The sequence below is a fragment of the Labilibaculum manganireducens genome (assembly GCF_002843385.1).
Classification (GTDB): Bacteria; Bacteroidota; Bacteroidia; order Bacteroidales; family Marinifilaceae; genus Labilibaculum; species Labilibaculum manganireducens.
The window spans coordinates 1-48,012 of record NZ_MVDE01000039.1; the positions used below are offsets into that span (position 1 = coordinate 1).

The window sequence follows — 48,012 nt, forward strand, 5'->3', positions numbered from 1 at the left end:
ATCAATTACTAATGGATAGATTTTTAATTGTGTTTGGGATAAACCCAAACACGAAGAAAAATAAAGAAAAAGTCAGGCAACTCAATAATTTTGGTTTAATAGCTGCATAAAACTTAACGAACTATTGATTTGTATTACAATGCTGTTAAAATACGGGAGAACGAACAGCTTTAATCTTTCTTTTCCTTTTACTGGTATCAAATGCCAAAGGAAATGAGAACGAAACCTCGTGTGCTCCTGTATTGGTATGGATCAATTTTGTAATTGCGTAGTCGTAACTATAAGCGACTTTAAACCTTTCGGTAACAAAACCAACCATAGCTATAAATGAATCGTAATTCAGCTCAAAATTCTGATTAAACCACAATCCAAAAACCATTGAACTCTTACTGGCATATAAACCGTAATTCATCTGAGAAAAATCACCTTGTTTTTGAAATAACAGTGCCGGAGCCAAAATCCATTTATCAACATAGCTACGACTTCTTCCACCTAATACAAATTCAGCTCCTGCATGAAAAGTATATTTGGTTTCCAATTTATCTTCATGTTCATCATCAAAACTAAGATCCGGCTTTGCCAGATGATGAGCCGCAATACCAAAATAAAAGTCTTTATAGTAGGCAATTGCTCCCAACGAGAAATCCCATCCATCTTTTTTCCTGTTCGCAGGATCATTATTATTGTTATGCTCAAATATTTTACCATGAATTGGTGACACCTGATCGGGGAACACTAAATTCGTCCAATCTACTCTTTTTTGCAGAAAAGACGCTTGAATGGCTGGTCTCACAATTAAATCATCATTAATCCGCAGGTAAAATGAATACATTCCTGCAAAATTTGTCGTTTTTAGTGCTCCGTCTCCCTGATCATCCTGAATAACCATGATTCCAATTCCCCCGTTTACAGCTTCGTAAAAATTATCAAATGAAACACTATAGGTTACGTAGGGTAAATCCAAATTTGGCCATTGATTCCTATAATTTAAACTTACATTAGAATAATTAGTAGAACCAGCGAGAGCTGGATTTAAATAGAGTTTATTGGCATAAAATTGAGAAAACCGAATATCCTGAGCTTTACCCGTAGAAACAATTCCTGCAATCAATATACAAAAAGCGAATAGTGCCTTTTTCATAAATAGTATAATTAAAGTTCTCCGCCAGGAGAATTTTCATTTAGTGGTTAATTCAAACTATACGCGCCAAAATTTATTTTGTTAACAAAATCCGGCATTATTTTATTTTTTCATTACAAAACCAAATTTCCAATTCCTTAAATCGCTATTAGTAATGAATGTTATTTCACGCAGTTTGAGTTTCTGCGAACAGAAACTCAAACACACGTAAAATAAAACTTTCTTCAAATTATCTTATCAACATAAAGGTTCCTTTATTGGTGAGTTCCCCATTTATAAATACAACCCAAACATATGCTCCGGCCGGACAAAGTTTCCCTTTGTATTGTCCATTCCATCCGCCTTTGTACCCTTGCTCGTTAGTCTTATACAGCAATTCTCCCCAACGATCGTAAACATACATCTCAAACTCTTCAATAATTGAGAATCTTTCATCGGCATTTCCTCCCATATTCTCATTATCGCCAACAAAGAATCTATCATTCGTTCCATCATCGGCTAAAGGTAGAAATGCATTTGATGACTCTATTCCAACAGGTTTCACTTCAACATAGGCAGAATCAATAGCCACACAACCTAAATTATCTTCCACCTTAAGCTTATAGGTTCCAGTCTCTGACACTTCAAATCTTTGGAAAATGCTACCATCCTGCCATTCAAAAAAGTAAGGTGCGTAATCCGAAGGAAGATTTGGACCAAAGGTCACTGTTTGTCCCTCAAAAATCAAAGTATCTTTCAATCCCAAGTTTGGTTTTGGATTAATCACGAACAATTGCTCATCACCACAACCATAATCGTTGGAAACTTCCAATTTATATTCTCCTGGCTTGTCAATCGTTCTTACCGGTGAACTATCATCATCATTCCAAACAGGATTTTCCATCCCTGTAATGTCAATCTCATATTTATCACCTTCGCAACCAAATTTATCCTCTCCTAATGTTGGATCAGCAACCATTGTAACAGTTACTTCTCCTGCAGCATCACAACCGTATAAATCAGTTACACTAATGGAATAAGTATGTGTTCCTGCAGGTGCATCAATAATTTTAGGACTTCTTATATCCGAATGATCCAAATGATCTGGATTTGTCCAACTAATTACATCTTGATCTCCAACGATATCGGTTTGCAAAACCAACTGATTGCATTGACTAACTGTTGTATCATTAATAGTTGTTACAACAGGAAGAGGAGCTACTGAAAGGTTTAATAAATCAATTCCTTCACAACCATGCTCATCCTTAACCATTGCCAATAATACCTGCGATTTTCCAGGTGTAAATGTAGGATTCATTGAATTAGGATTATCTAAATTATCCGGTAAAACCCTATTGTTATCCTGCATTTTAAACCACTGGATATTATCTTCGTCTGTTTTAGCACTAAGCGGTGTCGGAATACAACTACCTACAGTAATATCATCAGTAATATCAACTACTGGTAAAACATCTACCGTTAAATTAGTAACTGGTGTCACATTCGAACATCCGTTTCCATCTGTATAAGAATAGTGTACCGCATAGGTTCCTGCACCACGATCAGAAGGATTAAATTCTGTTTGTGAGATTCCATTAATCCAATAGATTCCACCTTCAGGGAAACCTCCGGTTAACACGAATCCATTTTCACAAACTCCTTTAGAGCCTAAGCTTGTTAAGTTCACGTTTGGAAGTGCATTTAATACGACTGCAGAATCAACTCGAGATTGACAACCTGTTGCCAAATCCCTAATCGAAACAGAAAGACTGCCCGGAGAAAGTTCCTCCCATGTAACTCTGGTTTTTGCTCCTTCTTCAGGACCGGCAAATATACCACCGTCAACATTCCAACTGTAAACATCAGCACCAACCTGGTTAAGCACATAAGTCACACGATCCTCTTTAGCACAAAGTACCATTCGACCATAAATCGCAGTATTTGGAAGAGCATTCACGACTAATTTTGTAGGTTTCGTTGATCGATAATCAGTACAATCATCAGACAAAATACAAGTATAATAACCGCTGTGAGCAACTTGTGCTGAAACGATGGATAGTGATGATGTATTGACTCCAGTAATAACTCCCGGAACATCAACAACATCAACTCCATCAACTTTCCACTGGTAATTTACATTATTCCCAACTACATCAGCTGTAAACAATACATCTTCACCAGCACAAACTTCCATATCAACCTGATCTGACAGAACCTGCAATTGCGGTGTTACATTCAAAGCAACCACCGGACTAAATTCTTCTCCACAAGTAGAATATACTCTGCAATTATAATCTCCATCATCCGAAAGCTTAATATTTGTAAGACTTAAAGTCTCACTTGTTTTTCCAGGAAGATCAATACCATCTTTTCTCCACTGATATTTTAGCAGTTCTCCTGTATATTCAACTGTAAATTCAACCAATGGCTCATTTTCACAAACAGCTTTTCCAACTGATGAAGAGACATATACCGGCAACTGAATAACTTCCAAATTCGCACTTGAAGAAACATCACCACACATACTCGTAACCTGAATTTCGTAATTGCCTTCGTTACCTAAAGCTAGTGGATCGTAATGAAGTATTTTCTGATCAGATACGTTAACTCCGTCCATCGTCCACTCAAATGTCATGCTCGATGTTCCATCAATATCAGGAACCCAATCCAAAACACTTCCTTCGCAAAGGGTCGTATCACTTAAGGAAGTATTTAAAACTGTTTGAGAATAAACCCGTACTGTTGTTGTCTCAGTTATTACAGAAATTCCTTCGCCTTCAATCTCACATTTATAAACTGCAGCATCTGCTAAACCAAGTGCAGCAAAGTATAAATTCAGACTTGTTTCAGAAGGAATCAGAATATCATTTTTAAACCACTTAACTGATGAGATTTGTCCTGTTGCAGATATTGACAAACTTAAAGGATCGCCAACACACTTTTCCTCTAAAGTATTCAACCCGGAAACAATAGTGACAGGTTCCTTTACAGTTAATTTACCTGACGCCAATCTTTGACCACAAGCTCCAATAATTTTACAAGTATAATAACCGGCATCAGCCATCGCAATATTAGTAAGAGTTACAGAAGGCCCTGTTTCTGTCAAAGGTACTTTTGTTCCATCTGTTAATTCATGAGTCCACTCAAAAACTAAATCAACACCAGTTACGTCTACTGTCATTGTATAACTTTCACCTACATATTTAGGAACATTTTTAAGTGTTGCATGAAGTAGAGTATTCGGTTTAACAGTTAAGGTTGTTGATTGAGAATCGTCACCACAACCTGTTGTACTGGTAATCTTACATTCAACATTATAAGTTTTGGATGTATTTAAATCGAAAGGCTGAACATCTGATGCATCAATTATTAATTCCGAAGAATTCACTGATTGATCCAAGCCGTCAACTAACCACTGATAATTGAGGTTTGCTCCAGTTGCAACTGCTCTAAACACAACGTCGTTTCCTGCACAAACAGTTTGGGATGCTATTGGATTAAGAGTTAAAATTGGATTGATCACCTGATTGCCTAAAGAAGCATCCGAACCACATAAATTATTAACAGTAACCAGATAATTTCCCGCTTCAGATAATTCTGCCGTTCCTAAATCCAATTGATCAACAGTAGTCGTTACTTGAGTAACATTATCATTTAGTGTCCAAACAGGATCATCATAAGTTCCGCTTACAACAATTGGTCCGAGGACTAAAGACTCTCCTTCGCAAACTGCAGCAATAGCATCTATCCCCGTTGTAATTTCAGGTACATCCAATGTTTTTACTTTTATTGTATATACAATATCAACCCCACAATTTCCAGAGACAGTACAAACATATGTACCGGCATCAGCAGCATCAACAGAAGGTTTTACGTAAGTTGAATTCGCGGCAAAACCTGCACCATCTTTAGTCCATACATATGATGTAACATCACCAATAACTTTAGTCTCCAATTTTAATTCTGCACCAATACACAAGGTTGTTTCTGCATTCCATGTATTACTTGCTGCAATTGGCTCATAAACATTTACATAACCAGAAACTGTTTTAGTAGTACATCCGTCTGAAACTTCAACTTTGTACATACCCGTTTGCGCTTTATCTGTCGCAGTCAAGCTGAAGCTTGGATCTGTACCTATTAGCACATTATCCTTATACCAATTATAGCTTGCTGTCTTAGCTGCATCTATTGTTGTAACACCAACAGATAACACTTCGGTATCTCCAATACAAACCTGAGAAGAATTACCCCAAGCAGCAATTGTAAGTTCGTCATAATGATAAACTACAAAATTATCTGTTTTATCAGGACAAACACCACCATTACCAGCAGTTACCTGATAATTTCCATTATCTGAAGCACCAATACTTACTGTTGATGTGGTTGAAACTTCAGCAGCACCTTTCATCCAGGAAAATGAGATTGGCTCTGTTCCTGAAAGATTAGCCAAACTGATTTGTTTCTCAACATCAAAGCATAAATTCTCATCAGCAATAGCATCAAAACTAACTGGTTCAACAACATTTAACGAAGCAACACCAGATGTTTCAGCAGCACTCACACCATCACGAACGATGCATCGGAAAGTCCAACTGTTCATTGCAAGAGTTGTTGTTGCTATTTCTAATTTTGAACCATTAACATCTGTTACAACATTTAATTCTGGAACTCCGCTTACAGTATTATAAACAATACCATCTGTACTGTATTCCCAATCGTAATTCAAACCTGAAGTTTTTCCAGTAATTTCAAAATCTACAGCTCCCCCCAAACAGGCTTCCATATTCTGTGGTTGCCCTGATATTTTAACAACAGAAGTTATCGTTAATGTTGCCAGATTACTTGTTGCATTTGCAGAACATTTTGTATTTCCAACAATACAACGGTATTGATTTCCATTAAAATTTGTCTGATCTGCTCCGGTAATACTAAGAGTTGCACTTGTAACTCCGGTATATTTCCCTCCATTTGAAAGGCTATTCCATCCCAAACCAGTATCTTCTTGCCACTGGTAAGTGTAATCAGGTTCTCCTGCAGCTTTTACTGTAAATGTTGCATTTCCACCATCAGGAATTGTACTGTTCAAAGGATCATCAACAATCGAAACTTCTTCGTAAACTGTTAAGGCTGCAACTGCGGATGTCGCAGTATTACACGCATCACCCGAAACAACACAATAGTAAGATTGACCATCAACCGGTGTCGTAACCGTTAGGCTGTAAGTATTTCCAACTGAAGTATCATCTTTATCAAACCATTCGTAATTTACTGTTCCTTCAGCTGTTCCTGTAACAGAAAATACCGGATTGGCATCACTGGCACACATTATTTTATCTGTAGGATCAGTAACTGTTGCATCTTCCTTAATATCTATCACATAGCTTATAGTAGCGTCTCCACAAGCAAGATCATTATAAACATCACATTTATATGTTTTCTCATTAGCTAACGAAACATTGCCCAAATCATAGCTCGAACTTGTTGATAATACAACTCCCGGACTTGTACTTTCATACCACTTATACTGGATATTGCTGCCAGAACTTGTCGCAACAGAAAGAACAAGGGATTCTCCTTCACATTTTGATAGGTTATTAGTTCCAGCTGTTGTTACGTTGATAGCTTCATAAACTTCCAACTGAACAACATTAGTATCATCATCAGTTAATCCATCACTCAATACACATTTGAATGTCCAGGAATTCATTGCTGTTGTTGAATTAGGAACTGTCAATGTAGAGATTCCTCCTCCTGTTACAACAGTCATACCGTCTTGTCCATCGGCATCTACAAAACCCGCACCTTTGTCATATTTCCAAATAAAACTGGTAACAGCACCCGTTCCCTCAACAGTGAAAGTAGCTGTATTGGTTTCACAAAGCTTCTGATCAACAGGTTGATCTTTTATTTTAATAATATTATTTAGAGTCAAAGTTGCAGGTAAACTAGTAGCTATTCCTGAACAAGATGAGCTGGTAACAATACATCTGTACTTGTTTCCATCAAATCCATTTGTCATTAAGACTCCTGTTAGTTTTAACTGGGAAGATGTGGTTCCAGAATATTCAGCACCGTCAGATAAATCAGTAAATCCAGAACCAGAATCCTCTTGCCATTGGTAAGAATAAATTGGTTCTCCGGATGCTGTCACCTTGAAACTCGCATTACCACCATCGGCAACAGTAATATCAACAGGATTCGTTGTACTAACTTCTGATAAAACAGTTAGACTTGCACTATTCGATTTCGCCGTAGAACAATAATCTCCTGATACAACAGCATAATAACTCTGCCCGTTAACCGGACTTGTTACTGTTAAAATATTACTTGTCGCTCCAACTACAAGATTATCATCTTTATCATACCATTCATAGTTTACAATTCCTTCAGCTGTTCCCGTTACAGTAAAAGCAGGATCTGTATCATTTGCACACATAGTAACATCAGCAGGATTTGTAACAGTAGGCAATTCCTTCACATCCACAACAAAAGTTCTCACCTCATCACTACAATGCTCATTATTATAAACTTCACATTTATAAGTTCCTGCCTTAGCTGATGAAATAGTACCCATATTATAGGAAGCATTTGTCGATAAAATTGAGGATTCAGCTCCAACTTTATACCATTTGTATCTGATATTATCACCCGTTGCAGTTACTGACATTGAAAATGCCTGACCAGCGCAAGGAGTAAAAGTTTGATCAACAGTTGTAACTGAAATATCAGCCAAAACATTTATGACAAGCTCATTCGAATATTGATCAGCACTAACACCATCACTTACAACACATTGAAATTTCCAATTATTGATATCCAAATCATCCGCAGGAATTGTTAATGTTGACACTAATCCAGCTTCTGAAGTAGAAATTCCATCTTTACCGTTAGCCGTTTCGTATGCCCCTGCTCCTTTTTTGTAGTACCAGGTGTAAGTTAATCCTGCTGTTGTACCTTCAACACTAATGCTGGCATTGGTATTAAAACAAACAGTTGTGTTTGTTGGTTGAACAGCAATCTTTGTAACCTCTGTAACCGTTAGTGTTGCAGGATTGCTGGTTACTGATGAAGCACAAACCGCTCCAGAACTAATAACCTCACATCGATATTGGTTTCCATTAAAAGTTGCTTTATCAGCACCGGTTATTTGCAATTTGGCCGAGTTAACACCTGAATATTTCCCTCCGTTTGAAAGGAGATTCCATCCAGACCCAGAATTCTCATACCACTTGTAAGTATAAGATGGTTCACCCGAAGCTACAACACTAAAGCTAACATTTGCTCCATCTGAAATTGTTCGATCCAGAGGGTTTGTAACAGCTACATTTTTAATAATGGTTAAGCTTGCTTTATTTGAAGTCGCAGTATTACAAGTACTACCCGAAACAACACAATAATAACTTTGTCCGTTAACGGGTGAAGTTACTGTTAATGAATTACTGGTTGCACCAGCTACTGCAATGTTATTTTTATCATACCACTGATAAGTTACCGGAGCCTCGCCTGTGCCTGTGACTGTAAAAACAGGATCTGCATCTGTTTCACACATCACAACATTTGCAGGATTTGTTACAGCAGCATGTTTATTAACCTGAACATCAAATGTGAGCGTCTGATTTCCACAATTTAAATCATTACTTAATTCACATTTATATTGTCCTGACTGAGAGAATAAAATATTTCCTAAATCTAAATTAGATTTATCAGATAAAGTAGTAGAAGGATCCGTTGTCTTATACCATTTGTATGCAATATTATCTCCTGTTGCAGTCACAAATAAATTAGTGGCAACATTTTCACAAACCACTGTATTGGCAGGAGATTGATTAGTTACTACAATTGTATTTCTAACATCAAGATTAATTGTTACTTGTGCATCACCACAATAATCTGTTTCAATTTTTGCAATGTAATCACCATCATCTGCAGGACTTGTGGCAGGATTAATAACAAAATCAGCAGGATCAGCATTACCATCTGTAATTACAGCTCCATCTTTCCACCATACAATCCCTTTATGTTCTCCCGATGCCGAAACATCTAAACTAACTGATCCGGAGCACTCTGCCAGAGTATTGTCTAAAGCACTTATTACTGGCTTAGCATGTACAATAACGCGATATGTCTTTATCGGAGTTTCACACTTTCCAACAACAGTTGCGGTATATAAATATGGACCAACAATAGTATGTGCATCCAGTTGAATAGAAGTTCCTGTTCCTATATTCGTACCGGCAAAGTTTTTCCAAACAATTGAATAATCAGCAGGATTACCATTAATCTCAGTAGTAAGTAAACTAAGCAATGGTTTTTCACCCTCACAAATATTAATTATTTTATCAGCAGGATCAACAAGGGAAACATGTGTATTAACTTTCAATTCTCTTTGAATAACCGCAGTTCCACAGCTCAAAGTAACATTACAATAATAAACTCCCGCATCCGCCAAACTAACATTTGTCAAACTCAAAGTTTCTGTCGTTCCAACTATTGGGCCTGAATCCTTATCCCCAAATCTCCATTCGAAAACAGGAGATCCTAAATAAGTTATTGTCGTTGAAAAATTATCGCCGACACAAACAGTCGATGTTCCTGAAGCCGGAGAAGTAACAGCTTCTTTCGTTAAATTGGCAGTTGCTGTTTTCGTATTTCCACACTGATCGGTAACAACAACTTTGTAGTTTCCAAAGTCAGCATCCTGAACATTCGACAATTCCAATTTATCAGAATCTGTTCCAATTGGATTTCCTAAATTGTCCGTCCAAACATAATGAAGAACAGTGGCGGTAGGTATTGTAGATACTTTAGCTTCAAAGGTTACATTCTCACCAATACAAGTTCCAACATCAGCAACTGAAAGAGTCCCAAAATCAGAAAACATATTTAATGTACGCTTAAAAGAAACCGGAGCATCACAAGAACTACCAGCAAAAAATTCCCAGATTCCCTGATGGCTTGCATCAACCGTAAAGGTATATGGATTAGTTATGGTTTTAATTGTTCCATCAGGCTCCTTTACCTGATAAATATATACTGCTCCATTAATATCAACATCAAAAGTTGCTGTAACACTAGTGGTATTACAAAATGGACCAGTATTGTCTAAACTAAACCCATTTACTTTAATTTTAGGGGTTACAATTAAATCTGCGGCCGAAAATCCAGAATTACATCGATTTGTAACATCTACCCTATAATTTCCTGCATCAGCATTCTTAACACTTGATAAATTAAGAGAAGATAAATTATTCAATAAATCAACTCCGCCTTTGTTCCAACTATAGGTATAAAAATCACCGGGATATTTCATATCCACACTAAATGAATGATTATTCCCTTCACAAACCGTTGCATCCTGCAGTAGTTTATCAAACTCTACCAATGGATAAATATCCAAATCAAATACAGCCATCCCCAAACTATTTGGACACTCGACTGTTTCACCGGCAATTGTATAAACACTGGTTACTTTAACTTTAAATGTAGCATCTCTATCTAACATTGAAGCAGTATAATTCAATACACTTCCTGTTTCTGATAGTGTTTGAGATCCTCTTTTCCAATCATAAGTTAAAACACCATCACCTGTTGCCAGAGCAGTTAAAACAATATCCTGCCCCACACACAAATCATCATTTGAAGTTATACTATTTAATACTGGTGTTGATAACACATTAATAACAACCTGATCAGATGCAACCCCACAACCATTCTCAACCTCGCAACGAACTGTATAGGTTCCTGTTGGGTAATTAAATGTATACGGATTTTCCAATGAAACAGGAGAAGTTCCTCCATCAACATACCATTTTACATCTCCAGCATCTCCAGTTACCAACGCATTTAATATCGTACTTGATCCCGAACAAAAACTAGTCTTGTCTGTATCAATACTTACTGTTGCTTCCTCATCAACTAATACATTTAATGTAACATCCACTGTAGCTCCGGAAGTTCCACAGTCTTGATATTCCGGTTTAAATCCAATAGTACATATATACTCCCCTTCTTGTGATTTCTGAGGATTAGCAAAAACTAATTCATGTGATTTAACTCCATTAAATTCCGTTCCATCAACCAAATCGACACCACCTTTAGACCATGAATAGTCGTACCAGGTAATATCTCCATTTGAAACATCCAATGAATTCTGTACACCTTTACAAAAATGAACAATATCGCCATCACTTCCATAACTGAAATTTGGAACAACCCTCGCGGTGAATTTTGCAGTATCCTGAACTGCCTGAACGAATGATATACTATCCAAAGCAAAAAAAGCATCCTGAGTATCAAGATTATGATTAAGTATCTTAATTGTTGCCTTCCTTGCTGTTCCCGGTTTCCAAAGAGCTGAAACCGATTGCCACTCTGTAGATTTGTCTATTTTAAAATCTTCAATAATTGTCTCATCGTTAACAAGCACTTTAAGCGACTGATTATAAGTCGAGTTCTCTTTTGCCAAACGCCCGTGCAACTTAAAAATATAACTGAAATTTTCTTCTACAGGTAATTCATTCACCTGATAAACCACTTCTCCTTGTCTATCCGAATATCCTAAGAACATTCTTCCTCCGTCCATTGCTCCAAAGTCAGCTAAAACAGGATTTTCTGCTACAGGGGTGGATGCCAATGCGAAATTTCCAGGGTCAACAAGATTACTGGTAACTATTTCGTAATCAGACTCAAACCCATTAAAACCATCAGAAAAATCACCATTAAATAAAATATCCAAACTTGGATCTCTGTAATATCCCAAAACATAATAGATCGTTTCTACATCCGGAGCTGGCACAACCAGCGGTCCATTCTCAATAATTGGATCCCCTGTAAAATCATTTACATACCATTCATAAAAGTCTGGGAATGGTTCTACAAGAGCAACACTTATATTATCATCATAACTTTCACAAACCAGACTTATTTCTTTATCTATATTTAACACAGGATGAATTGGAGATACTGCCTTTGTAAAACCAGAATAGTATCCGGCAGCACCCAAAGTATTGGAACTCGCTGTCCATGCAACATTTATAGCCTTACTCCCTGTAAAACGACAATCACCGCTTATATTCGGTACTTTATAATATACCCATTCTGTTGTTCCAGGCACATTCTGAGGATTACTTAAGGATATTCCATTACGCTGTACATCTACATTTTTTTGCGACAAAACCGTAACCGTTGGATTTATAAGACCTCCGGTACCGGTAGTAATGTAATTAGCTTGAGGAATCACAACCTCCTTAATTCCCAATCCTGTAAGAGGAGGAATAAAATTAAGTCCAATATTTGTCCAGTCCTGACTTGTACCACACATGGTTTGGTAAACATATACATCTTTACCTTTTGTATCAATATAAAGTGTTGGAAGTGCTTTAGGATTAACAATGTCATCCAAAATGATAAAATCGCCTGCATTAGCCAGTGTACCTTTATTGTTTCCATTTACCCATACTTCGGTATTTGCCTGGGTTGCCACAACAATAGTTCTTTCCTGTCCAGCAAAATAAGCAGTAGGATCTGGCTCAGCCTTTCCTTCTCCTTTCATTACTATGTATTTGTCTCGCACCTGATCCACCGGAACAATCTGATCGAAACCAATATCCTGAGATGGCTTCGCCCCTGCTGTCCATGAACCACAATTCACAACAATTTTTTGAGTTGATGTAATATGCGTCCCATTCATTCCGTTTCGCACCATGGCAGTTTCGCCACTAAATTGACTAGTATGCAAATTTACCCCAATGACATAACTCTGCCCTTTGCTTAGTGTCCCCGTTATAACATCAGAAGGATCTATTGATTGTAAAACTACATTTGCACCATCGTATTTTGTAATGTACTTACATTTAATTCCAGAAAAATTAACGGTTGTCTGCCCATCTTCAACAGCCATCACTGAAATAAAGTGGCTTCGAATAGGATAACCTCCACTATACGAAGGATCTGAATAATTAATTGTGTGGCTATACAAATGCCCTGAATAAAAATCTTTTCCTTTGGCATACGCTCCTTTTGCCGAAAGAGAACCTCCATGCGTTAATGCTCCATATTCCCCGCCATTACTAAAGCCATGCCTTATATTTGCGAAGAAAGGACCATCATACGAATAAATTCTTAAACCCCTTCCGTTTAAAGGTTTGTTTAATTCTTTTGGTCCTATAATTCCATACGAATAACTACACCCATCAGGATAAGTACTCGAATTATGCGAACTATACGTAGCTCCTCCCGGAGTTTTAAAAACATAAGTTTTGCTTTGATTACGATTAATTGTAAACGGGCCTGCTACTGTATTACCTTGTCCATCTTCAATAAAAACCTTAAGGTCTTTTTCAGAATTGGTTGACAAGAAAAGTTCTTGTTTTCCCACCTGAGCAGAACAATAAAACGGCGGCACATAATGCTCATAGTCATACTGAGCCATTCCGCTGAATGGCAAAATAAACAATAAACCAATACAGGCTAACTTAAATACTTTCATTAATAGGGTAGAAATTTTACCATTTCTCATGTCATTAAGATTCAAAGTTAAAACGAAATTAATTTGCAATGAAAGACACTTTACATTGAAAAAGCAACATAAATTAATCAATCAAAACAACTCACAAAACCACCCAAACAGATAGTTTAAACAGATTTAAACAATACAATTCATTAAATCAATTTATCATTTCCTTGTGGGCCTAAAAAAGCTCCGCAAAGTATCTGTTTAAACTGATAAAAGATGATTTTTGTTACATGAATATTATAAAAAAGCAAATTTAAGTAAAATTAAACGAATTAACGATAATAATAAAAGGCAACATTCTCCAGAAATGCTGCCTTTAAAATATGCCTACTGCGTGTATTTAACGCATTATTTTCTCTACTTCCTCTATACTAATTGGAATCCTCTTTCCAATCAAACGATTTCCTTGTTCAGTTACCAACACATCATCTTCCAAACGAATACCTCCAAAATTACGATATTCATAAACTTTATCGTAATTGATATAATCCAAATGCAATCCTTCCTGCTTCCATTTGTCCATTAGTGCCGGAATAAAATAAATCCCCGGCTCATTAGTGATTACAAAACCTGGCTTTAGCTCTTTTCCAAGACGCAAATAAGCAGTTCCAAACTGATCAATCCGCTGTACCTTTTCATCGTATCCAACCAAATTCTCACCGAAATTTTCCATGTCGTGCACATCCAATCCCATCATATGCCCAAGCCCATGAGGCATAAATAAGGCATGAGCTCCAGCTTTCACAGCTTCTTCAATATCACCTTTCATTAAACCAACCTCTTTTAAGCCCTTGGCAAGTACTTTACAAACCTCCAGATGAATACTCTGATAAGTAACCCATGGACGAATCAACTCATTCCCTTTGTTGATTCCAGCCAGTACAATCTCATATATTTCTTTTTGCTTTTGACTAAATTTTCCTCCTACAGGAATTGTTCGGGTATTATCAGAAGCATAATGAGAATCTGTTTCAGCACCACTATCCACAAGCAATAAATCTCCAGCTTTAAGCAGATTACCATGCTCATGATTGTGTAAGGTTTCTCCTCTTCTTGAAACAATAGCTGGAAATGAGAGCAGTCCTCCCGCTCTTAATGCTATGGCTTCGCATTCTCCTGCAATTTCTCTTTCGTAAACTCCATCTTTGGCCATTTTCATTGCTGTGGTATGAATCTCATAACCAATTGCAGCAGCACGCTCCAATTCCTTAATCTCATACTCATCTTTTATTTCACGAAGTGAAATAATGGCTTTAACAAATTCCTCCGATACATTCTCTTTAATTGCATTCAAAGGCGTACCTAACATTTCATGAATCAAAATTTTATTTTCGGCACGATAAACAGGTAGAAAATGGATTTTTCGACCTTCTTTTATTGCTTCAGCAACAAGAGATTTCAAATCATTAAACGGAGCTGTGTTTTCAACACCAAAACGTGCTGCCTGATCTGCAACACTTGGCTGTGGTCCCATCCAAATTATATCATCAATATCAACATCGTTACCAAAAATGTAATCTTTATTATTATCGATATCAAAAACACCGGCAAAACCTGGATGATCGATACCAAAAAAGTACAAAAATGTACTATCCTGACGATAATGATAAACATTATCGGCGTAATTCATTGGCGCTTCAGGATTACCTAATACCAATGCAATTCCGTCTTTCATTATTTCACGTAATTGGCTACGTCTTTTAATGTATACTTCTTTTGGAAACATATTGCTTTGTATTTTAAGTGTTTTGTAAAATGAATTCGAAAGATACAAAAAAGAGAGTTATTTGGTAAACGATAACAACTATTTATAGATACAAAAAAAGGCTTCCGATAATGAAAGCCTCATAATTCAATAAATTATTATTATAGTTTAATTTCCCGGTCAACTGTTTGATCCAGAGAAATAAATGTTTCCGTTTTTGATATTCCGGGAATATTCTGTAGTGTATTAATTAAAATATCCATCAAATGTTGATTATCCCTGCAAAGCATCTTTACCAAAAATGTAAAGTTACCAGTGGTAAAATGACATTCTACTATTTCAGGAATAGCATCAATTTTCTCAACAACCATTTTATATTGATGTGCATGATCAAGAGAAATACCAACAAAGGCACACACCTCATATCCTAAAGCTCTTGGCTTAACAATAAATCTAGATCCATCAATAATTCCTGCATCTTCCAGTTTTTTAACTCTTTGATGAATTGCTGCACCAGAAATTCCACACTCTCTGGCTATTTCCAAGAATGGAATCCTTGCATTTTTAATCAAGTAAGATAGAATCTTCTGATCTACAGCATCAATTTGAACTTTCATTAGTATTTGTAATTTAGATTTAAATAGTTAGTCGATGGTTCCAAAAAATTTAAACATTCTACACGAGCCACATTGTCATGCTGCTAGTTTAATATTATAAAGAGACCACTTGTTACAATTCATTACAATATTAGCAAAATTATTACTAATTCATAAGCAAATAAAATCTAAAACTACAGATCAACAATATTTAGAACCAATTCACTCAGACCTCAACCTTACATTTTATTTAGTCAAACTTCACTAAATTTCCCAAAAATACTGTTTTACAACAAAAACAACTCGATAAAAAAAGACTAATTTTGAAAGCCAGTTGAAATTGCTCTTTTTAAATATCAACTATCTCCTTTAGTTGAATTGAAAATAAACACTTTATGATTAAATTAAGACCATTAATGTTTGTCGGAACAGGATCGGATGTTGGAAAAAGCATTATCAACACAGGTTTTTGCAGAATTCTTAAGCAGGATGGCTATCAACCAGCACCATTCAAGGCTCAAAATATGTCACTAAACTCTTTCGCAACACCGGAAGGATTTGAAATTGGCCGAGCGCAGGCTGTTCAGGCTGAAGCCTGCGGATTAGCTTGTCATACAGATATGAATCCCGTATTACTAAAGCCTACAAATGATAAAAGTTCACAAGTTGTTTTGAATGGAAAACCTATTGGCACTCAAACTGCGGTCGAATATTTTATGGGGAATAATAAGCATGCTTTATTTGAAGAAGCAAAATCTGCATTTCATCGATTGAACCAAAAATACAATCCCGTAGTATTGGAAGGAGCGGGCAGCATATCAGAACTAAATTTAAAAACCCGTGACATAACCAACATGCGAATGGCTGTTGAAGCCAATGCGGTTACCTATTTAATAGCTGATATAGATAAAGGTGGTGTTTTCGCGAGTGTTTATGGAAGTATTCAGTTACTTGACGAAGACGAACGAAAGCAAATCAAGGGAATTATTATCAATAAATTTAGAGGAGACATAAAACTATTCGAAGACGGGAAAAAGATTCTTGAAGATCTTACCGGCAAACCTGTTATCGGAATTCTCCCTTATTTTAAAGATATCCATATTGAGGAAGAAGATTCTGTTAGTCTCGGAAAAAAATCAAAAACATCCAGTAAAGAAAAGATCAACTGCGCTGTTGTTATTTTACCACGCATGGCCAACTTTACTGATTTTGACGTTCTGGAACACGATCCAAGAGTTCATCTTTACTATACAAACAATCCTTTAGAAATAGAAACTGCCGACATCATAATCCTTCCGGGAAGCAAAAACACCATTTCCGATCTTCAGGAACTAAAACAAAACGGTGTTGCCTTGTCTATTGTTAAAGCGCACAAAAATGGAAAAAAAGTAATTGGTATTTGTGGTGGCTATCAAATGATGGGTGAAAAGATTAGTGATCCACTACAAATTGAAGGCAACATTGAAAGCACTGCGGGTTTGGGGATTCTTCCTGTAGAAACAACAATCACCAATGAAAAACTCACAGAACAATGCACTTTCAAATTCAGGGATTCAAATCAAGTGTGCTTTGGATATGAGATTCATATGGGAGAAACTATTGCTGTCCAAAATAACATACCACTATGCATTTTATCCAATGGAAAAACTGATGGCTATTTTCTAAATCAGAACTGTTGGGGAAGTTATATTCATGGTATTCTGGACAACAAAATTGTGATTCAACACCTGTTATCCGGATTCAATCTGGAACAAGAAAGTGATTTTAATTATCAGGAATTTAAAGAAAACCAATACGACAAACTGGCTGATTTAATAAGAGAAAACATCGATATGGATCTATTTTACGCTCATTTAAAAGAAGATTAACTGAACATGAACAAGTACCATAATCGATACATAATTACTGGTGGTCCGGGATCAGGAAAATCTACTCTTTTAAATAAATTATCAGAACAAGGCTATCAGTGTTTTGAAGAAATATCAAGGATTGTTATTCAGGAGCAACATCAAATTGGCGGAGATAAAGTTCCCTGGCAGAATCTATCCGAATTTGCAGAAATTTGTTATGAGCGTATGAGTTATCAACTTACTGAATGCAAAGCCGAAGGAAAGTGTTTTTTTGATCGTGGGTTACCTGACATTATTGCCTACGTAAGACGAGGAAACTTGACTGTTCCATTAAAATATTTTAAAAAATCCGACCAATACAACCAAACCGTATTTCTTGCTCCGCCTTGGAAAGAGATTTTTATTAACGATGCAGAAAGACCGGAATCATTTGAAGATGCAAAGGAAATATCGGTTTTCTTAAAAAACACTTATGAAGAATTGGGTTTTACTGTTGTTGAACTTCCTAAATATTCAGCAACAGAAAGAGCTCAATTTATTACCAATTATTTAGTCGCCGATAATGATTTATAAATGGCTTCATAAGTTGTTTTTGCCAACATTTCCCCAAACAAAACATGTTTGCCGCAATACTGAACTATAGGACCTGTACCACATGCAATTGCCGTGGAATCAGTTCCTGTTCCCGTTGCCAATAATCCACTAACCGGACTCAGAACTTTCAAATCCTGCAGACAAGCTGCTTTTGCTTCCGCCACCATCATTATGCATTCAACCATACCTGCATCAGAAAGATTAGCATTAGTAGTAACCAGAATATTAATAGTCCCTATTTTTTGACACTTCTCATTCACGAATTGATAATCAGCCTCGTCTCCTGCCCTGCGGGCATTTGACACTCCGGATGTAACAAAAACCTCTATCCAAACCCCCTGCTTTTCAACTCGAATTCTTCGAAATGAACTCATTAAGGCCGCAGTCATCATTCCCACACAATTCCCTTCCCAATTTTGGGAGTCAGCTATTCCTTTAAGCGTAATATCCGGAGATTCAAAATCAGTTCTTTCTCCTTTAAAATTAGCATCAACCTTTGTATTCAAAAAATGGTCAGCAATTTGGCAACCACCGTTTAAAATTGCAGAACTTACCATCCTAACCGGATTCTTAAACTCAACATGAAGGAATTGATCCGTTAATTCGATTGAAAATTTCATTCTTCTACTCCTTTACATTTTGTTGGAATGCAAACGAAACAGCCTCGTTATATTTTTTCAAGCTTCCCGATTTCTTGATTCCTTTGTAAACTTTTCTCTCATTCTCAAAATGACTGGAGAAATACTCCCAAAACGGCTTCACTTTTTGCAGGATCTGTGTATCTCCACTTAAAAATGAAGTATAAGTAGAAAAAATTTCATCGTACATTTTACGCAATGCTTTTTTACGAATATCTGCAGACGGAATTTCTATTCCCTTTATTTTTGCCGGCAACCAATAATCTTTCAGAACTCCTCTTCCTATCATCACATGATTTAGGTTTGGCAATTGAGCATTCAAGCTCTCAAAGTCATCAAGTGTCTCAACATCACCATTAAAGCCAATTATTTTACTAAAACCTTCCTGTATTTGCTGAAAATAATCCCGATCGGCACTTCCCTTATACATTTGCCTGCCAATGCGGGGATGAACAATAATTTCATCAATATTAAAGTTCTTCATCACATCCAAAACCGAAAGTATCTCCGATTTATCCTCCAAACCCAACCGCATTTTAATCGACAGGTCTATTTTCCCGGAATATCCACGTTCCAGAATATCCTTTATCTTTTCAGGATATGGCAACAAGCCAGATCCCTTCTTTTTCCCGGTAACCATAGGAAAAGGACACCCTAAATTCCAATTCATTTTTTCATAGCCTAACCCTGAAAAATACGTCTCAAAAAATTGAAACTCTTCAACAGATCCACCTAGAAACTGAGGCACCAATCGATTATTTCTCTCCAAAAAAGGTTCTACTTCTCTTTTGTGAGAGGTTCTTATTTCTCCTGAATTTTGAAGAACAAGAAAAGGGGTATAGAATTCATCTACGCCCCCAATGCATTTTTCATATGCTTGTCGGAACACCCAATCAGTATATCCCTGAAGAGGTGCTAATGAAATTTTCATGTGATTATAATTTCTTGTTTGTCGCTCCCAAATGCTTTTGGAAGACAATCGCCTGAATAAATAGGCCAAAATACAGGAGAACCTATTCCTGCAAATATCATTTTACCGTCCAAAACTTAAAACACCCAGTAATTGTTTTCGCTGACGATAATAATTAATTCCATCCTCGGTACCAATGCTTTTTACAAATTGATCAATCATTGTATCGTAGATTGTACCAAATTTAAACCTCTCCGGAGGATATAGTTCAGGATTATGCATGTCCTCAAGTCTTGCCAGATACATCCGCCCAACAATCTCGCTGCTAAGATCATCGCGATACATGCCTTGCGCTATTCCTTTCTCAACATTTATTTTAATTTTATCAAAAATGAATTCCATCCGCTCATCCATATGCTTTTTATACACTTCCGGGAAATGACTCTCAAATTCCATTGTAACGGATGGTGTTAAATTTTCGAAACGATCATTCATCTCCTGACTTACGATAAATAATATATCAATCGCATTCTGACCTTCAAAATTGTATTGAGTAAAAATGGACTCAAACGATTTTCGTTCGTATTCAAGAATTTTTTCAACCAACTCCTCTACCGAATCAACAAATTTGGAGACATCAGATGGCGACACCCCAAAGTCTTTAACTTTATCAAAAGAAAAACCACTTAAACCATTTTTGAATAAATAAGCCCTTACCTTCTCTATAATATGAATAAAATCCTTGTCCATAAACTATTACTGCTAAATAATTAAACTAAATCAAAATCTTTTTGATCCCCTTAAGATAGGCATAAAATTAGGCATTTTTCAATTGTGAAAGTAAAACAAATGAATATTTTAGTGATTTAAATATCTACAACTAAAAAAGACTAAATGGAGGAATTAATGATATACCTATTGATGAATTTAATCCATCTAATATATCAGACTTTCTGATTTATTTTTTATACTAATCAGACCGGAAATGAATCACAATAATGCAAATGCAAAAAAAAATAGAGTTTCTCTCCCCAAAAAAGAAATAACTATTCATCAATAAATGGCGATTCATTTATCAAAATCATTGGTTCATAAAAAAGGATGCATTTTAACAATAAAAATTAACATCATACATTATCTTTGTTGATGAAGAAAGTCTGTTAAACACTTAGGTGATTGATTGTACTAATTCATAAGTAAATTTAAGTAGTAGTTTAGGGCGGCTAGTCACCGCCCTTTTTCTTTTCAGATATGCATTTCATTTAAGCAAAAAGAAAATCCATTTTGCTCCATGTATGAAAGGAGAAATGCTAAAAAAATGCAACTAATTTCATCTGTTGCATTTTCTATAAACAACAAATTATTTTTTCAATTCATTTTCAATCACCATTTTCATCCCATCAAACTCTTCACGATTAAACAATCTGGTGAGATAAATAATTTTGCCTTCCTTATTAACAATTACATTACGAGTCACACCACTTTCCTTGTGTGCATACTTAGTAAATATTCCTGCCCCCTCATCCAATGCAACCGGATAAGTTATTCCTGTTGCAGCAATTAATTTCTCAGCCTTTTCTTGTGGCTCGTCCAAATCCAAAGCATATAAGGCAAAAACCTTCTCTTTATGCTTCTGCCAAATCTCCTTCTCGATAAACGGCATTTCTTTGCGACAAACTCCACACCAACTAGCCGTAAACTGTAGCATCACAACTTTTCCTTTTAAGTCAGACAACTTCAATTTACTTCCATCGGTCAAATTCATTTCGAAATCAGGTGCCACATCTCCTACTTTCACTATATACCCTCTGGAATCCTGAGCTTGCGCCATTCCTGAAAAAACCAATCCCATAATAAAACCAATTGTTATAATTACCTTATTCATTTCTACTCTCAGATTAAAAAAAAATATATTACTAAACAAATAAAGATTAAATTTAGATAAACTTTGCCATCTACTTCATAATTTATAGATCTTAATTTTTCTGTAAAGGGTTTTTCTATCCATATTTAACAAGCGTGCAGCCTTACTTTTATTATAATCCGAAATATTTAAAACTCTTTTAATCCTCTCACCTTCAGATTCAAATAAAGGATTTAGATATTCCTGAGTATTTTCATAAAAAGAAGACGGCAGTTCATTTAAAGTAATTAACTCACTTTTTGTAAGCAGTGTTGCACGCTGAACGGTATTTTTCATTTCTCTTAAGTTACCTGGCCAAGCATAATTAGTAAAAACATATTCTACACTTTTATCAAAACCAACTACCGATTTCCCCAGACTGTTATTGGCCATATTCAGAAAAAATTCTGCAAAATGCATAATATCGGACTTTCTTTCTCTTAAAGGAGGAACATTAATCTGAAACTCATTTAAGCGATGATATAAATCCTCCCGAAAAGCACCAATCTGCTTCGACTCATTTAAATCCTCATTTGTTGCAGCAAGAATCCTAACATCAACCGATACCTCTCTATTACTGCCTACATGCTTTACTTTTCTTTCTTGTAAAGCACGCAATAATTGAACTTGCGTAGAATGATTAAGGTTTCCTACCTCATCCAAAAACAGAACACCTCCATCCGCAGCCTCAAAGTGTCCGATTTTATCTGTAACAGCTCCTGTAAATGCCCCTTTTTCATGTCCGAAAAATTCACTCAAAGCCAAAGTTTTTGATATGGATCCACAATCTACGGCAACAAATGGTTTTTGAGACCTATCACTTTTTTCATGAATCATTTTCGCGACAATTTCCTTTCCGGTACCACTCTCACCTACAATTAATACTGACATTAGTGTTGGTGCAATTAAATCAATATGTTTTAGTAATTGCTTCGATAATTTTCCTTTGCCCTGATAATAATCCTGAATACCTGATGGTACTTGCGATTTCGATTTTACAATAGGGTTTTGATGTGCAAGAGCCTTATTAACAATATCCAAAATTTCATCGGGTACAAATGGTTTCGAAATAAAATCATATGCTCCCAATTTAATCGATTTTATTGCAGATGAGATATCTGCATAACTTGTCATCATAACCACTACAGTCTTTGGAGTTATTTTCTTCACAAAACTTATGATTTCCATACCACACCCCTCCGGCATTCTCAAATCAGTAAGTACGATATCATAAAATTTCGACTGAATCTTTTTTTTTGCCTCAAACGATGAAAAACTAGTAGCAACAAAAAACTCTTTTCTCTCAAAAAATTTTTTCAGCATCAAACAAAGTGTTGCATCATCATCCACAATAAGAATACTATTCATATCATTATAATTGTATATTTTGCCATATAGCCTGTCCCGAAATTGTTTAGGGAGAACTTACCATACTGAAATAATTTCCCTGCGTGTCAAAATATCCTTGCCATAGACATTTCACAATACTGATCAATTTTGTTTTGTGAAATTAAACTCCTCTGATATTTAAAAGACAACAAGATAACCTCTATCGAAATATTGAAATACAACTTCGATAGAGGTCTAAGCATTAAAAATTTGGATAAATTGCTTAAATGGATCTATTCCTTAAACCGCCAAATCTTCCTGTTTTACGAATTCTCCTTTCGTATTGAAATAAACAGCAATATTTCCCTCTGGTTTCGACAAGATAATCTTGTACGATCCATCATTTCCGATAAATGATTTAAGAATTGCATACTCCGAATATGATTCCGTAAGTGCTGTCTGAACCATTTTAGGAAGTTCTTCGGCTTTTAATTCCTCATATTTCACATCTTCCTGCACAAAACTTGTCCCTGAAACTAAATTTCCAGCCGAAACTGATGTTGGAATACTTAAACTACACATTAATGCTACTGCTGATACAATCAAAACTCTTTTCATAACTAATCAATTTTTAATTAAATATTAAAATATAATAACATGATCTATTATGAAATTTCTATGCCATAAATGCCGTACAGCGACAAGAGACACCGCAAAACACTCTATTTGTGAAAATTACAAACCTTAAATAAATACAAGCATTAATAAACCCCTCATCATAAAATTGTAGACTACACAGTTATGTGGGGATAAATTCCACTTTTTATTTACTATAAAATAAATTTACAGCACGTAAATATTTATTCTTTTGATACAAATAAAGGGAATTATAAAAAATTGGAGCAAAGGGTGTATTGTAAAGAGTATCCATTCGATTACTTATTTCTTTTAATAATCAAGTTTAGAAAATAATCTTTAGCCTGCAGTTTTTTCTCTTTCAAGTAAAGAACTACAGCTTTCGATAATAATTTATCATTAATCAGAAATTTTTTCAGAAGATAAGCAGAACCAGCATACGGCAAGGCCGAAATAAATATATCATTGTGCTTTACTCTGTCTTTTAAATTGCTTGCAATGTAAATTAACTTGACTAAAAAATTAACGAGTAGAAATACAACCGGCGGAGTAAGAACTTTATAATCGACAACTCCATGAAAAATGGCATAAGCAATAATTCCAGGAAAAAGCACTGCATCAATTATTCCTGCAATAAAACTCCAAACAACTAAAACAGAACTAACGTATAGCACTCCAGACAAATTATCATTCACGATAATCTTTACCAGATATTCTTTTTCGTAAACAGTAAAATATTCCTGACGCTCCACATACGTACAAAAACTACTACGGGAACAAGCACATTTCTCCTGATATGAAAGCTTTTCCATCATTAATCTAATCTCCTTTGGAGAAATAACCCTTATACATCTCCGGCAAATTAGCCCTATACATTAATATGCAGCTAAAGAGTAATTCAACAACTGCCATTGCAAATAACTGACCTCCATCAGAACTACCATCATATTCAACAACAATACCTACCGAGGTAAATAAATGAATTCCAATTGCCCCAATCATCAATCCTGAGGTTATTACAGCTGCTGCTTTCCATAAATTAGGTAGAAAAAACAAAATGCCTGTGATCAATTCAATTGCTCCAATACCAAACCGTCCCCATGGTTCCATCCCAATTGCAGAAAAGATATGAACGGCCTCAGGATGGCCTGTGAATTTAAAATGTAATGTTTGAATCAATATAATAGCCGTTACTATTCTTAGCAACATTTCAACAGTTCGATATTTTCGTTTCGACTTCATAATAATTTTTCTTTTTTTTTAAATCTACAAAAATAGCAGGACGTATTCTAAATTTCTTATTAAAATGCAAGATAGCTTGGATCCCAATCATAAATTGTAAGCTGAATCACATTAAAAAGACAGGAACAATGTAAGTCTGCATTACAATTATTTAAACTTTGTTTCCTACTTTTAAGCAAAACATACAACATGCAAATAAAAACACTACTAACAATCGCCACACTAACAATGGCGTGCAGTTCTTCCGATGAAAGTTTAAAAAATGCAGAATCGGTTATCTCAACAGAGAGAATGATCAATTACATCAAAGAATTGGGATCCGATAAATATCAAGGACGAAAACCATTTTCTGAAGGTGAAGTAAAAACAATTAACTATATCGCACAGCAATATAAAGAAATAGGGCTTGATCCAATCAACAAGGAATCCTATTTTCAGGACGTTCCCTTAGTCGAGATATCACTTACGGCTCCCCAATTTCTTAGTTTAAAATCACCTGACAAAGTAAGAAAATTAACTTATGGAAAAGATTTTGTCACCTTCTCCCGACGCATTCAGAATGAAATCGCATTAACAGAATCTGAATTGGTATTTGCAGGCTACGGAATTGCAGCTCCGGAATACGGCTGGAACGATTATAAAGATCTGGACGTTAAAGGAAAAACCGTAATTGTTTTGGTGAACGACCCCGGTTTTGGCTCAACTGATAAAAGTTTCTTTAAGGGCAATGAAATGACATATTATGGTCGGTGGACCTATAAATTCGAGGAAGCAGCCCGCCAAGGAGCCAAAGGAATACTAATTATTCATCAAGACGAACCTGCGGGATATCCATGGTCAGTAGTTTTAAACTCAGCATCGGTTCCGAAATTATATCAGCAAGCTAAGGATAATTATCAATCAAGATGTTTAGTTGAAGGCTGGATAACTTTAGATGCTGCCAAACAATTATTTGCTGATGCAGATAAGAATCTGGACACGGAGATTCAATTAGCCAAGCAAAAAGAATTTACAGGTTTTAATTTAAGCACGAAAGTAAGTGTTGCCTTTAAAAATTCAGCTCATTTTGACGTCACACACAATGTACTCGGAATAATAAAAGGAACAGATCTGGCAAATGAATATGTTTTTTATTCTGCTCATTGGGATCATCTTGGAATTGGTCCAAAAATGAATGGAGATTCAATTTACAATGGTGCTGTTGACAATGGAACCTCTCTTGCCTGGATGTTTGAAATTGCCAGAGCTTTTAAAGCCATGCCTCATCAGCCTCGCCGATCAATTGTTTTTTTAGCGCCATCTGCCGAAGAATCGGGGCTAAATGGGTCGGGATTTTATGTTGATAATCCTATTTTTCCGCTAAACAAAACTGTTGCAAATATTAACAATGATTTGATGTTGCCTTATGGCCGCATGAAAGATGTAATGATTACAGGATATGGACAATCAGACCTGGAAGACATAGTAAGAATCGAAGCTGAAAAACAAGATAGATATATCCTGCCTGATCCTAATCCTCAATCGGGGATGTATTACCGATCGGATCATTTCAGCTTTGCACGCGTAGGTGTTCCGGCATTATTTGCTCGTGGCAACAACAATAGCAGAGAAAAAGGAATAGAATACATGTCTGCAAAAGAAAAAGAGTGGCTAAGCAATAATTACCACAAACCTTTTGATGAATATGAAGAATGGTGGAATTTAGATGGTGTTGCCGAAGATGCCCGGCTGCTTTTTCGTGTTGGTTGGGAACTTGCCAATCAAGATGAATTTCCAAAATGGAAAGATGGATCGGAATTTAAATCAAGAAGAGAAAAAGATCTAAAATAAATTTAGATCTATTAAAGAGATGAGCTTGATTTATAATAGAATCAAGCTCATCTTATTCGTGCTTTATTTATAATTAAAGACCTTTAATGAAGCCAATCCTCCCAAAGATGTTTCTTTGTACGTGTAAGGTAAATCAAGTCCGGTTTTCATCATTGTTTCAGTTACCTGATCAAAACTAATTCTGTGACGGCCATCTGAAAGCAAAGCGTAGGTATTGTGGTTTAATGCGCGTGCTGCTGCAAAAACATTGCGTTCAATACATGGTATTTGAACCAAACCAAGAACAGGATCACAAGTAAGTCCCAGATGATGTTCCAAACCCATTTCGGCAGAATATTCAACCTGATATACAGTTCCTCCATGCAACTGAGTCGCAGCTCCGGAAGCCATGGCACAAGCTGTACCCACTTCTCCCTGACAACCAACTTCTGCTCCCGAAATCGAAGCATTGGTCTTAACCAAATTTCCAATTAAGCCCGCGGTTGCTAAAGCTTTCAACACATCCTTTTTCCCAAACTTATAGAATTTCTTATGATAGTAAAGAACTGCAGGTAAAACACCACAGGCTCCACATGTTGGAGCAGTTACAATTACACCTCCACTAGAATTTTCTTCTGAAACAGCCAAGGCAAATGAATACAACATGGATCGTTTTCTCATAGGTCCGCTTAAAGTTTTCGCTTTTAATCGATATGAATGAGACTTGCGCTCCAGCTCTAAACCTCCCGGAAGTTCACCTTCTTTATTCATCCCTCTTTTTACAGCCTTTTTCATTGCAGTCCAAACCTCATCCAGATAGTCCCAAATACCATCTCCCTCCATCAATTCCACGTACTCCCAAAGTTGCTTTTTATTGCTTTTGCACCACTCTAATATTTCATCCATTGTGGTCAACCCATATATTTTTTGGGCAGACACCTCACTGTTGTCATCTATTATTGCTCCACCGCCAATGCTGTAAGCAGTCCATTCTTCAATTAACTCATCTGATGCAGAAAAAGCTTTAAAACACAACGCATTAGGATGCCTTTTCAAAAACTCTTCAGGCTTCCAAATCAAATCCAGATCTTTCTCCTCAAATACCTTTTCAATTGCAACACCCGTTAAATGCCCCTTACCTGTAGCTGCCAGACTGCCAAACAGAGTTACTTCATATTTATCTGCGTTAGGATGGCGCAGCAAAAACTGTTCTGCTGCTTTCCGCGGTCCCATTGTATGACTACTCGAAGGTCCGTACCCAATTCGATAAAGTTCTTTTATTGATTCCATTATGACGTTTTGTTGTTGTTGTTGTGTAAGTTGGATGCAAATGTAAGAAAGTCAATAGATTCTCAATATGCCATTTGAAAATATTTTGCACAAAAAAAGAGAAACCAAATGATCTCTCTTTTTTGTCGGGGTGGCAGGATTCGAACCTGCGACCTCCTGCTCCCAAAGCAGGCGCGATAACCGGGCTACGCTACACCCCGGAACTTAATCCGGTATTCTATTTGATAAAGAAAAGCTTTAAAACTTCTCTAAAATATTGTCGGGGTGGCAGGATTCGAACCTGCGACCTCCTGCTCCCAAAGCAGGCGCGATAACCGGGCTACGCTACACCCCGAAACTTTCATTCCGGTACTCTATTTAGATAAAAAAAGAGAAGTTTTTAAACTCCTCTGAAAAATTTTCGTCGGGGTGGCAGGATTCGAACCTGCGACCTCCTGCTCCCAAAGCAGGCGCGATAACCGGGCTACGCTACACCCCGAAAATTTGCGGAAGGAGAAATAAATTTCACCAACTCCATTTTCCATCTTCATAGAAAAAATTGCGGAGAGAGGGGGATTCGAACCCCCGGTACAGTTTCCCGTACGTCAGTTTAGCAAACTGGTGGTTTCAGCCACTCACCCACCTCTCCTGATCTTGCGGTAGCAAAAGTATGTAAAAAATTCAGATGTGCAAAATATTTACCTCCCATTAATAGAAGATTTCAGCGCTTTGGATTATAGTAAATTATAAATCAATGAGATTCATTTCATTTTTTTTTCAAATTACCCAAAATAAAACCGGAAAGTATACGAATACTCCCCGGTTCCAATTGAAATTATATCATTTTATTTATTTCTTTTTCCCTTTATCTGATGGATTTGCAATATTATCCCTCATGTTAGTATCTGCTTCGATATTCTTCATTCGGTAATAATCCATAATCCCCAATTGACCATTTCGAAAAGCTTCGGCCATTGCCCGGGGAACTTCTGCCTCCGCTTCAATCACCTTTGCCCGCATTTGCTGTGCCAATGCCTTATTTTCCTGCTCAAGAGCAACAGCCATGGCTCTTCTCTCTTCTGCTTTTGCCTGTGCTATTTTTAAGTCGGCTTCAGCCTGATCTGTTTGCAGCACCGCTCCAATATTTTTTCCTATATCGATATCAGCAATATCAATCGATAAAATTTCAAAAGCGGTACCAGCGTCCAATCCTTTCTCCAGCACTACACGTGAAATAAAATCAGGATTTTCAAGAACCGTTTTATGAGATTCGCTTGACCCAATTGAAGATACGATTCCTTCTCCTACCCTTGCCAACACAGTTTCTTCTCCTGCTCCTCCAACCAATTGCCGGATATTAGCACGTAAAGTAACCCTGGCCTTAGCTATTAGCTGAATACCATCTTTAGAAACGGCTGTTACAGGAGGAGTATTGATGACTTTAGGAATAACACTCATTTGAACGGCTTCATACACATCTCTACCGGCCAAATCAATGGCCGTAGCCATTTTAAACGTCAAATCGATATTAGCTTTTGAAGCTGACACCAGAGCATGCGTTACCTGAGCGACACGACCTCCAGCCAAATAGTGAGCTTCCAGTTCATCCCGATTCAAAATCAAGCCTGCTTTTGTACCTTCAATTAAGGCACTTACAATCACTTTTGGCGGAACTTTCCTCCATCTCATAAACACGAGCTGAAGTAAAGAAATTTTAACTCCTGATAACAGAGCTGAAAACCAAAGACCAACTGGGACGAAATAGAATAGTATGTATATTCCAACCCCAACGGCGACAATTAACATTATTAATGCACCAATTTCCATTTGATTTATTTTAGATAGGTTTTACAATTACAATCTTATCAACAATACCAACAACAACAACCTTTGTTTTTTCATCAACATAAGTACCTGTAGATCTTGCTTCAACAATTTTATTATCCAACTTCACCTTTCCCATTGGTGCAAGACGTGAAACACAAATCCCCTGATCACCAATAGTAATATTTTCATCATCCAGTTTTTGAACTTTAGAATCGACTTCTGTATTTAGCATTATTTTATTCCACGTTTGCGACTTTAAGGCTAAAACCAAAGATATCCCACTAAAAACAACAGCAGACAAAACAGTAAGGTGTCCTATAGAATTTCCATAATGGTGATAAGACATATAAATACCTCCGACTATCATTACCACACCTCCCAAGGCCGCAACTGTAATTCCTGGAATTACCAAAAACTCCAACAGTAAAAGAACAATACCAAATACGATAAGAAGTACAATGATTAATGCTGTCATTTGTTATAAATCTGGTTTATTTGAAGCTAAACAATATTTACTTTCAATCCTTTTTCTGCTAACCTATCCCTCATAGGTTTAATGGTGCTCATATCTCCTTTTTTCACATCACACTTCCCCTTATAGTGAGTGATGTAAGCGCACTGTTCTGCCTGATCAGGATTATGACTGCAAACATCAACCAATGCATCAACAACAAAATCGAAGGTATGAAAATCATCATTAATCAGCATCAATGTATTGCGGTTTAAAAGATCGCTGATTGCATCGCTCTCTTCTTTATCTGTATGTGTTTTATTAATCCCTAACATTATCAATCTCCTCTATTATTGTCTAAGTATTTCGAGTGCTTGCTGAATAGTTATTTTATCGTTATCTGAAAATGCCACAGTAAAAGCATCCACTAAACCGGCCTCACGAAGTTCCATTTTCAATTTACTCACTTTGCTGTAAGAATCAAAATTACCAACAGTGCAAATCGTATACCCTCTGTAATCTTTGGAATAGTCTATTGGGTACTTTGAGAAATTTTCCAATTTTAACTTAACATCCTCAGGAACTTCACCGGAATATGCTCCCACCTGAACTCTAAAATTAACCTGATCATCTGTAACTGTCTGGATTGCCTTTGTATTAACAACAGCAGCCACAGGTTGAGGCTCAGGCTTATAATCCTGATCGGTTGCCTTAATTGCTGCACTTAAACTGGTTTTAATACCATCCTTATAAGCTACAACAAAAGCATTGGGAAACAATTGACGAACTTCAGGAATTTTTTTCTTTGCGTCAGCAAATGTTGAGTAAATTCCTACCATGTATTTATACAATTTCCCATTTCCAACAATTTCTTCCTTCACGTCATCTAAACCTGAGAAGAAGCTTGATTCTGCTCTGTTAGAGAATACGCCGACCTGCAAATGATAAACATATCCATCCTCAGTTTTATTCACAATTTTAGCACCAGACCTTGAATTTGTGGAAGGAATTATTTCCGAACTCATTACCAATTGTCCTTTCCTGGAAGGAGCGTGCACCTCTGCGGTGACAGTTCCAATAATATTTTTATTCAGATAATCTGATTCCTGAGATTGAGCCTTCAATAATTTATTTTCGGCCTGCTTACTCAATTCGAAGGACTTCTGTTCCAGTTTAGAAATCTTATTAGCCAAAACATTATGAGGCATTCCTTCCAAACCATTCAACTGGCTTCTTAAATCTTCCGTCCCATCAATTAAACTATCCGAATTAAACTGGTCATTTTTAGCTTCAATAAAAATCTCCCTGGCCTCGCTCGATTTAAACTCATTCAAATAATGATACGTCAATTCACTGGTAACCGGAAAATTAAAGTATGGAAAATCTTCTTTGTTATATTTCATCGAATAAGAAGGTTCTTCCGCACCTTGTTCAAATAAATTTCCATCGACATTACTGCTGCCCACATTTAATATTGCAATATTGGATAACAGATCAGGGTTCATCACTACTTTTTGTTCCGGATAATCAGCTAATTTTATTTTGTAGATAGTTACTTCATCCTTCCCATTCTCCCTGCTTGAAGTAAAACAGGCATACTCATCGTTCAAATCAGTTGCAAAAAACAAATCGTTAGATGTCGAGTTAATCGGAAATCCCATATTTTGAGGTTCACTCCAAGTGTCAGATATTTCATTGTACACCGATCTGAAAATATCAAATCCTCCCATACTAGTGTGACCTTGAGAGCAGAAGTAAAGAGTTCTTCCGTCATTCGACATAAACGGATATGCTTCATCGTAAACAGTATTTAGAGAGTTTAGTGCTTCCCATTCTCCCCATCCACCGCTTCTTAAGCGTTTGGCACGATACAAATCCCGTCCTGTCTTTTTATTTTTCCCATAACTTGAAAAGTAAATATACTGTCCTTTATTTGCCAGACAAGCTACCTCTTTATCTCCTTCACCATCATATCTGGATGTAAGAGATTTATCTTTCTTTGACAACCGGTCCTCAAAACCTTCAATATCGTAGTATCTAAAAAATTCACTCCTGTTTACTACCTTTTTATTTTTTACATCAACCACATAATACGAATTTACCAGAGGTAAACCATTCTGACACATCTCAATTAACCGATCGATACCAATCGATTTCTTTTTATAATATTCGCGAAACTTCCGATAATACCTTATTGCGGAATTAAACTCATAATTCATATGAAAAGCCCGTCCCAAATAATATGGAACCGATGCATTTACATTTTTCGTTGATGCAATCTTAAGATGCTGAATTGCCTCCTTTATATTTTCATTCACTTCAACCTGACAAACTCCCAGATAATAATTGTATTCCGGATCCTGAGGATACACATTTATTAATTCCTGATACAACGGCAATGCATTAATAAAATTCTCCCCGTCGAAGAATGTAAAAGCCTCCTGCTCAATCTGCTGTTCTGTTTTCCCTCCACTAAAGCTTTGTGCAACCGAAAACTGGAGGAAGAAAAAAGAAAGAAAAAGTAAACTGTAGTGTAATCTCATTTTATTATTCATAGAATCAATTTCTTGAAAATGGAAATTGGGAAAACAAAGAATGCTTCCCTCCAATTAACAACCAAAAAACAATAAACCTCCTGCAACGTATCATTTACATCAACAAAAACCTCTTGTAATATGCAGGATCTAACAAAAAGTTAAGATAGTAATTATTTTATAACAAAGATAATATATAATGTGTAAGTACGAAATAACAAAACAGAGATTAAGATTAACAAAATAACGAGTTGAAAAAATAAAAAAGAAATCCATTCATCATGTTTTAGAAGCTTTTTTTTTTAACTTCAGTGGTTGATAATTTTAACGCTAAAAATTCGTGCCTCTATGCATATAAAGGTATATTTGCAATTCAAATTCTGAATCCATGACAAACTTAAAAGAAGGAGATAACGCACCGGAATTCACTGGTTTAAATCAAAATGAGAAAGAAATAAAACTTTCTGATTTCAAAGGCAAAAAAGTCATTCTGTACTTTTATCCGAAAGACAATACTCCCGGATGCACTGCGGAATCGTGTAATTTAAACGAAAACTACGATGATCTAACAAAAAAAGGATTTGAAGTAATTGGGGTAAGTCCGGACAAAATATCATCGCACCAAAAATTTGCTGCAAAGTATAATTTAGCATTTAATTTAATTGCTGATACAGAAAAAGAAATTTTAGAAGCATATGGTGCCTGGGGTGAGAAAAAGTTATACGGAAAAACTTATATGGGAGTTTTGAGAACAACTTTTGTAATTTCGGAAGAAGGAATTATTGAGAAAGTATTTACCAAAGTACAAACAAAAGATCATACCAATCAGATTTTATCTGAAATGGACTTAGTGTAGAAAATAAATAATTGAAAATATATTATGAGCGCAAAAGAAGTTGTAGAAATCAACAAGGAAAAGCTAAAAGCACTCCAGTTAACCATGGAGAAAATTGATAAAACCTACGGTAAAGGTGCCATTATGAAAATGGGTGACAATGCCGTTGAAGATATTGCAACCATTTCAACAGGATCTCTATCCTTAGATATGGCATTAGGTGTGGGCGGACTTCCAAGAGGAAGAATCATTGAAATATACGGACCGGAATCTTCAGGTAAAACTACTCTGGCCATTCACGCTATTGCTGAAGCACAAAAAGCAGGAGGTATTGCTGCCATTATTGATGCAGAGCATGCATTTGATCGTGCATATGCTGAAAAATTAGGTGTTGATACTGAAAACTTATTGATCTCTCAACCGGATAATGGGGAGCAGGCTTTAGAGATTGCTGACCAGCTGATCCGCTCATCTGCAATTGATATAATTGTTATTGACTCGGTTGCAGCTTTAACTCCTAAAGCTGAAATTGAAGGCGAAATGGGTGAATCGAAAATGGGACTTCAAGCCCGTTTGATGTCTCAGGCTTTACGTAAACTTACAGCGAACATCAACAGAACCAACACAACCTGTATTTTCATCAATCAATTGCGTGAAAAAATTGGTGTGATGTTTGGCAACCCTGAAACTACAACCGGTGGTAATGCACTTAAATTTTACTCTTCTGTTCGTCTGGATATCAGAAGAATCGGACAAATTAAAGATGGTGATGAAGTGAACGGTAATCACACCCGTGTTAAGGTTGTGAAAAATAAAGTTGCTCCTCCATTTCGAAAAGCTGAATTTGACATTATTTACGGGGAAGGAATTTCCAAAACAGGTGAAATCATCGATCTTGGGGTTACTTACAACGTAATTAAAAAGAGTGGATCATGGTTTTCTTATGGCGATACTAAATTAGGACAAGGTCGCGAAGGAGTAAGAAAACTTCTTATTGACAATGTTGAATTGGCTGAAGAATTAGAAGCTAAAATTATTGAAGCAATCAATAATCCAATAGCTGCAGTATAATTTTTCTGCAAAAAAATACATAGAAAGACTCTCAATAAAATTGAGGGTCTTTTTTCTTATAAAACGAAAACACCTTCTATCTAAACTTAGAACATATCGCGTCTTTATAGTACGAACAAATCAATTATTAAATGTTCTTCGTATTTCTTACATTTACGGTGCTGAAATAAATTAACACAACAAACCTATACAATCATGACAAACAAAAAACTTTTGTTAGGCTTGGCAATTGTTACAGGATTATCATCCTGTCAACAAAAAGCTGAGGAACCAAAAGACGATTCATCGTACAAAACACCGGAAACCAAACTAGAGTCGGATGTAATGACTCCTGAAGTTTTATGGTCATTCGGACGTCTTGGCGGAGAGAACATTTCCCCTGACGGCAAAACAATCTTATACGGAGTAAGCTATTTCAACAAAGAAGAAAACCGCTCGTACCGAGATTTATATACTCTTCCTGTTGAAGGTGGCGAGCCTGTTCAGTTAACAAATACAGAAAAAAAGGAATTCAACGAAATTTGGAGGCCTGACGGCAAAAAAATCGCATACATTAGCTCTGCCAGCGGAACCACTCAAATGTGGGAAATGAATCCTGACGGAACCAATCCTGTTCAGGTTTCGGATATTGAAGGAGGCATTGATGCATTCAATTACTCACCTGACATGAGTAAAATATTCTATCTGAAAGAAGTACAATTGGAAAAAGCGGTAAAAGATTTATATCCGGATCTTCCGAAAGCAAATGCCCGCGTAATTAACGACATGAACTACCGCCACTGGGACAGCTGGGTAGATACATACACTCACATTTTCCTTGCTGATTACAGTGAAAAAATCACATCAGGAAAAGATATTATGCCTGGTGAAAAATGGTCGGCTCCGGTAAAACCATTTGGCGGAACCGAACAAACAGCCTGGTCACCCGATTCAAAAACCCTTGCCTATGTGTCCCGCAAATTACAGGGTGTGGAATATGCAAAATCGACCAATTCGGACATCTACTTTTATGATATCGCTTCCGGCGAAACCAAAAACATGACGCAAGGAATGATGGGCTACGATATGAACCCGGTATTCTCGCCCGACGGCAGCAAGATGGCTTGGGAAAGCATGGAAAGAGATGGTTACGAAGCTGATAAAAACCGCTTATTTGTAATGGATTTGGCTACCGGCGAAAAAACTTTCTACACAAAAGATTTCGATCAGAATGCTCAATCATTAACCTGGACTGCCGACAGCAAAAGTATTTATTTTATTTCGGGATGGCATGCCGTTCAGGAAATCTACAAACTTGACCTGGACGATGGCAATATCAAACAAATAACAGAAGGCATTCACGATTACCATACAATACACATTGCCGGTGATGCACTAATTGCAACCAAAGTATCGATGTCGAAACCAGCTGAAATCTACAATGTAAATCCGGCAACGGGTGAAGCAAAAGAGATTTCATTTGTGAATAAAAATATTCTTGACCAACTTGAAATGGGCAAGGTTGAAAAAAGATGGATCACCACCACCGACAACAAACAAATGTTGGTTTGGGTAATTTATCCTCCTCATTTCGATGCCAGCAAAAAATATCCTGCTTTGCTTTATTGTCAAGGTGGTCCGCAGGGAACAGTTTCACAGTTTTGGAGTTACCGCTGGAATTTCCAGATGATGGCAGCCAATGACTACATTGTAGTGGCACCCAACCGAAGAGGCTTGCCCGGTTTTGGACAGGAGTGGAATGAACAAATTTCCGGCGACTATGGCGGTCAAAACATGAAAGATTACTTAAGTGCTATTGATGCAGTAAAACAAGAACCGTTTGTTGACGAAAACCGTTTGGGTTGCGTTGGCGCTTCTTACGGTGGATTTTCAGCATACTGGCTGGCCGGACACCACGAAAAAAGATTCAAAGCATTTATTGCTCACGACGGCATGTTCAATTTGGAAGCTCAGTATTTAGAAACCGAAGAAATGTGGTTTGTAAACTGGGATCTTGGCGGTCCTTTCTGGGAGAAAGACAACAAGATTGCTCAACGCTCTTATGCTAATTCACCACATAAATTTGTTCAGAATTGGGATACTCCGATTTTAGTTATACACGGCGGAAAAGATTACCGCATTGTTGAATCGCAGGGAATGCAGGCATTTAATGCAGCACGTCTGCGCGGAATCCCTGCTCAGTTTCTTCATTTACCTGAAGAAAACCATTGGGTTTTGGGCGTTCAAAACGGAATTTTATGGCAGCGCACTTTCGCCAACTGGCTTGACAAATATGTGAAAGAAGCAAAATAGAATTTAAAGAAATTTACAATACCGAATCCCCATCAAACGAAAATCTGATGGGGATTTTTATTTCCATTTAAATTTAAAAATCATCGTCTTTACCGCTCAATAGAAACAACAAAAACTGAACAATGGAAGAGAATTCAAATTCTTTCATCCTCTTTCTTCCTATTTGCCCATCTGGTTCTTCGTGCTCTTATTACCTTGTTTATATCCGCCAATTCGATTTCGGCGAGCCTGGCTAAGGGCCCATAATTATCAGGATCTACCTGTCGGAAAGTGAATAAAAAAGGAAAAATATCATCATTTAATATTCGATGCACCTTATGAGCCTGTGCCGTTGTCTGCACGCTTTGTTTACGTTTAACCTGCTCATTATTGGTTAATCGGTAAAGCGCTGTCAATTGATCAAGGCTCAGGTGTAAAACAGTTAAATACTTCTCGATTCCCTTTAGTTTATCGGTATCAGGTTTTAGTTTTCCTGATAATAGTCTCTCAATTAATATTTGCAAACCAGAAATTTTTTTTTCCAGATTTTTCTTGTGAGTATCTGCACCAATGGCTGCAAGTTGCCCCCAAACTCTCCCTGCACTGTTTACAATCTCCTTATCGGGATGATGTAAGTAAGCCTTTATCATATACTTTAAGCCAACAAATAAACTTGCTATTTGACTATTCAGCTTTTTCATCTCCAAAGTATAAGCGCCATTACGCACGGTTCCAAATGAATCTTGAAGAATCTTATTTTGAATGTTTAACTCTTCCAGATTCAGGTGCAGGTGATCATTTATTTTTGGCTTCTTCATTTTCCAGAAGTCTACTATCGCAATTGCAATCATTCCTACCTCAATTGCTTTGGCATGTGCTAATAATTGTTGATTCATCGGATTATTTTTCTGTACTAAAATAATAAACCATTAAGATACATATATTTTACAACTAATAAATTACATCATCTTATCATTAAAATTATTTTTACACCTTATAATTAGTAATAACTACTATTTATATGCTATTTTATATTGTATTAATAGCTTAAACGTATCGGTTTAGTTATTTATATAACACAATAAACTACGTAAATATTAAAACACACTTCTTCTCAGAGATCAACTAAAAATCCCTAAGTTTACAGAAAATTTACCGAGCCCCATGAAGAAATTCCTATTCTCGACTACCGTATTGGCCATTTTTGCGTGCTTGCTTTGGGCAACTCCATTTACAGCAATTAAAATAGGTTTAAAATATACAACCCCGCTTCAATTTGCTGGTATTCGATTTCTCCTTTCGGGATTAATTATTCTTCCCTTCATTAAAGATTTGAAGTATAAAATCCAGGAATCGAAAAAAAGATGGCGGTTCATTCTTTGGGTAGCTTTGCTGCAAACCACTTTCCTTTACGGATTGTTCTATACGGGAATTAGTTTTGTTCCGGGTGCTTTGGCGGCCATGTTAATTGGTGCGCAACCTTTGTTCGCAGCTATTTTTGCCCATTTTATGCTTACTAATGACAAGATGAGCTGGAAAAAAATATTTGCCATTATTTTAGGAATATGCGGCGTGTGTATTATTAGTTTGGGCAGGGCTGATTTTGTTCTGACAACAACAATTCCACTTGGCGTAGGAATTTTAATCCTTAATAACATTGTAGGAAGTACCGGCAATGTAATTGTGTCGCGTGATGCAAAAGACATGCCTCCACGGGTACTGGCTTCCTTTTCGATGATCATTGGAGGCGCCGTACTGATGCTAATCTCTATTCCCATCGAAAATCCGTCGTGGACTACGATTTACCCAGGTGAATATTACTTTTCCCTGGCCTGGTTAGCTATGGTTTCGGCATTTGCCATCACCATTTGGTTTGGTTTGCTGCAACGTCCCGGCGTAAAAGTTTCCAATTTAAATACATGGAAATTTATCGTCCCAATTTTTGGTGCTTCATTAAGCTGGTTAATTCTTCCTGATGAACATCCTGATTTGCTCTCAATTATCGGGATGATTGTGATTGCCTGCAGTTTGCTTTTTGTTAATTATCTGAATCGAAAAGTAGTAAAATAAAACTCCAACAAGTTCAATGACTTTGTCAGCTGATTCAAATTAAGTGCTACTTCCGTTTCTTTTCTTTATGAACCAGCTTAATCCCTTCGATGTAGTTCATTACTTTTCTTAACACATCAGACCATAAGCACAGAAACAAAAAGCCGGTGCCCAGCCAAACTACAGCAAGATTGAACCAAAATGTATCGATATAAAAACTGCCGATTCGTTTTACCGGAGAATAAAAATGAGAACGTCCAAATCTAGAATCCGGATACATTAAAACAGGATCTTTCTTCTGAATCAATTGATCATCTACTTCAATCATTTTATTAATTTCCGTTTTATTCAAAACCAAATCAGCCAAACCATTATTGTAATATTTTTGCTTAAACTCATAAACACCATCGTGCCCCAAAGAATCGACCAAACGGGAATACTCAAAGTCTTTTTTATAACCAGATTCACTTGCCAAACCCAAATAGTAAAGCTTTACCTTATCCAAAAAACTCCTGGTTTGTTCGGCAACATTTAAATTAAAATCGTGAACATTCAACTTCTTTAACTCAGGAAAAATATCTATTCCTGCTTCACTTCCCAATTGAGAAATCTCATTCCGAATCATATCAAATTGATCCTCTGTATCGTCTGAATTTTTTTCAAACTCAATACTTCGTTCGCATTCCAGTAAAACAGATTCAATTTTAGGAATCAAAAATGAACTTTTAAAAGAGGCATCACTAATTCCTTTGTCAAACTCAAAGAAGTGTTTCTCAAATTTATTGTCTTTAAACTGAGTAACTGCCAAAGCTTCGTAAGCCCAGCGCGTAGTCATAAAATCGCCAACAATTGGGACGTAAACCTTATCAGTAATCCCGGCATGCAGATCATCAAATTTAATCATTGCCCCTCCCAACAAGAGCTGAGGAACCAGAATTAAAGGAATTAAGATATAAATAGTAATCACGGAATTCAATCCTGCTGAAATATTCAATCCGATCATGTTCGAAAAACATGAAGTTGTGAACAATACCAACCAATAGGAAAAAAGCATTCCTTCAACCTCCAAAATATAGTTGCCTACCAATACAAAAGATAAAGATTGAATTGCAGAGAGAATAAATAAGAAGATGATTTTAGAGCTGAGATAACTTAGCCTGCATAAGTTTAGAAATTTCTCCCGTTGTAAAATCCTTTTGTCCCGAATAATTTCTTCGGCACTTACGGTTAATCCCAAAAACATAGAAACCACAACCGACATGAATAGAAAAACCGGAAAATTTTTATTCTCACCAAACACATATCCTGCATCGGTAGTGTACTTTGTAAAATAACCCAATATCACGGCAAGTAGTGGCGCCTCAAACAAATTAATTATCAGGTATTGCTTGTTGGTTAGTTTCGAAAGAACATTCCGAATCCAAAAAATTGAAAATTGTTTTAATTTTCCTGGAATCTTAAAATCACTTTGTGGTAATTTTTTATCGGCACGCAATGGCAAATGATTGGATTCTATATTGTCCTTATATTTCTGATACCACTCCACTGGAAGAATTCGTCTCTCGCGGGTTGGTTTTCCCTGATCATCAATCAATTTGGTTTCAACAATCTGCAATATCTGTTCAGGATTTACATTTCCACAAGTTACACACTCACTCTCGGAAGCATTTACCTGCGAATTCTGAGTCTTGAAGTAAACAATTGCATCAATCGGATTGCCGTTATAAATAGGATAACCACCACGATCGAGAATCCAAAGCTTATCGAACATCTTAAATATTCCAGACGAAGGTTGATGAATATTGGCAATTACCAATTTGCCCTTTAACGTTTGCCTCTTAAGCAGATTCATAACCATTTCCGAATCGGTAGAAGACAAGCCGGATGTAGGTTCATCTACTAACAGAATAGCCGGTTCCCGCATCAGCTCCAAACCGATATTTATCCTTTTCCGCTGTCCGCCGCTAATAAATTTGTTTAATGGATTCCCCACTTTAAGGTCTCTCACTTCATACAGATCCAAATCCTGAAGTATCTTCAATACTTTTTTCAAGATTTGAATTTCACTGTACTCCTTAAAGCATAACTTGGCGTTATAATACAGATTTTGAAAAACACTCAATTCCTCAATCAATAAATCGTCTTGCGGAACAAAACCAATCAATCCCTGAACTGCCAATTTATTTCTATGAATATCGTAATCATTAATACGAATTTCACCATAATTTAAACTTAAATTTCCATTCAAAACATTGAGTAATGTGGACTTACCAACACCACTTCCTCCCATGATTCCAATCAGCTGCCCACTCTCTTCCGAAATATTAAATTTGTGTATTCCATTGTTTGAGTTTCGAAACTTAAATTCAATATCCTTAGCCGAGAATATTATTTTCTGCTGCGACTCTTCCTTCAAAAATTTACCGGCAATATCCGAGAAATAAATTGATTTAATATTGGGCCCTTTAATTATCGAACCATTACTTAACTGGTAAGTTTTATCCGGTTTTATTTTGTTTCCCTCCAGATAAAGATTTAACTCTCCCTCGTATTTGAATACCAATAAATTCACACTCTGTGCGAATAGAACAACAATTCTTCCATACAAGTTGTCACAGAACAAATGCTTAAAATCGTTTTCTGTCTTTTTTACATCTTTCTTCATGAACCAAGACAGATTCTCGGACCACTCTGTCACCTTATTATCGATGATCAGGAACTTACTTTTGTCGTATTTATCGAGCGTATCACCCCAAACAAAAGCAAGACAATTGATAAATTCAGATCTGGGTATTTTAAAGCTTTCCGCAACAATACTAATAAACTCAAATTCATTTTCGCTGACAATCTTATCTTCATAAACGAATTCCAGCAAACGCAGCAAAACAATCAAACGTTCTTCCTGAACCAATTCTGCTTTTATCTTACTACAAACCTTGGAGGCCTCTGTTAATGAAAGAATATTGGCTTGCTGAGAATGCACATTTGCCTGATACTCCATCTCACGACGGTAGAATTCAGAATAGTTCTCAAATAATCGCAGATACTCAACCTGGAGTTCGAAATTCACATAGCGATTCAAAAAACCTTCTACAATTACTTTTCCTTCCCGCGAAACACCTTCTTCTTTGGCATTGGCAACAATGGCAAAAAGGTGCATTAGTGCATTTAAAATCGATTCCCCCATTTACTTTCTCAGAATTTATGGTTTGCCTTTACCAGACTATTTTTAAAAATACAATTTATTTCGTAAACAAAAGGATAGTTGAACCAATGATCTTGGCATAAAAAAACTGCCTTCCGAAAAGAAAGGCAGTCACATATCTTGTTACATCGAACAATTACTGAACGATAGAATCTCTAAGTTTAGCAACACTAGTGGTAATTTCCTTAAGCTGTTCTTCATCCATACTTCCATCAACAATCTTATCATAGCTAAGTTTAAGGCCATTTAATTCTATCAATAAAGAATCAATATTAGGATCCTTAGCCTCTGGTTCCAATACCGACAGCAATTTCTCCAAAACTTCCTTTTGATCAAAAATTACTTTTACAATTTCCGGATTAGAATAAGTATTCTCAGAAATATGAGTTGCAATATACAACCCTTCAATAAAGCTACCGCTAACAACCATTAGTGATAGATTACCTTTGGCATTCTTATTTAAAAACTCATAAGTATCGTAAAACGAATTTGTAATTATTTTCACCAACTGATCTTTATCATCCAAATTCTTTTCAACCTCTTCTACAAGAGTTTCATTATAAGCACTGGTAATTTCCAGATTATCAATCAAAGCTTTTGATGCTTTCAAAAACAACATTGTTTCCTGCTTGCGCTGATATGTACTTGCATAACTCAAATCTGCACTATACACACCAAGATTCAAGGCTCTGGCTTTTTCAGTAAAATATTTATCAGCATTCTCTGATGAATTAGAAAGGCCTAATATATAATCAGCACCAATACGATTCAACATCGAGGTCAACTCAAAAGTGGTTGGAAGAGGATAAACTACATCTTTCACCTCATTCTCAATTGCTTTCTTTAATAAAGGCTTCACGGTCTGTCCTTCAGTATTCTTTTTACCAACTGGCTTACAGCCAACAAAGTTAAAAGCTAAGACAACTACTACAAGAAAAGCAATATAACGGCAATTAGTCAGTTTTTTCATGGATTTTCATTTTTTTTAAATCAAAAATTCAACTTTTTCAGGCCTAAATTTAACAAAAAGGGAGCGAATTACAAGCATGAAATCCCCAATATATTTACACTTCTTAATTCCAGTTTTCAATGCTCCAAACATAGTAGAAATTATAAGTTTAAACCCATCTCATATTCCATAACAATACACACTTCATTTTTACTGCGAATCAATCAGATACAAACACAGCTTTACACACAAAAAGAGGTCCTGCAAAAAATTCCACAGGACCTCTTGAAAAACAGAACTTGATTATAATATTATGCCGGATGTATTCTTTGAAAGAAACTCTGTTTGTAATTATTTCCAATTGGAATCGTACTCTTTTCCATGTGTACCATGTTTCCTTCTATCGATTTAATTTTCGACAAGGATACGATGTAGGATTTGTGAATCCGGTAAAATTTATGCGATGGCAGTAAACGCTCAATTCCTTTCAGTGATTGATAAGTTACAACATGTCCTTCCTTTGTAAAAATCTTAACGTAATCGCCTAAAGCTTCAACATATAAAATTGAGTCGAGACTAATATTAATGGTTTTCTTATTAGCCTTAACAAAAATAAATTCCCGCTCGTCCTTATCTGTTTCCTGCGGTTCCGCCCCACCTCTCACTCTTTCCTCTGCCTTTTGAACCGCCTGTAAAAATCGCTCAAATGAAAAAGGTTTTTTCAGATAATCCAATACATTCAGCTCATAACTCTCCAAGGCATACTCCGTGTAAGCCGTGGTAATTACTACCATGGGTGGATTTTTATAGGTTTTCAAAAAATTGATTCCGCTCAAACGAGGCATATTAATATCCAGAAAAATAAGATCGACCTCTTGCTCCTGCAAGACTTCCATTGCCTCAATAGCATCGCTGCATTTCCCTTTCAGCTCAAGCCCTGGCAATTCAGAAATATATTTTTCCAAAACCCGCTGTGCCAACGGCTCATCATCAACTATTAAACATTTCAACTTCATAGGATCTAAACTTAGTTAGGACAAATCAATTTGCAGGCTAATCTTAAAAAGGTTATTCTCATCTTTAATTTCCAGCCGGTGTTTTTCAGGATACAGTAACTCCAACCGACGAATTACATTTTTTATTCCAATACCACCATTCTTTTCATTCTCTTTATTCCAACCATTCTCCGATCGGTTCTCTATTGACAATTCAATATGATTCTTATCTTCAAAATTAAAGAGAATATTTACAAAACCACCATTATTCCTTCCGTAAGAACCATGCTTAAATGCATTTTCGATAAGAGGTTCAAACAAGAGAGGGGCAATTTTGCTTCTTGCTGCGTCACCTTTCACTTCCATTTTTACCGGAATACTATCATCCAATCTAATTTTCTGTAAATCCAGATAATTCTTTATAAACTCCAGCTCTTTCTCCAACAAAACGTAACGATCATTGCAATCATACAAAATATACCGCATTAAATCGGATAACTTCAACACCAAACCGGGCGCTTTATCCGACTTATCAAGCGTAAGAGAATAAATGTTATTTAGCGTGTTAAACAGAAAATGTGGATTTATCTGAGCCTTCAGTGCCTTCAGTTCTGCTTCCAGTTTCTCCTTTTCAATATCTTTTAATTGAAATGATAATTTTTGCAAAACAAACCACTCCCTCATTAAGGATAGAAAGCTGGTAACCCCAACATAAATAAATGTGAAAAATGCAAAATTGAACCATACAACAAAAGTCAACTCCTCAAAAAACTGTTCCCCCTGCACAAATCGTCCCAAAGGATAAACCAACAAAAAATCAATAAAAAAAGCCGCCAAAGAAATCACTCCCAACAAGGAAATAACATACAGAAAAAACCGCTGCCTCTTAAACAGCAATGGAATCAAAATAAGCAGATTAAAATAAACCGCCGCAGCAAAACACAGATTGAACACAAATGTCATTAAAACAGGTTCTAATCTTAGTATGTTTTTAAAATTACTTGCCACAAACATGGTGAACAACCAAAACGTAAAGGCAAGCACCCAAAACAATATATGATAAGCAATCCGACTAGGGGATATCTTTTTTATGTTAGTCATAAATATTCTCAACTATGATTTTCAAAATTAAAGTAGAAAAGAATTAATCAGGAGTGAAAATTATTCGTTGTTACATGCAATTCTCCCGTTAAAAGGTGATAATTTTCAGATGTCTTACACCGAATAAGTAATGTTTTGATTTTGATATCTTTTTATGCTGTTGTAATATTGTAGTAAATACAAATTTAAATAAGGAACACTCTATGTTTGCAAAAGATATTTTATTTTGGAATGTTGACACTCAATTTGATTTCATGAGTGCATCAGGGAAACTATACGTTCCTGGTGCTGAGCAAATTCAACCTACTCTAAAGCAAATAACTGCTTTTGCAAAAAGCAATAATATTCAGGTAGTTAATACTGCTGATTTTCATTATGCCAATTCAAAAGAATTGTCTGACACTCCTGATTTCGTTACAAGTTTTCCACCGCATTGTATGGCCAATACCTCCGGAGCCGAATACATGAGCGAAACAATACCAGAAACTCCATTTTCAGAAGTATTTTGGAATAGTAAGTATTCGGAGAAGGACATTCGTGATTTTATCATCAACCGAAATATTGTAATTCGAAAAGATGCTTTCGATGTATTTCAAGGAAATGAGAACACTAACGCAGTACTGGAACTAATTGCACCTAAAAAAGTTTTTGTGTATGGCGTTACAACCAATGTTTGCGTAGACTTTGCTGTTGTTGGTTTAGCCAAACGCGGCATTTCGGTTTACGTAATTGAGGACGCAATTAAAGAATTACCAAATATCCCCCTCCCCTTTTCCAAGTGGGATCAATTAAAGGTTAAAAGGATCACATTTGCGGAAATTGAAAAACACCTGAATTAAAGAGCAGCCAGTTCTTTTACTTTTTGCACTTTCTCCTCTAAAGGCATAAAACCATCCAGCCAATGTATATTTGAGCCGCTGCGTTCCATTTTCCGAAACCAGGTCATTTGCCGTTTTGCAAATTGATGAATTGCCACCTCCAGACCACAGAACATTTCATTGTAAGTTAGATCGCCAACAACATACTGTGTTAAAAATTTATATTCCAAACCATAATATATCAGATCTTCAGCCGAAACTCCCGATTGCATCAAAGCCTGAACTTCTTCAACCATTCCTGATTTTAGCCGCTCTTTTAAGCGCTGAGTAATTCTCTCCCGTCTAATTTCACGATCAAACTTAATTCCTATCAGCAATGGATTCAGCTGCGGGTAATCCATTTCAATTTCCGGATGTGAAGCATAGTAACGTTCTATTTCAATCGCACGAATGGCTCTTTTTTGTGTTTCTAAATCGGAATTATTGTGTACTTCTTTGTAAGAACGAAGAATAACGCCTAGCTCATCCAAGGATTTATCAAGCATTGTATCCCGAAAGGCCTGATCTTTTGGAACGGCAATCAGCTTATAGCCTTTCAAGGCTGCCTCCAAATACATTCCCGTTCCTCCGCAAACAACAGGCATTTTCTTTTTTGCGGTAATCTGCTCAAAAGCCTTTACAAAATCCTGCTGAAATTCATAAACGTTGTATTTATAACCGGCATCAGCAATGTCAATCAAATGATAAGGAATTGGAGTTCCATCCAAAACATATTCATCCAGATCTTTACCCGTACCCAAATCCATTCCACGGTAAATCTGACGCGAATCGGCACTAATGATTTCGCCGTTAAATTCCTTTGCCAACTTTACAGCCAGACTTGTTTTTCCGGTAGCGGTTGCTCCTAGTACAACTAATAGGTTATTCTGCATCTTAAATATTTTTTCCGAACTTAAAACGATCCGTTTTTGTTTATCCGGATAATGTTTATCTTACAATAAGACAAGACTGTGTATGTAAACTACGCAGTAAAATTACTTTAAGTTTTTTGAATTCACCAATAACTCTATTCAATATGACAAACCTAAGTGCATACAAACACAGTCTACTCCTTTTTATTCATCCTGAACAAACCTGGAAATCGATCGCAACTGAAGACCACAGCCCAAAACAATTATTCTTAAGCCTTTTGCTCCCCTTACTATTCTTAATGGCCATTTGTAATTTTTCAGGTTATCAATTATTCGACCAAAATCCTTCTCAACACATTAATATGCACTTATTTTCGGCAAGTGCAACATTTTTATTTTCCATTCTATCCATCTACATTTCCACACTTCTTGTTAGTAAATTTGCACAATTCAAAGATAAAAAAGATAGATTTAACCGAGCTTTCACTCTTGTTGGTTTCTCCTTTATCCCTGGTATTTTATTCAATTCACTGGCATTTTTAATTCCCACAATAAACTACCTGACCATTTTAAGCCTTTTTAGCTTTTACATCCTATACAAAGGAATATCTCCCATACTATCTATTCCTGATGATAAAAAATCGGGTTATTTTACATTTATACTGATTGGTTTACTTTCTATATATGCCGTTTTAGGAGCATTTTTTATTGGAATAGCCAGCCTTATGGGATTTTAATAAAATAGCTGTAACAATAGTTCGTTAAGTTTTGACTTATAATGTTGAAAATGAGAAGAATAAGCAGTGTTTAAGTTTGGATAATCCCTTAAGAATCAGTATCTTAATGTTTGTTTTCGAAGCAATTATTAAGTATGACT

At 36.3% G+C, this 48,012-nt stretch carries 32 protein-coding genes and 4 tRNA genes; 9 read left to right on the forward strand and 27 right to left on the reverse strand.

Going from position 1 to position 48,012, the window contains the following annotated elements; all coding sequences use genetic code 11:
• Positions 1–145 precede the first annotated feature (145 nt).
• From BZG01_RS18195 to BZG01_RS18210, 4 genes are all read right to left on the reverse strand, one after another.
• On the reverse strand, positions 146–1,141 hold the full coding sequence (locus tag BZG01_RS18195) for a PorP/SprF family type IX secretion system membrane protein (RefSeq protein ID WP_101311273.1): 996 nt from the start codon (positions 1,139–1,141) through the stop codon (positions 146–148).
• A gap of 229 nt (positions 1,142–1,370) precedes the next feature.
• A complete protein-coding gene (locus BZG01_RS18200; protein ID WP_143470948.1) occupies positions 1,371–13,610 on the reverse strand; it encodes an Ig-like domain-containing protein in 12,240 nt (4,079 codons plus the stop codon).
• Positions 13,611–13,977: 367 nt separating this feature from the next.
• Positions 13,978–15,363: an aminopeptidase P family protein gene (locus tag BZG01_RS18205; protein ID WP_101311275.1), complete on the reverse strand. Its 1,386-nt coding sequence runs from the start codon at positions 15,361–15,363 to the stop codon at positions 13,978–13,980.
• Positions 15,364–15,503: 140 nt separating this feature from the next.
• Complete coding sequence (locus tag BZG01_RS18210; RefSeq protein WP_101311276.1) at positions 15,504–15,959, reverse strand: Lrp/AsnC ligand binding domain-containing protein; 456 nt, start codon at positions 15,957–15,959, stop codon at positions 15,504–15,506.
• 374 nt (positions 15,960–16,333) lie between these two features.
• Here BZG01_RS18210 and BZG01_RS18215 point away from each other — a divergent pair, with 374 nt between their 5' ends.
• Both BZG01_RS18215 and BZG01_RS18220 read left to right on the forward strand, forming a co-directional pair.
• The gene (locus tag BZG01_RS18215; protein ID WP_101311277.1) at positions 16,334–17,806 is read left to right on the forward strand and encodes a cobyric acid synthase; all 1,473 of its coding nucleotides are present in this window, start codon (positions 16,334–16,336) and stop codon (positions 17,804–17,806) included.
• A 6-nt stretch (positions 17,807–17,812) separates the two neighbouring features.
• Positions 17,813–18,361, forward strand: a complete 549-nt coding sequence (locus tag BZG01_RS18220; protein WP_101311278.1) for an AAA family ATPase — start codon at positions 17,813–17,815, stop codon at positions 18,359–18,361.
• On the opposite strand, the gene BZG01_RS18225 is transcribed toward BZG01_RS18220, so the two are convergent.
• The 8 genes from BZG01_RS18225 to BZG01_RS18260 form a co-directional block, all read right to left on the reverse strand.
• Positions 18,334–19,002, reverse strand: a complete 669-nt coding sequence (locus tag BZG01_RS18225; RefSeq protein ID WP_101311279.1) for an adenosylcobinamide amidohydrolase — start codon at positions 19,000–19,002, stop codon at positions 18,334–18,336. The genes BZG01_RS18220 and BZG01_RS18225 overlap by 28 nt on opposite strands.
• Positions 19,003–19,006: 4 nt before the next feature.
• Positions 19,007–19,951, reverse strand: coding sequence for a tRNA-dihydrouridine synthase family protein (locus BZG01_RS18230; RefSeq protein WP_101311280.1), 945 nt, complete (start codon positions 19,949–19,951; stop codon positions 19,007–19,009).
• 102 nt (positions 19,952–20,053) lie between these two features.
• The gene (locus BZG01_RS18235) at positions 20,054–20,680 is read right to left on the reverse strand and encodes a hypothetical protein (RefSeq protein WP_101311281.1); all 627 of its coding nucleotides are present in this window, start codon (positions 20,678–20,680) and stop codon (positions 20,054–20,056) included.
• 610 nt (positions 20,681–21,290) lie between these two features.
• Complete coding sequence (locus tag BZG01_RS18240; RefSeq protein WP_101311282.1) at positions 21,291–21,815, reverse strand: TlpA disulfide reductase family protein; 525 nt, start codon at positions 21,813–21,815, stop codon at positions 21,291–21,293.
• 75 nt (positions 21,816–21,890) lie between these two features.
• Entirely contained in the window at positions 21,891–23,201 is a 1,311-nt protein-coding gene (locus tag BZG01_RS18245) for a sigma-54-dependent transcriptional regulator (protein WP_101311283.1), read from the reverse strand.
• Between the two features lie 261 nt (positions 23,202–23,462).
• Positions 23,463–23,780, reverse strand: a complete 318-nt coding sequence (locus BZG01_RS18250; RefSeq protein WP_101311284.1) for a hypothetical protein — start codon at positions 23,778–23,780, stop codon at positions 23,463–23,465.
• Between the two features lie 317 nt (positions 23,781–24,097).
• Positions 24,098–24,610, reverse strand: a complete 513-nt coding sequence (locus BZG01_RS18255; RefSeq protein WP_143470949.1) for a hypothetical protein — start codon at positions 24,608–24,610, stop codon at positions 24,098–24,100.
• Positions 24,611–24,617: 7 nt separating this feature from the next.
• On the reverse strand, positions 24,618–25,040 hold the full coding sequence (locus BZG01_RS18260) for a DoxX family protein (protein ID WP_101311286.1): 423 nt from the start codon (positions 25,038–25,040) through the stop codon (positions 24,618–24,620).
• Between the two features lie 189 nt (positions 25,041–25,229).
• Here BZG01_RS18260 and BZG01_RS18265 point away from each other — a divergent pair, with 189 nt between their 5' ends.
• The gene (locus BZG01_RS18265) at positions 25,230–26,870 is read left to right on the forward strand and encodes a M28 family metallopeptidase (RefSeq protein ID WP_101311287.1); all 1,641 of its coding nucleotides are present in this window, start codon (positions 25,230–25,232) and stop codon (positions 26,868–26,870) included.
• Positions 26,871–26,933: 63 nt separating this feature from the next.
• Here the strand turns inward: BZG01_RS18265 and BZG01_RS18270 are convergent, their stop codons facing one another.
• The 9 genes from BZG01_RS18270 to BZG01_RS18310 form a co-directional block, all read right to left on the reverse strand.
• Complete coding sequence (locus BZG01_RS18270) at positions 26,934–28,139, reverse strand: L-serine ammonia-lyase (protein ID WP_101311288.1); 1,206 nt, start codon at positions 28,137–28,139, stop codon at positions 26,934–26,936.
• 125 nt (positions 28,140–28,264) lie between these two features.
• Positions 28,265–28,339 (reverse strand) — tRNA-Pro (locus BZG01_RS18275).
• 59 nt (positions 28,340–28,398) lie between these two features.
• Positions 28,399–28,473 (reverse strand) — tRNA-Pro (locus BZG01_RS18280).
• A 69-nt stretch (positions 28,474–28,542) separates the two neighbouring features.
• Positions 28,543–28,617, reverse strand: a tRNA-Pro gene (locus tag BZG01_RS18285).
• 63 nt (positions 28,618–28,680) lie between these two features.
• A tRNA-Ser gene (locus BZG01_RS18290) sits at positions 28,681–28,767 on the reverse strand.
• 200 nt (positions 28,768–28,967) lie between these two features.
• A complete protein-coding gene (gene floA, locus BZG01_RS18295; RefSeq protein WP_101311289.1) occupies positions 28,968–29,945 on the reverse strand; it encodes a flotillin-like protein FloA in 978 nt (325 codons plus the stop codon).
• A 10-nt stretch (positions 29,946–29,955) separates the two neighbouring features.
• The gene (locus BZG01_RS18300; protein WP_101311290.1) at positions 29,956–30,420 is read right to left on the reverse strand and encodes an NfeD family protein; all 465 of its coding nucleotides are present in this window, start codon (positions 30,418–30,420) and stop codon (positions 29,956–29,958) included.
• 26 nt (positions 30,421–30,446) lie between these two features.
• Positions 30,447–30,731: an ATP-dependent Clp protease adaptor ClpS gene (locus BZG01_RS18305; protein WP_101311291.1), complete on the reverse strand. Its 285-nt coding sequence runs from the start codon at positions 30,729–30,731 to the stop codon at positions 30,447–30,449.
• 15 nt (positions 30,732–30,746) lie between these two features.
• Positions 30,747–32,951 (reverse strand): PD40 domain-containing protein, encoded by a 2,205-nt coding sequence (locus BZG01_RS18310; protein ID WP_101311292.1) that lies wholly within the window; start codon positions 32,949–32,951, stop codon positions 30,747–30,749.
• A 367-nt stretch (positions 32,952–33,318) separates the two neighbouring features.
• On the opposite strand from BZG01_RS18310, the gene bcp reads away from it, so the two are divergent.
• The 3 genes from bcp to dpp5 all read left to right on the forward strand — a co-directional run bounded on the left by bcp (position 33,319) and on the right by dpp5 (position 37,128).
• Positions 33,319–33,786 (forward strand): thioredoxin-dependent thiol peroxidase, encoded by a 468-nt coding sequence (gene bcp, locus BZG01_RS18315; RefSeq protein WP_101311293.1) that lies wholly within the window; start codon positions 33,319–33,321, stop codon positions 33,784–33,786.
• A gap of 24 nt (positions 33,787–33,810) precedes the next feature.
• Entirely contained in the window at positions 33,811–34,836 is a 1,026-nt protein-coding gene (recA, locus tag BZG01_RS18320) for a recombinase RecA (RefSeq protein WP_101311294.1), read from the forward strand.
• Positions 34,837–35,031: 195 nt separating this feature from the next.
• Positions 35,032–37,128 carry a dipeptidyl-peptidase Dpp5 gene (gene dpp5, locus BZG01_RS18325; RefSeq protein ID WP_101311295.1) on the forward strand — a complete coding sequence of 699 codons (2,097 nt, stop codon included), beginning with the start codon at positions 35,032–35,034 and terminating at the stop codon, positions 37,126–37,128.
• Positions 37,129–37,262: 134 nt separating this feature from the next.
• On the opposite strand, the gene BZG01_RS18330 is transcribed toward dpp5, so the two are convergent.
• Positions 37,263–38,003 carry a DUF6261 family protein gene (locus tag BZG01_RS18330; RefSeq protein ID WP_101311296.1) on the reverse strand — a complete coding sequence of 247 codons (741 nt, stop codon included), beginning with the start codon at positions 38,001–38,003 and terminating at the stop codon, positions 37,263–37,265.
• 268 nt (positions 38,004–38,271) lie between these two features.
• On the opposite strand from BZG01_RS18330, the gene BZG01_RS18335 reads away from it, so the two are divergent.
• Positions 38,272–39,177, forward strand: a complete 906-nt coding sequence (locus tag BZG01_RS18335) for a DMT family transporter (RefSeq protein ID WP_101311297.1) — start codon at positions 38,272–38,274, stop codon at positions 39,175–39,177.
• Between the two features lie 46 nt (positions 39,178–39,223).
• On the opposite strand, the gene BZG01_RS18340 is transcribed toward BZG01_RS18335, so the two are convergent.
• The 4 genes from BZG01_RS18340 to BZG01_RS18355 all read right to left on the reverse strand — a co-directional run bounded on the left by BZG01_RS18340 (position 39,224) and on the right by BZG01_RS18355 (position 45,406).
• Positions 39,224–42,343, reverse strand: coding sequence for an ATP-binding cassette domain-containing protein (locus BZG01_RS18340; protein WP_101311298.1), 3,120 nt, complete (start codon positions 42,341–42,343; stop codon positions 39,224–39,226).
• Between the two features lie 154 nt (positions 42,344–42,497).
• Complete coding sequence (locus tag BZG01_RS18345; protein ID WP_101311299.1) at positions 42,498–43,331, reverse strand: hypothetical protein; 834 nt, start codon at positions 43,329–43,331, stop codon at positions 42,498–42,500.
• A 290-nt stretch (positions 43,332–43,621) separates the two neighbouring features.
• A complete protein-coding gene (locus BZG01_RS18350) occupies positions 43,622–44,326 on the reverse strand; it encodes a LytR/AlgR family response regulator transcription factor (protein WP_218973162.1) in 705 nt (234 codons plus the stop codon).
• Between the two features lie 15 nt (positions 44,327–44,341).
• On the reverse strand, positions 44,342–45,406 hold the full coding sequence (locus tag BZG01_RS18355; protein WP_101311300.1) for a sensor histidine kinase: 1,065 nt from the start codon (positions 45,404–45,406) through the stop codon (positions 44,342–44,344).
• A 203-nt stretch (positions 45,407–45,609) separates the two neighbouring features.
• Between BZG01_RS18355 and BZG01_RS18360 the strand changes: the two genes are divergently transcribed.
• Positions 45,610–46,245 (forward strand): cysteine hydrolase family protein, encoded by a 636-nt coding sequence (locus BZG01_RS18360; protein WP_101311301.1) that lies wholly within the window; start codon positions 45,610–45,612, stop codon positions 46,243–46,245.
• Here BZG01_RS18360 and miaA read toward each other — a convergent pair.
• On the reverse strand, positions 46,242–47,156 hold the full coding sequence (miaA, locus tag BZG01_RS18365; protein WP_101311302.1) for a tRNA (adenosine(37)-N6)-dimethylallyltransferase MiaA: 915 nt from the start codon (positions 47,154–47,156) through the stop codon (positions 46,242–46,244). The two genes, BZG01_RS18360 and miaA, sit on opposite strands and share 4 nt — an antisense overlap.
• 143 nt (positions 47,157–47,299) lie before the next feature.
• Here miaA and BZG01_RS18370 point away from each other — a divergent pair, with 143 nt between their 5' ends.
• Entirely contained in the window at positions 47,300–47,872 is a 573-nt protein-coding gene (locus BZG01_RS18370; RefSeq protein WP_101311303.1) for a Yip1 family protein, read from the forward strand.
• The last annotated feature ends 140 nt before the right edge of the window (positions 47,873–48,012 follow it).

Coding starts and splice junctions, on each gene's coding strand:
- BZG01_RS18195 (WP_101311273.1), bottom strand. CDS start 1,141: ATGAAAAAGGCACTATTCGCTTTTTGTATATTGATTGCAGGAATTGTT.
- BZG01_RS18200 (WP_143470948.1), bottom strand. CDS start 13,610: ATGAAAGTATTTAAGTTAGCCTGTATTGGTTTATTGTTTATTTTGCCA.
- BZG01_RS18205 (WP_101311275.1), bottom strand. CDS start 15,363: ATGTTTCCAAAAGAAGTATACATTAAAAGACGTAGCCAATTACGTGAA.
- BZG01_RS18210 (WP_101311276.1), bottom strand. CDS start 15,959: ATGAAAGTTCAAATTGATGCTGTAGATCAGAAGATTCTATCTTACTTG.
- BZG01_RS18215 (WP_101311277.1), top strand. CDS start 16,334: ATGATTAAATTAAGACCATTAATGTTTGTCGGAACAGGATCGGATGTT.
- BZG01_RS18220 (WP_101311278.1), top strand. CDS start 17,813: ATGAACAAGTACCATAATCGATACATAATTACTGGTGGTCCGGGATCA.
- BZG01_RS18225 (WP_101311279.1), bottom strand. CDS start 19,002: ATGAAATTTTCAATCGAATTAACGGATCAATTCCTTCATGTTGAGTTT.
- BZG01_RS18230 (WP_101311280.1), bottom strand. CDS start 19,951: ATGAAAATTTCATTAGCACCTCTTCAGGGATATACTGATTGGGTGTTC.
- BZG01_RS18235 (WP_101311281.1), bottom strand. CDS start 20,680: ATGGACAAGGATTTTATTCATATTATAGAGAAGGTAAGGGCTTATTTA.
- BZG01_RS18240 (WP_101311282.1), bottom strand. CDS start 21,815: ATGAATAAGGTAATTATAACAATTGGTTTTATTATGGGATTGGTTTTT.
- BZG01_RS18245 (WP_101311283.1), bottom strand. CDS start 23,201: ATGAATAGTATTCTTATTGTGGATGATGATGCAACACTTTGTTTGATG.
- BZG01_RS18250 (WP_101311284.1), bottom strand. CDS start 23,780: ATGAAAAGAGTTTTGATTGTATCAGCAGTAGCATTAATGTGTAGTTTA.
- BZG01_RS18255 (WP_143470949.1), bottom strand. CDS start 24,610: ATGGAAAAGCTTTCATATCAGGAGAAATGTGCTTGTTCCCGTAGTAGT.
- BZG01_RS18260 (WP_101311286.1), bottom strand. CDS start 25,040: ATGAAGTCGAAACGAAAATATCGAACTGTTGAAATGTTGCTAAGAATA.
- BZG01_RS18265 (WP_101311287.1), top strand. CDS start 25,230: ATGCAAATAAAAACACTACTAACAATCGCCACACTAACAATGGCGTGC.
- BZG01_RS18270 (WP_101311288.1), bottom strand. CDS start 28,139: ATGGAATCAATAAAAGAACTTTATCGAATTGGGTACGGACCTTCGAGT.
- floA (WP_101311289.1), bottom strand. CDS start 29,945: ATGGAAATTGGTGCATTAATAATGTTAATTGTCGCCGTTGGGGTTGGA.
- BZG01_RS18300 (WP_101311290.1), bottom strand. CDS start 30,420: ATGACAGCATTAATCATTGTACTTCTTATCGTATTTGGTATTGTTCTT.
- BZG01_RS18305 (WP_101311291.1), bottom strand. CDS start 30,731: ATGTTAGGGATTAATAAAACACATACAGATAAAGAAGAGAGCGATGCA.
- BZG01_RS18310 (WP_101311292.1), bottom strand. CDS start 32,951: ATGAATAATAAAATGAGATTACACTACAGTTTACTTTTTCTTTCTTTT.
- bcp (WP_101311293.1), top strand. CDS start 33,319: ATGACAAACTTAAAAGAAGGAGATAACGCACCGGAATTCACTGGTTTA.
- recA (WP_101311294.1), top strand. CDS start 33,811: ATGAGCGCAAAAGAAGTTGTAGAAATCAACAAGGAAAAGCTAAAAGCA.
- dpp5 (WP_101311295.1), top strand. CDS start 35,032: ATGACAAACAAAAAACTTTTGTTAGGCTTGGCAATTGTTACAGGATTA.
- BZG01_RS18330 (WP_101311296.1), bottom strand. CDS start 38,003: ATGAATCAACAATTATTAGCACATGCCAAAGCAATTGAGGTAGGAATG.
- BZG01_RS18335 (WP_101311297.1), top strand. CDS start 38,272: ATGAAGAAATTCCTATTCTCGACTACCGTATTGGCCATTTTTGCGTGC.
- BZG01_RS18340 (WP_101311298.1), bottom strand. CDS start 42,343: ATGGGGGAATCGATTTTAAATGCACTAATGCACCTTTTTGCCATTGTT.
- BZG01_RS18345 (WP_101311299.1), bottom strand. CDS start 43,331: ATGAAAAAACTGACTAATTGCCGTTATATTGCTTTTCTTGTAGTAGTT.
- BZG01_RS18350 (WP_218973162.1), bottom strand. CDS start 44,326: ATGAAGTTGAAATGTTTAATAGTTGATGATGAGCCGTTGGCACAGCGG.
- BZG01_RS18355 (WP_101311300.1), bottom strand. CDS start 45,406: ATGACTAACATAAAAAAGATATCCCCTAGTCGGATTGCTTATCATATA.
- BZG01_RS18360 (WP_101311301.1), top strand. CDS start 45,610: ATGTTTGCAAAAGATATTTTATTTTGGAATGTTGACACTCAATTTGAT.
- miaA (WP_101311302.1), bottom strand. CDS start 47,156: ATGCAGAATAACCTATTAGTTGTACTAGGAGCAACCGCTACCGGAAAA.
- BZG01_RS18370 (WP_101311303.1), top strand. CDS start 47,300: ATGACAAACCTAAGTGCATACAAACACAGTCTACTCCTTTTTATTCAT.